This is a genomic window from Hymenobacter elongatus, from assembly GCF_004745955.1.
Taxonomy (GTDB): Bacteria; Bacteroidota; Bacteroidia; order Cytophagales; family Hymenobacteraceae; genus Hymenobacter; species Hymenobacter elongatus.
The window spans coordinates 1-53,857 of the sequence record NZ_SRLD01000038.1 but is presented as its reverse complement, the minus strand read 5'-3'; the positions used below and the strand labels follow the sequence as shown (position 1 = coordinate 53,857).

General features: G+C 59.3%; 52 protein-coding genes and 1 pseudogene. 21 read left to right on the top strand and 32 right to left on the bottom strand.

Going from position 1 to position 53,857, the window contains the following annotated elements; all coding sequences use genetic code 11:
* The first annotated feature begins 286 nt into the window (after positions 1–286).
* Positions 287–1,693: an aspartate ammonia-lyase gene (aspA, locus tag E5J99_RS16920; RefSeq protein ID WP_135498999.1), complete on the top strand. Its 1,407-nt coding sequence runs from the start codon at positions 287–289 to the stop codon at positions 1,691–1,693.
* Between the two features lie 126 nt (positions 1,694–1,819).
* Here aspA and E5J99_RS16915 read toward each other — a convergent pair whose 3' ends face one another.
* The 3 genes from E5J99_RS16915 to E5J99_RS16905 all read right to left on the bottom strand — a co-directional run bounded on the left by E5J99_RS16915 (position 1,820) and on the right by E5J99_RS16905 (position 7,017).
* Positions 1,820–2,254, bottom strand: coding sequence for a hypothetical protein (locus E5J99_RS16915; RefSeq protein ID WP_135498998.1), 435 nt, complete (start codon positions 2,252–2,254; stop codon positions 1,820–1,822).
* Positions 2,255–2,640: 386 nt separating this feature from the next.
* On the bottom strand, positions 2,641–4,764 hold the full coding sequence (locus E5J99_RS16910; protein WP_135498997.1) for a M13 family metallopeptidase: 2,124 nt from the start codon (positions 4,762–4,764) through the stop codon (positions 2,641–2,643).
* Between the two features lie 105 nt (positions 4,765–4,869).
* Positions 4,870–7,017, bottom strand: coding sequence for a M13 family metallopeptidase (locus tag E5J99_RS16905; RefSeq protein ID WP_135498996.1), 2,148 nt, complete (start codon positions 7,015–7,017; stop codon positions 4,870–4,872).
* 122 nt (positions 7,018–7,139) lie between these two features.
* Here E5J99_RS16905 and E5J99_RS16900 point away from each other — a divergent pair, with 122 nt between their 5' ends.
* Positions 7,140–7,541 (top strand): NUDIX hydrolase, encoded by a 402-nt coding sequence (locus E5J99_RS16900; protein WP_135498995.1) that lies wholly within the window; start codon positions 7,140–7,142, stop codon positions 7,539–7,541.
* 52 nt (positions 7,542–7,593) lie between these two features.
* On the opposite strand, the gene E5J99_RS16895 is transcribed toward E5J99_RS16900, so the two are convergent.
* Together E5J99_RS16895 and E5J99_RS16890 are read right to left on the bottom strand one after the other, a co-directional pair.
* On the bottom strand, positions 7,594–8,664 hold the full coding sequence (locus tag E5J99_RS16895) for an NADH:flavin oxidoreductase/NADH oxidase (RefSeq protein ID WP_135498994.1): 1,071 nt from the start codon (positions 8,662–8,664) through the stop codon (positions 7,594–7,596).
* A gap of 196 nt (positions 8,665–8,860) precedes the next feature.
* Positions 8,861–9,463 carry a pentapeptide repeat-containing protein gene (locus E5J99_RS16890; RefSeq protein WP_167852190.1) on the bottom strand — a complete coding sequence of 201 codons (603 nt, stop codon included), beginning with the start codon at positions 9,461–9,463 and terminating at the stop codon, positions 8,861–8,863.
* A gap of 765 nt (positions 9,464–10,228) precedes the next feature.
* On the opposite strand from E5J99_RS16890, the gene E5J99_RS16885 reads away from it, so the two are divergent.
* Both E5J99_RS16885 and E5J99_RS16880 read left to right on the top strand, forming a co-directional pair.
* Positions 10,229–12,025 carry a serine hydrolase domain-containing protein gene (locus E5J99_RS16885; protein WP_135498992.1) on the top strand — a complete coding sequence of 599 codons (1,797 nt, stop codon included), beginning with the start codon at positions 10,229–10,231 and terminating at the stop codon, positions 12,023–12,025.
* A 177-nt stretch (positions 12,026–12,202) separates the two neighbouring features.
* Positions 12,203–13,231, top strand: coding sequence for a Gfo/Idh/MocA family oxidoreductase (locus E5J99_RS16880; RefSeq protein WP_210114472.1), 1,029 nt, complete (start codon positions 12,203–12,205; stop codon positions 13,229–13,231).
* Between the two features lie 159 nt (positions 13,232–13,390).
* On the opposite strand, the gene E5J99_RS16875 is transcribed toward E5J99_RS16880, so the two are convergent.
* Positions 13,391–14,164, bottom strand: coding sequence for a PPK2 family polyphosphate kinase (locus E5J99_RS16875; RefSeq protein WP_135498990.1), 774 nt, complete (start codon positions 14,162–14,164; stop codon positions 13,391–13,393).
* A 297-nt stretch (positions 14,165–14,461) separates the two neighbouring features.
* On the opposite strand from E5J99_RS16875, the gene E5J99_RS16870 reads away from it, so the two are divergent.
* Positions 14,462–14,845 (top strand): Hsp20/alpha crystallin family protein, encoded by a 384-nt coding sequence (locus tag E5J99_RS16870; RefSeq protein ID WP_135498989.1) that lies wholly within the window; start codon positions 14,462–14,464, stop codon positions 14,843–14,845.
* Between the two features lie 98 nt (positions 14,846–14,943).
* On the opposite strand, the gene E5J99_RS16865 is transcribed toward E5J99_RS16870, so the two are convergent.
* The 3 genes from E5J99_RS16865 to E5J99_RS16855 all read right to left on the bottom strand — a co-directional run bounded on the left by E5J99_RS16865 (position 14,944) and on the right by E5J99_RS16855 (position 16,150).
* The gene (locus E5J99_RS16865; protein ID WP_135498988.1) at positions 14,944–15,267 is read right to left on the bottom strand and encodes a hypothetical protein; all 324 of its coding nucleotides are present in this window, start codon (positions 15,265–15,267) and stop codon (positions 14,944–14,946) included.
* Positions 15,268–15,352: 85 nt separating this feature from the next.
* Complete coding sequence (locus tag E5J99_RS16860; protein ID WP_135498987.1) at positions 15,353–15,751, bottom strand: hypothetical protein; 399 nt, start codon at positions 15,749–15,751, stop codon at positions 15,353–15,355.
* Between the two features lie 123 nt (positions 15,752–15,874).
* A complete protein-coding gene (locus E5J99_RS16855) occupies positions 15,875–16,150 on the bottom strand; it encodes a VF530 family protein (RefSeq protein ID WP_135498986.1) in 276 nt (91 codons plus the stop codon).
* A gap of 148 nt (positions 16,151–16,298) precedes the next feature.
* On the opposite strand from E5J99_RS16855, the gene E5J99_RS16850 reads away from it, so the two are divergent.
* From E5J99_RS16850 to E5J99_RS16840, 3 genes are read left to right on the top strand one after another with little or no spacing between them, the layout of a single operon-like run.
* Positions 16,299–17,138: a glycoside hydrolase family 25 protein gene (locus E5J99_RS16850; RefSeq protein WP_167852189.1), complete on the top strand. Its 840-nt coding sequence runs from the start codon at positions 16,299–16,301 to the stop codon at positions 17,136–17,138.
* 10 nt (positions 17,139–17,148) lie between these two features.
* Positions 17,149–17,544, top strand: coding sequence for a septal ring lytic transglycosylase RlpA family protein (locus E5J99_RS16845; RefSeq protein ID WP_135498984.1), 396 nt, complete (start codon positions 17,149–17,151; stop codon positions 17,542–17,544).
* A 52-nt stretch (positions 17,545–17,596) separates the two neighbouring features.
* The gene (locus tag E5J99_RS16840) at positions 17,597–17,791 is read left to right on the top strand and encodes a hypothetical protein (protein WP_135498983.1); all 195 of its coding nucleotides are present in this window, start codon (positions 17,597–17,599) and stop codon (positions 17,789–17,791) included.
* 62 nt (positions 17,792–17,853) lie between these two features.
* On the opposite strand, the gene E5J99_RS16835 is transcribed toward E5J99_RS16840, so the two are convergent.
* Entirely contained in the window at positions 17,854–18,273 is a 420-nt protein-coding gene (locus E5J99_RS16835) for a DUF6799 domain-containing protein (protein WP_135498982.1), read from the bottom strand.
* Between the two features lie 566 nt (positions 18,274–18,839).
* Here E5J99_RS16835 and E5J99_RS16830 point away from each other — a divergent pair.
* The gene (locus E5J99_RS16830; protein WP_135498981.1) at positions 18,840–19,760 is read left to right on the top strand and encodes a DnaJ C-terminal domain-containing protein; all 921 of its coding nucleotides are present in this window, start codon (positions 18,840–18,842) and stop codon (positions 19,758–19,760) included.
* A 48-nt stretch (positions 19,761–19,808) separates the two neighbouring features.
* Here the strand turns inward: E5J99_RS16830 and E5J99_RS16825 are convergent, their stop codons facing one another.
* The 6 genes from E5J99_RS16825 to E5J99_RS16800 form a co-directional block, all read right to left on the bottom strand.
* On the bottom strand, positions 19,809–20,546 hold the full coding sequence (locus E5J99_RS16825; protein WP_135498980.1) for a ZIP family metal transporter: 738 nt from the start codon (positions 20,544–20,546) through the stop codon (positions 19,809–19,811).
* A 73-nt stretch (positions 20,547–20,619) separates the two neighbouring features.
* A complete protein-coding gene (locus tag E5J99_RS16820) occupies positions 20,620–21,360 on the bottom strand; it encodes an SAM-dependent methyltransferase (protein WP_135498979.1) in 741 nt (246 codons plus the stop codon).
* A gap of 239 nt (positions 21,361–21,599) precedes the next feature.
* Entirely contained in the window at positions 21,600–21,974 is a 375-nt protein-coding gene (locus E5J99_RS16815) for a hypothetical protein (RefSeq protein WP_135498978.1), read from the bottom strand.
* A 115-nt stretch (positions 21,975–22,089) separates the two neighbouring features.
* Entirely contained in the window at positions 22,090–22,725 is a 636-nt protein-coding gene (locus tag E5J99_RS16810) for a hypothetical protein (RefSeq protein WP_135498977.1), read from the bottom strand.
* A gap of 67 nt (positions 22,726–22,792) precedes the next feature.
* On the bottom strand, positions 22,793–23,653 hold the full coding sequence (gene nadC / locus E5J99_RS16805) for a carboxylating nicotinate-nucleotide diphosphorylase (RefSeq protein WP_135498976.1): 861 nt from the start codon (positions 23,651–23,653) through the stop codon (positions 22,793–22,795).
* 143 nt (positions 23,654–23,796) lie between these two features.
* Positions 23,797–24,195, bottom strand: a complete 399-nt coding sequence (locus E5J99_RS16800) for a DUF4783 domain-containing protein (RefSeq protein ID WP_135498975.1) — start codon at positions 24,193–24,195, stop codon at positions 23,797–23,799.
* Positions 24,196–24,356: 161 nt separating this feature from the next.
* On the opposite strand from E5J99_RS16800, the gene gpmI reads away from it, so the two are divergent.
* Positions 24,357–25,910, top strand: a complete 1,554-nt coding sequence (gpmI, locus tag E5J99_RS16795; protein ID WP_135498974.1) for a 2,3-bisphosphoglycerate-independent phosphoglycerate mutase — start codon at positions 24,357–24,359, stop codon at positions 25,908–25,910.
* Positions 25,903–26,481: a hypothetical protein gene (locus tag E5J99_RS16790; RefSeq protein ID WP_135498973.1), complete on the top strand. Its 579-nt coding sequence runs from the start codon at positions 25,903–25,905 to the stop codon at positions 26,479–26,481. The genes gpmI and E5J99_RS16790 overlap by 8 nt, the downstream gene beginning before the upstream one ends.
* Before the next feature lie 35 nt (positions 26,482–26,516).
* Here the strand turns inward: E5J99_RS16790 and E5J99_RS16785 are convergent, their stop codons facing one another.
* From E5J99_RS16785 to prfA, 3 genes are all read right to left on the bottom strand, one after another.
* Positions 26,517–26,939 carry a secondary thiamine-phosphate synthase enzyme YjbQ gene (locus tag E5J99_RS16785; protein WP_210114471.1) on the bottom strand — a complete coding sequence of 141 codons (423 nt, stop codon included), beginning with the start codon at positions 26,937–26,939 and terminating at the stop codon, positions 26,517–26,519.
* A gap of 11 nt (positions 26,940–26,950) precedes the next feature.
* The gene (locus E5J99_RS16780) at positions 26,951–28,447 is read right to left on the bottom strand and encodes a right-handed parallel beta-helix repeat-containing protein (RefSeq protein WP_135498972.1); all 1,497 of its coding nucleotides are present in this window, start codon (positions 28,445–28,447) and stop codon (positions 26,951–26,953) included.
* A gap of 164 nt (positions 28,448–28,611) precedes the next feature.
* A complete protein-coding gene (prfA, locus tag E5J99_RS16775) occupies positions 28,612–29,682 on the bottom strand; it encodes a peptide chain release factor 1 (RefSeq protein ID WP_135498971.1) in 1,071 nt (356 codons plus the stop codon).
* Positions 29,683–30,083: 401 nt separating this feature from the next.
* Here prfA and thrA point away from each other — a divergent pair, with 401 nt between their 5' ends.
* From thrA to E5J99_RS16750, 5 genes are all read left to right on the top strand, one after another.
* A complete protein-coding gene (gene thrA, locus E5J99_RS16770) occupies positions 30,084–32,528 on the top strand; it encodes a bifunctional aspartate kinase/homoserine dehydrogenase I (RefSeq protein ID WP_135498970.1) in 2,445 nt (814 codons plus the stop codon).
* A 32-nt stretch (positions 32,529–32,560) separates the two neighbouring features.
* Positions 32,561–33,517, top strand: coding sequence for a homoserine kinase (locus E5J99_RS16765; protein ID WP_135498969.1), 957 nt, complete (start codon positions 32,561–32,563; stop codon positions 33,515–33,517).
* Complete coding sequence (thrC, locus tag E5J99_RS16760) at positions 33,504–34,799, top strand: threonine synthase (RefSeq protein ID WP_135498968.1); 1,296 nt, start codon at positions 33,504–33,506, stop codon at positions 34,797–34,799. The genes E5J99_RS16765 and thrC overlap by 14 nt, the downstream gene beginning before the upstream one ends.
* 83 nt (positions 34,800–34,882) lie before the next feature.
* Positions 34,883–35,569 (top strand): c-type heme family protein, encoded by a 687-nt coding sequence (locus E5J99_RS16755; protein WP_135498967.1) that lies wholly within the window; start codon positions 34,883–34,885, stop codon positions 35,567–35,569.
* Positions 35,570–35,836: 267 nt separating this feature from the next.
* A complete protein-coding gene (locus E5J99_RS16750) occupies positions 35,837–37,096 on the top strand; it encodes a protoporphyrinogen/coproporphyrinogen oxidase (protein WP_135498966.1) in 1,260 nt (419 codons plus the stop codon).
* A gap of 81 nt (positions 37,097–37,177) precedes the next feature.
* Here E5J99_RS16750 and E5J99_RS16745 read toward each other — a convergent pair whose 3' ends face one another.
* Genes E5J99_RS16745 through E5J99_RS16735 form a run of 3 tightly spaced genes read right to left on the bottom strand, consistent with a single transcriptional unit; the run spans position 37,178 to position 38,720 of the window.
* The gene (locus E5J99_RS16745; RefSeq protein WP_135498965.1) at positions 37,178–37,942 is read right to left on the bottom strand and encodes an exodeoxyribonuclease III; all 765 of its coding nucleotides are present in this window, start codon (positions 37,940–37,942) and stop codon (positions 37,178–37,180) included.
* Between the two features lie 27 nt (positions 37,943–37,969).
* Positions 37,970–38,341, bottom strand: coding sequence for a hypothetical protein (locus E5J99_RS16740; protein WP_245319055.1), 372 nt, complete (start codon positions 38,339–38,341; stop codon positions 37,970–37,972).
* Between the two features lies 1 nt (position 38,342).
* Positions 38,343–38,720: a carboxymuconolactone decarboxylase family protein gene (locus E5J99_RS16735; RefSeq protein WP_135498964.1), complete on the bottom strand. Its 378-nt coding sequence runs from the start codon at positions 38,718–38,720 to the stop codon at positions 38,343–38,345.
* Positions 38,721–38,909: 189 nt separating this feature from the next.
* On the opposite strand from E5J99_RS16735, the gene E5J99_RS16730 reads away from it, so the two are divergent.
* Positions 38,910–39,611 carry a ComF family protein gene (locus E5J99_RS16730; protein ID WP_135498963.1) on the top strand — a complete coding sequence of 234 codons (702 nt, stop codon included), beginning with the start codon at positions 38,910–38,912 and terminating at the stop codon, positions 39,609–39,611.
* 83 nt (positions 39,612–39,694) lie between these two features.
* Here the strand turns inward: E5J99_RS16730 and E5J99_RS16725 are convergent, their stop codons facing one another.
* Both E5J99_RS16725 and E5J99_RS16720 read right to left on the bottom strand, forming a co-directional pair.
* The gene (locus tag E5J99_RS16725) at positions 39,695–40,957 is read right to left on the bottom strand and encodes an SUMF1/EgtB/PvdO family nonheme iron enzyme (protein ID WP_210114470.1); all 1,263 of its coding nucleotides are present in this window, start codon (positions 40,955–40,957) and stop codon (positions 39,695–39,697) included.
* Between the two features lie 68 nt (positions 40,958–41,025).
* Entirely contained in the window at positions 41,026–42,060 is a 1,035-nt protein-coding gene (locus E5J99_RS16720; protein WP_210114469.1) for a PorP/SprF family type IX secretion system membrane protein, read from the bottom strand.
* Between the two features lie 304 nt (positions 42,061–42,364).
* Here E5J99_RS16720 and E5J99_RS16715 point away from each other — a divergent pair, with 304 nt between their 5' ends.
* From E5J99_RS16715 to E5J99_RS16705, 3 genes are all read left to right on the top strand, one after another.
* Positions 42,365–45,448 (top strand): AsmA family protein, encoded by a 3,084-nt coding sequence (locus tag E5J99_RS16715; protein WP_135498961.1) that lies wholly within the window; start codon positions 42,365–42,367, stop codon positions 45,446–45,448.
* Positions 45,449–45,564: 116 nt separating this feature from the next.
* Positions 45,565–46,413 carry a DUF4382 domain-containing protein gene (locus E5J99_RS16710; protein WP_135498960.1) on the top strand — a complete coding sequence of 283 codons (849 nt, stop codon included), beginning with the start codon at positions 45,565–45,567 and terminating at the stop codon, positions 46,411–46,413.
* A 342-nt stretch (positions 46,414–46,755) separates the two neighbouring features.
* Positions 46,756–47,370 carry a DUF4382 domain-containing protein gene (locus E5J99_RS16705; RefSeq protein WP_135498959.1) on the top strand — a complete coding sequence of 205 codons (615 nt, stop codon included), beginning with the start codon at positions 46,756–46,758 and terminating at the stop codon, positions 47,368–47,370.
* Positions 47,371–47,442: 72 nt separating this feature from the next.
* Here the strand turns inward: E5J99_RS16705 and E5J99_RS16700 are convergent, their stop codons facing one another.
* The 7 genes from E5J99_RS16700 to E5J99_RS16670 form a co-directional block, all read right to left on the bottom strand.
* Entirely contained in the window at positions 47,443–48,051 is a 609-nt protein-coding gene (locus tag E5J99_RS16700; RefSeq protein WP_135498958.1) for a thioredoxin family protein, read from the bottom strand.
* A gap of 97 nt (positions 48,052–48,148) precedes the next feature.
* Complete coding sequence (locus E5J99_RS16695; protein ID WP_135498957.1) at positions 48,149–48,646, bottom strand: DinB family protein; 498 nt, start codon at positions 48,644–48,646, stop codon at positions 48,149–48,151.
* Between the two features lie 57 nt (positions 48,647–48,703).
* The gene (locus E5J99_RS16690; RefSeq protein ID WP_135498956.1) at positions 48,704–49,171 is read right to left on the bottom strand and encodes a DUF6970 domain-containing protein; all 468 of its coding nucleotides are present in this window, start codon (positions 49,169–49,171) and stop codon (positions 48,704–48,706) included.
* Between the two features lie 39 nt (positions 49,172–49,210).
* Complete coding sequence (locus tag E5J99_RS16685) at positions 49,211–49,615, bottom strand: diacylglycerol kinase family protein (RefSeq protein WP_210114468.1); 405 nt, start codon at positions 49,613–49,615, stop codon at positions 49,211–49,213.
* Positions 49,608–50,204: a GNAT family N-acetyltransferase gene (locus E5J99_RS16680; protein ID WP_135498955.1), complete on the bottom strand. Its 597-nt coding sequence runs from the start codon at positions 50,202–50,204 to the stop codon at positions 49,608–49,610. The genes E5J99_RS16685 and E5J99_RS16680 overlap by 8 nt, the downstream gene beginning before the upstream one ends.
* Before the next feature lie 142 nt (positions 50,205–50,346).
* A complete protein-coding gene (fumC, locus tag E5J99_RS16675) occupies positions 50,347–51,750 on the bottom strand; it encodes a class II fumarate hydratase (RefSeq protein WP_135498954.1) in 1,404 nt (467 codons plus the stop codon).
* 275 nt (positions 51,751–52,025) lie between these two features.
* Positions 52,026–52,790 carry a porin family protein gene (locus E5J99_RS16670; protein WP_135498953.1) on the bottom strand — a complete coding sequence of 255 codons (765 nt, stop codon included), beginning with the start codon at positions 52,788–52,790 and terminating at the stop codon, positions 52,026–52,028.
* A 329-nt stretch (positions 52,791–53,119) separates the two neighbouring features.
* Between E5J99_RS16670 and E5J99_RS16665 the strand changes: the two genes are divergently transcribed.
* Positions 53,120–53,500 (top strand): dodecin family protein, encoded by a 381-nt coding sequence (locus E5J99_RS16665; RefSeq protein ID WP_135498952.1) that lies wholly within the window; start codon positions 53,120–53,122, stop codon positions 53,498–53,500.
* Positions 53,501–53,747: 247 nt separating this feature from the next.
* On the opposite strand, the pseudogene E5J99_RS16660 reads toward E5J99_RS16665, so the two are convergent.
* Positions 53,748–53,857 (bottom strand): annotated as a pseudogene (locus E5J99_RS16660) (IS5/IS1182 family transposase); the annotation flags it as partial.

Below are 53,857 nucleotides of genomic sequence, written 5' to 3'. Positions count from 1 at the left end.
GCCTGCCGCGCCCCGGGGTGCTGACACGCCGCAGCCACGCGCGTGCGTAAATCCAGTGAATAAGCTTGCATCCTGGGACTTACGACCAAACCTCGCCGTAAGATACACCGTTCACGAATCTGCTATAGCGCCGCGAGCACAAGGCAGAATAGGAAAGGCCGAGTAGCTTTACCAGCGTTGTACAACCATCCTTCCGCGCATCTACGGCTCAGGTTGGTAGCAAGCTTGCCCGCTGACCTTAGCTACTGTATTTGCGTAGAGGGATTCCACCCCAGATTGACATTTTATGACAGATTCCCGGCTTGAGCACGACTTTCTTGGCGAACGAGCCATTCCCAACGAGGCGTATTACGGCATCCAGACGCTGCGGGCGCTGGAAAATTTTGACATTACGGGCATTCCGCTGCGCACCGAGCCGCTATTTGTGCAGGCCCTGGCCTACGTGAAAAAGGCCGCCGCCCTGGCCAACCGCGAGCTGGGTGTTCTGGACCCGAATATTGCCGAGCATATTGCCCTGGCCTGCGACAAAGTAGCTAGCGGCCAGTACGACGACCAGTTTCTGACCGACATGATTCAGGGCGGGGCCGGGACTTCGGTCAACATGAATGCCAACGAGGTAATTGCCAACGTGGCCCTGGAGCTGATGGGCCACGCGAAAGGCGACTACCAATATTGCCACCCCAACAACCATGTCAACTGCTCGCAAAGCACCAACGACGCCTATCCCACGGCCTTTCGCATTGCGCTTAGCAACAAGCTGGTGGGCTACGCCCAAACGCTGGGCGAGCTGGCCGATGCCTTTGCCGCCAAGGGCGTGGAGTTTCGGAACGTGCTCAAAATGGGCCGCACCCAGCTTCAGGATGCCGTGCCCATGAGCATGGGCGACGAGTTCAAGGCCTTTGCCACCAACCTGCGCGAAGAGCTGCTGCGCATCGAGGACTCGCGCCGCCTCATCAGCGAAATCAATATGGGCGCTACCGCCATCGGCACGCGCGTGAATGCTCCGGCCGGCTACGCCGAGCTGGTCACTGAGCACCTGCGCACCATCACGGCCCTCGACCTGAGCCTGGCCGGCGACCTGATTGAGGCCACTTACGATACGGGCGCGTATGTGCAGCTTTCGGGGGTGCTGAAGCGCACGGCCGTGAAGCTCTCCAAAATCTGCAACGACTTGCGCCTGCTGTCGTCGGGGCCGCGCACGGGTATCAACGAAATCAACTTGCCGCCGCTGCAGCCGGGTTCCAGCATCATGCCCGGTAAGGTGAACCCCGTGGTGCCCGAGGTAGTCAACCAAACGGCGTTCTACGTCATCGGGGCCGACCTGACGGTGACCATGGCCGCCGAGGCCGGGCAGCTCCAGCTCAACGTGATGGAGCCGGTGATTTCCTTCGCCCTGTTCACCTCCATTTCCTACATGACCCGCGCCTGCCGCACGCTGCGCGAGAAATGCGTGGTGGGCATCACGGCCAACGTGCAGCACGCCGAAAACCTAGTGCGCAACAGCATCGGTATCGTAACGCAGCTGAACCCGGTGCTGGGCTACGAGGCCAGCGCCGAAATTGCCAAAGAAGCCCTGCTCACCGGCAAGTCGGTGCATACCATTGCCGTGACGGAGCGGCAATTGCTTCCCCAGGCCAAGTGGGACGAGATTTTTACTTTCGAAAACCTGATTCGCCCCCACTTCATTCAATAGTAGCCGGTAAGCAGTAGTCCTGCCAACGGTAACGGGCCGTCTGGGTGAACCAAGCGGCCCGTTACCGTCGTCAGGACTAGAGCGAATAAAAAGTGCCGTCGTTATTCGCATTACCAAGCAGGCAAATCAGTACTGCGCGCCGCGCCGCTGTTGCTCGCGCAGCCAGTTGATGCACTCGCCTTCGTCGCCGAAAAAGGCAATACCGAAGGGCTGATTGTCATAGGCGCTGGGCGGCAAAAATCCGGGACCGGTCATGATGGTTAGCAGCAGGGCGGGGCTGGTCAGGTAGGCTACTGCGAGCCGGCCGCCCAGCAGTTGGCTCATGTCGGGGAAGAATTCGGTGAGTAGCCAGCGGGTAATTTCCGGATCGTTGAACTCCCGCCGTCGGATATCCTGCAGCCAGAAGCGGCAACCCGTACTCAGCGCCTGCTGCTTCATGTCTTGGTAGATATCCGGGAGCAGCCCAACGGCCGGCTGGTAGCCCCAGCGGCCTACCAGCATATTCAGGTCGGCGCGGTACGTGGTGGCGAGGGCGGCAGGAAGGTCGGCGGCAGAACGCATACGTTGAATTGAGCCTGCAAAATACGCACTGCCAGTCTGGTATTGGCGCACGTGCTGGCTTATACCTTCGCGGGGTAACGCACGGGCGAAAGTTGGTGCGGCGGCCTGCTGAGTAGGAAAGTAGAACGACTGGTAGTGCCCAAGGCCAATCCTGTAGCCTTTTTCGCCAAAAGCCATTGGCACGGCCTTAGCTGGCTGGGCCGTCGCGGGCGTCATTCTGGAGAATGATGGTCTTGGAAACGAAGGCGTCTAGCCTCTCCGGCGGAATTCCGTTGGATGGCTGCTGCCTCTGTCCTATCGGCTGCTGTGGCCACGCGGCATTGCACAAAAAAAGGTGCTCCGCATCATGCGGAGCACCTTTTTTGCATTTAACAGGCAACGGGTATCTACCAGATTTTGGCCCGCTGGTTGGCGGCGCGTACCATCTTGGCATCTTCCTTACAGCCGAAAGCCTCGTAGAACTGGGGCATGTTCATCAGCGGGCCATTGGTGCGGTACTGAGCCGGCGAGTGAGAGTCGGTGAGCACCTGCTGCCGTAGGTATTCGGGCCGGGCGTTGGTACGCCAGATCTGGGCCCACGACAGGAAAAAGCGCTGTTGAGGCGTGAATCCGTCGTAGTTAGGCCGGGGGTTGGCGCCATACTTCTTCTCGAGCTGCTTCTCCAAGGCTGAGTAGGCCAGCGCCAAGCCACCGAAGTCGGCCAGGTTTTCGCCCATCGTGAGCTTGCCGTTCACGAACACCGAATCCAGGGGCGAGAAAGCGCTGTACTGGGCCCCGACCATGTCGGCGCGCTGGGTGAATTTATCGGCGTCTTCTTTGGTCCACCAGTCGCGCAGGTTGCCCTCCGCATCCGACTGCCGGCCCCGGTCGTCGAAGCCGTGGGTGATTTCGTGGCCGATAACGGCGCCCATGCCGCCGTAGTTTACCGCGTCGTCGGCCTTGGGGTCGAAGAACGGCGGCTGCATAATGCCGGCCGGAAATACGATTTCGTTCAACGAGGAATTGTAGTAGGCATTCACCGTGGGCGGCGTCATGCCCCACTCGCCCCGGTCAATTGGCTTGCCGTACTTCTGAATATTGTCCTTGTATTCCCACAGGCGGGCATTCACCACGTTTTGCAGGTACGACTCCCGCGAAATGGTCAGGGCCGAATAGTCCTTCCACTTGTCAGGGTAGCCGATTTTCACCGTAAAGGCATTGAGCTTTTTCAGGGCTTCCGTCTTGGTCACCTCACTCATCCAGTCGAGCTGCTGAATATGCTCGGCCATTGCCACCTTGATGTTGCCGACCATTTCCAGCGCCTTCTGCTTGGTTTCGGGCGTGAAAGCCTTATCGACGTAGAGCTGGCCGAAGGCCTCGCCCAGCGTGCCGTCGGTCGAGCGCAGCATGCGCTTCCAGCGGGGCTGCTGCTGCTTAGCACCGGTCAGCACCTGGTTGAAGCGGAACGACTCGTTCACGTAGTCCTGGGGCAGGGCCGAGGCCATCGAGTTCACGACGTGCCACCGCAGGTAGGTTTTCCAGTCGGTGAGAGGTTCGGCTTTCAGGGCGGCGCTGGCTTCTTTCAGGAAGTCGGGCTGACCCACGATTACCTCTTTGGCACTGCTCAAGCCCAGCTGCTGCAGCATGCCCGTCACGCCCAGGTTCGGAAACTGCTTGTTGGCTTCCGCTACCGTCATCTTGTTGTAGTTGGCGTAGGGGTCGCGCAGGGCCACGCGGTCCTTCGAGGCCTTGGCCAGCCGCGTTTCCAGGCGCATCACCGTGTTGGCGTTCTTGGTAGCCGTGGCCTCCGCATCGCCCAGCTCCCTGAACATGTTGGTCAGATACGCCATGTAGGCCGTCCGAATCTGCTTGGAGCGGGCGTCTTCCTTCAGGTAGTAGTCACGGTCGGGCAGCGAAAGGCCTCCCTGCGACATATACACGGCATATTCGGTGCTTTTCTTGCGGTCCTGGCCGACGCCCACACCCAGCACGGAGCGCGTACTGAGCATCTGCTGGCGGGCCAGCGACGCTTGCAGACCTTTCAAATCTTTGATGCCGGCAATGCGGTCCAGCTCGGGCTTAAGGTATTTCAGCCCGGCCTTTTCAATAGCCGACGAGTCCATGGCCGACGCGTAGAAGTCGCCCACTTTCTGCAGGTTGGTGCCCTTGGCCGCCGTACGATTCGCGGCCGACTCATCCAGGATCTGCCGCATCACGGTTTCGTTCTGGTTGATGAGCGTGTTCCAGGAGCTCCAGCGCGACTCGGCGGCCGGAATGGGGTTGTTTTTGAGCCAGGTGCCCGAGGCATACTGGAAGAAATTGTCGCAGGCTGCCACCGACTTGTCGATGTTGGACACATCCAGGCCCACGCCCTTTACCATGGGCTGCTCGGCCGAGGTGGCCGGCGTAGCCACGGCAGCGGTAGCGGCGACCGGGGTAGCCGTGGTGGCGGTGCTGCTGGCCGCGCAGCCCGCTAGCGTGAGGCCGGCAGCGGCCCCAACGGCTAGCAAGAGTTGGTTTTTGTTGGTCATTACACGTTGAAAATAGAAGGGTGGGAACGAAGAAGCGGCGACAGGCACCTTTTTTGAAGATGTGGCCTGCTGCCGTAAAGATGAGACGTTTTACAACGGCGCTTCCTACCAGATTTTGGCCCGGTCGCTCGTGGCGCGCACCATTTTCTGGCCTTCCTGACAGCCAAAGGCGTCATAGAACTGGGGCATGTTCATCAGCGGGCCAATAGTGCGGTATTGGCCCGGCGAGTGGGGGTCGGTGAGAATCTGCTGGCGCAGGGCTTCGGGCCGGATATTCTGGCGGCGCAGCTGGGCCCACGACAGGAAGAAGCGCTGCTCGGGCGTGAAGCCGTCAATCAGTGGCAGTGGGTTGGTGCCGTACTGCTTCTGCAGCTGCTTTTGCAAGGCGGCGTGCACGATGGTCAGCCCGGCGAAGTCGGCCAGGTTTTCGCCCATGGTGAGCTTGCCGTTCACGAACACCGAATCCAGGGGCGAAAAGGCGCTGTATTGGCGGCCGACCACGGCGGCGCGCTTCGTGAATTCTTCCCCGTCGGCTTTGGTCCACCAGTCGCGCAGGTTGCCCTGGGAGTCATACTGCCGGCCCTGGTCGTCGAAGCCGTGGGTCATTTCGTGGCCCATCACCCCGCCGATGGCTCCGTAGTTGACGGCATCGTCGGCGTTGGGGTCAAAAAACGGGGGCTGCAGGTAGCCGGCCGGAAACACGATTTCGTTCATCGGCGGGCTGTAATACGCATTGATCGTGGAAGGCGTCATGCCCCACTCAGTACGGTCAATGGGGCCACCGAATTTCTTAGTGTTCTCCCGATAATTCCACTGCCGGGCGGCCAGCACGTTCTGCAGATACGATTTGCGCGAAATGATCAGGGCCGAGTAGTCTTTCCACTTGTCGGGGTAGCCGATTTTCACCCGTAGCGCATTAAGCTTTTTCAGGGCTTCCGCTTTGGTGGGCTCACTCATCCAAGTGTTGGTCTGAATGTGCTCGGCCATGGAAACCCGGATGTTGGCAACCATTTCCAGGGCCTTTTGCTTGGCCGCCGGCGAAAAAGCCTTGTCGACGTAGAGTTGGCCGAAGGCCTCGCCCAGCGTGGCATCGGTAGCCGCCAGCATGCGTTTCCAGCGCACCGCCTGTTGCTTGGTACCGCTCTGCACCTGCTGAAACCGGAAGGTCTCGTCGCTGTAGGCTTTGGGCAAAGCCGCCGCCACGGAGCTGACCAACTGCCAGGTCAGGTAGGTTTTGATATCGGCCAAGGGCTCCTCTTTCAGCACCGCGCTGACTTCCTTAAAGAAAGCCGGCTGCCCCACGATGATATCCTGGGCGGCCCCGAGCTTATTCTGGGCCAGAAAAACCGGCAGTCCGATGTTCGGAAACTGCTGGCTGGCTTCGGCCACCGTCATCTTGTTGTAGCTGGCATACGGGTCGCGCAGCTCCACGCGGGTTTTGCTGGCCTGCGCCAGGCGCGTTTCCAGGCGCACTACGGCGGCGGCTTTCTGCGCGGCGGCCGGCTCCGGGTCGCCCATGAGCTTGAAGGTGCTGGTCAGATACGCTACATAAGCCGTGCGCACCTGCTTAGAGCGGGCGTCATCTTTGAGGTAATAGTCGCGGTCGGGCATGCCCAGGCCGCCCTGGCTGAAGTTGACGGCGTATTGCGTGCTGTTCTTGCGGTCGGGCGAGACGCCGGCCCGGAAAAAAGCTCCGGTGCCCAGCGTCTGCTGGCGAGCCAGCTCCACTTGCAGGCTTTTGAGGGTATTCACGGCATTGATGCGGGCCAGCTCGGGCTGCAGGTAGGTCAGCCCGGCCTTGTCCAGTGCCAGCGAATCCATGCCCGAGGCGTAGAAGTCGCCCACTTTCTGCGCGTTGCTGCCTTTGGTAGCGGTGGTATTGGCAGCAGCTTCTTCCAGAATCTGCCTGAGCAGTGCCTGCGTCCGGTCGCCGAGCAGGTTGCGCGGCCCCCAGCTGGAGGCGTAGCCCGGAATCGGGTTGTTTTTCAGCCAGTTGCCGCCCGAAAACTGGAAGAAATCCTCGCACGGCGACACTGCCCGGTTCAGATCCGCTACATCGATGCCAACCCCTTTCGTGGTAGCAGGCGTAGCAGGCGTAGCGGCGGTGGTAGCGGTGGTAGCGGTAGCTGTGCTGGCAGTGGCGGCTGGTGCCGTAGTGGTGCTGGCTTGCGGGGCCTGGGTGCTGGTCGCGCAGCCTGTCAGCGTCAGGCCAACCAGCGCCGTGCAGACGTGGAGAGTAGTTTGTTTGGTCATGCAGGCAACACACAGGTGAGAAAGATCTTGTAAAGACCAGCTTCGGTTGCTTAGGCTGCATTTGCCCCGCCTATCTTCGTGCCGGCTACCTTTTTGACGTGCCTTTTATCTGACTCGGTTCCATGAAAATCATCGATAAAGTTGCCTGGCTGCACTTACACGAGGGCAAGCTGCTCAGCACCCGCAGTCGGGGCAAAGACCGCTACTACATTCCCGGCGGCAAGCGCGAACCGGGCGAAACAGACGCTCAAACGCTGATTCGGGAAATTCGGGAGGAGCTGACGGTAGAGCTGGACCCCGCCAGCCTCACCTACATCGACACGTTTGAAGCACAGGCCCACGGCCATGCCACAGGTATTCTGGTCCGGATGATCTGCTACGCCGCCCGCCATACCGGCACCGTGCAGCCCGCCGCCGAAATCGAGGAAGTTGCCTGGCTCACCTACCGCGACCGGCCGCGCGTGTCGCCCGTCGACCAGCTGATTTTCGATCAGCTACACGCCGCCGGCCAGCTGGCCGAGTAGCTGTACCGTACCAGTGAAGGCAGGATGATTGATTGCTAAACTCGCTTCGTACTTAGGGGCGGGGTTTGGCCCGGGCGTACTGATTGGGCCAGGCGACATCGACGCCCAACTCCTGGGCCGCGTGTAGCGGAAAGTTGGGGTCGCGCAGCATTTCGCGGGCCAGCAGCACCAGGTCGGCCTGGCCGCTGGCGACGATGGCCTCGGCTTCGGTAGCAGTCGTAATCATGCCCACGGCTCCGGTCAGCAGCCCGGTTTCCCGCTTGATCTTTTCGGCAAAACGCACCTGGTAGCCGGGGCCGACCGGAATGGCAGCGGTAGGCACGTTGCCGCCCGTAGAGCAGTCAATCACATCCACGCCCAGCTCCTGCAGAATAATAGCCAGAGCCACCGAGTCTTCCGCCGTCCAGCCGCCCTCGGTCCAGTCGGTGGCCGAGATGCGCACGAACAAGGGGAGCTGCGCCGGCCAAGCGGCGCGCGTGGTTTCTACCACCTGCCGCAGCAGCCGAATCCGGTTTTCAAAGGAGCCGCCGAACGCATCGGTGCGGGTGTTGCTCAGGGGCGACAGAAACGCGTGCAGCAGGTAGCCGTGGGCCGCGTGCACTTCCAGCACCTGAAAGCCTGCCGCCACGGCCCGCAGCGTAGCCGCCCGAAAATCGGCCACGACCTGGTCGATGCCGGCTTGGGTGAGGGCCGTAGGAGTGGGCTGGCCGGCATGAAACGGCACGGCGCTGGGCGCGACGGTTTGCCAGCCGCCGCCGGTGGCCGGCACTACGTGGCTACCGTTCCAGGGGCTGGTGGTGCTGGCTTTGCGACCCGCGTGCGCCAACTGTATGCCCGGCACCGCGCCTTGCGCCGTCAGGAAAGCCGTGATGCGCTGCAGCCCCGGCACGTGCTCGTCTTTCCAGATGCCGAGGTCGTCGGGGGTGATGCGGCCTTCGGGCGACACGGCTGCCGCCTCCGTAATAATGAGGCCCGCGCCCCCGACGGCGCGGCTGCCCAGGTGCATCAGGTGCCAGTCGTTGGCCATGCCGTCGGTGCTGCTGTACATGCACATGGGCGACACGACAATTCGATTCTTAAGGGTGATGCCGCGAATGGTGAGTGACGTAAACAAGCTGGACATAGGGCGCAGAAAAAGTAGACGGACGAGGTAAGCAGGCTAAACTGTAGTTGGGAAGCGCCGGTTTTCCAGCTGCTCGGGCACAGTAGCCGCGCAAGATCCGAAAACCATCAACCAGTCAGGCTTCAACTGCGCGGACGCTAGCGCTTTTGAACAGCTTACTTGCCAAAATAGAGGGTACAGACACCGGCTAGCTGACTCACTCGACAATGATGCCGTATTTGCCTACCAGCCCCAGCAGGCCCGGCAGCGTGAACCGGGCGTTAGTTAGCGTGTTGCCATCGGGGTCGATGCTGAACTGCGAGGCCGTGGTGAAGTCGGCGGCGGTGAGCTGGGTGCTGCGAAACACGGCTCCCTGCAGGGTGCAGTCCTGAAACGCGGCCTCCGTGAGGTCGGCACTGGTGAAGTCGGCGTCGGTCAAGGAGCAGCTCACGAAGCGGGTGCCGCGCATTTTCTTGCCGAAGAAAGAGGCGTAATGCAGCTGACAGCCCTCGAAGCGCACCTCAAAAAGAAAGTCGCGGCAGGCGGCAAACTGCACACCCGAGAGCTTGCAATCGGTGAAGCCCACATTTTGCATGCCGGCTCCCGCCAAGGTGGCCGAGGCCAGATTGCAGCGTTCAAACAGGCAGTCGCTAAACCGTAGCGCGCCCAGGGCGGCCCCGGAAAAGTCGCAGCCGATAAAGTGACACTGTTCGAACTCAGTATCGGGATGCGCTGCTAAGGTGGCAGCATCCCAGCGCTCAAACCGGTTTTCGGCTGGAAATATGGGCGGTTTGCGCGGCGGCTTGGCACGGGGTTTCATAGGATGCAGAAAAAAGAGGATAAGCTGATGGCTGATTTTCATTAAAACGCTGCCCTGCAACTCAAACCGCTCATTGCTGCTGCGGTAGAGTGCCAGGCTGCGTTGAAAAGCCTAAAATAGTCATCAACCGGTCCTGCTTCGGCAAGCGGACGCCAGCTGAGGCAGGACCGGTTGAAGATTTTCAGACACTACACTTGTTCCTGAATTAGAAGTGACATAAAAAAGGACGTCATGCTGAGCCTGTCGAAGCATCTCTCCCGCTTCGTTCGCATGGTTGAGAGTACTGTTGCGGTAGAGATGCTTCGACAGGCTCAGCATGACGTCCTTTTTTCGTTTCGCTTTATTCAGGAACAAGTCTACTACCTATAGTGGTTTTACGAACGGAGTACGTGCCTACGAAGTGCGTGCTGCTATCCGTCAAGACGCCGTTCGTCAACCTTCTTTAACGAACCGCTCGTCCATGAAAGCCGTGCCTTTAGAGTAAGCGTCGTGGGCCCGAGCCTGTAGGCGCTGCTGTCGTCGGGAGTAGGATTCAGGATCATAGTTATATTATGCAAGATGTTCTAAATTTGGTGTTTTTCCGGTGCTATATCACTGAAGGCTGTAGTTCAGAGTTATACAAGAATATTTGCTTCAAAAATCACAATTTATTCTTTCTAACAGCGTACCATTTCTTCGGAATAATACAATAAACTTGTAATTCAGTCGGAAGACTGAGCCAGCCGAAAAAAGGCGGCTTAGCCTCTACCTTGCCAAGTTGGATTTGTGAAGAAATTACTGGCCCTGTTGCTGGGGCTGCTGGCCTTTCCGACGCTAGCTCAAACCGGAGCTTCTACCCCGCAACTCGCGCACTGCGACGCGGCCATCGAGCAGTTTATGCAGCGCTGGAAAATACCCGGGGCCTCGGTGGCCATCAGCCGCCACGGCAAGCTGGTGTACTGTCGCGCCTTCGGCTACGCCGATCTGGCCCGCACCGTGCCCCTGCGGCCCTCGCACCTGCTGCGGGTTGCCAGCGTTTCGAAGCCCGTGACGGCCACGGCCATCATGAAGCTGGTCGAGGACGGGCGGCTGCGTCTGGACCACAAGGCCTTTGGCCCCAACGGCTATTTGCAGTCGGCTTACTACACCAGTGCCATCACCGACGAGCGTATATACGACATCACGGTGCAGCAGCTGCTGGAACACAGCGCCGGCTGGAACCGCAACGCCGGCACCGACGGCTTCCCCGGCTCCGACCCCATCGACTTTCCCCGGCACGTAGCCGATGTGCTGAGTGCTCCCAACCCGGTCGGCGACTCTACCATGGTGCGCTTTCTGCTCACCAAAGGGCTCGATTTTAAGCCCGGCGCGCGGTTTGTGTATTCCAATGTGGGCTATCTGGTGCTGGGTAAAATTCTGGAACAGGTAACCCGCCAGCCCTACGAGGGGTGGGTGCGGCAGCATATTCTGGCGCCGGCCGGCATTCAGGAGGCGCACCTGGGCCACACGCTGCTGGCCGACAAGGCCGAGCGGGAAGCCGAATACTTCAGCAAAGACCAGCGCGCCGCCTGCTATGGCACCGGCAAAGACGTACCGGCGGCCTACGGCAGCTGGAACCTGGAAGCCATGAACGCCCACGGCGGCTGGCTGTTTTCGGCCCGCGACCTGGTGCGCTTCCTGCTGGCCACCGATGGCGTGGCCTCCCGCCCCGATGTGCTGGCCCCGGCTACTATCGAGCAGATGCTGGAGCCTTCGCAAAACAACCGCCACTACGCCAAGGGCTGGATGGTGAGCAAAAACAAGGTGAGCTGGCACACCGGAAGTCTCGATGGCACGGCTAGCTGCGTGGCCCAAACCACGGATGGCTACACGTGGGCCATTCTGCTGAACGGCCGCGCCGCGCCCAACCGCTTCTGGAACGACCTAGAAAAGCTGGGCTGGGAATGTATCGATGGCACGACGCAGTGGCCCGCCCAGGATTTCTTTCCGCCCGACCAGAACGCCAAAAATCTGCGTGGCAGCGCCGCGCAGCCTACCACCGCCACTCTGCACTGGACCCGCGGCAACGGTACGCGGCGCCTGGTGCTGCTGAAGGAGGGCGGCCCCGTGGACGCGCTGCCCCAGGACGGCACCAGCTACGCGGCCGATGCCGCGTACGGGCACGGCTCGACACTGGGTAAAGGCACCTTTGTAGTAGCCGCCGGCTCCGATAGTACCGTTGCGCTCCGTAATCTGGCTCCCAATAAAACCTATTACGGTCGTGTGGTGGAGTATTTTCAGAACGATGCTACCGGGCAGCAGACGATGTACGCGCTGGACGGCAACCCCACCTGGCAGTTTCATACCCCGGCCGCGCCCTCGCTGCTGACGAAGCTAAGCCGGCCGACTACCAAGAAAGCGTTGGCCACGGCCACTAGGCACAAAGTCAAACCACTGCCCGTAACGAAGGCTCCTATCAAAAAGCTGGCTCCGACTTCGGGTGTTAAGAAAGCTATTGTGGCTCCCGCTGCTGCCTCCGAATCGTATCTGGACAAGCTGCGCTCAAAAGGCCGGGAGCTGCTGAAGTGGTTTGCCAAGGCGTAAGCAGAACGCGCGCTGTGCGTTGCCCGGCATCAGACCGCAGCGGAGCTCATCAGCGGTAGTGCAAAAGCCGCTCAGTGGGTGCGAGAATTAGGGGCCGCCGGCGTATGTTGCGGCCGCCGGCACGAGTCTTTCTGCCGGCTCTAACCGGCCTGACTACGGCTTCTTCGCTTTCTGACTATGACAAAAATTCGTACGGGCCTGCTGGCGTATGGCATGTCGGGCAAGGTGTTTCATGCGCCGTTCGTGGCTGCGCACCCCGGCTTCGAGCTGAGCGCCGTCACCGAGCGGAGCCGTAAAGAGGCCCAGCAGCAGTACCCCGGCGTAGTGAGTTACGACAGCATCGACGAGCTGCTGGCCGATGATCACCTGGAGTTGGTAGTGGTAAATACGCCCAGCAACACCCACGCCGAGTTCACCCGCCGGGCGCTGGTAGCTGGCAAGCACGTACTGCTGGAAAAGCCCGTTGCCACCTCACCCGACGAGGTGCGGGAGTTGTGGGCCCTGGCCCGGCACCACGGCAGGCACCTGCTGGCCTACCAGAATCGGCGCTGGGACAGCGACTTTCAGTTGGTGAAGCAGGTCGTGGAAAGCGGGCAACTGGGGCAGCTACTCGAAGTCACGTTTCGCTTCGACCGATTCAAGTCTACCCTCAACCCCAAGCCGTTCAAAGAAATGCTGGTGCCTGGCAGCGGCCTGCTCTACGACCTGGGCCCTCACCTGCTCGACCAGGTTATCAGCCTGTTTGGACAGCCGCGCCACGTGCGCAAAACCACCGGCCGCTTCCGTGCGGGCACGCAGGTCGACGACTACTTCTCGCTGCAGCTGCTCTACGCCGGCTTCACGGTCACGGTCGCCTCCGGGCTGCTCATTGCCGACCCGCTACCGGCTTTCGTGCTGCACGGCACGCGGGGCAGCTTCCGCAAAAACCGCAGCGACGTGCAGGAAGCTCAGCTCGTGGCCGGGCTATCCCCACTAGCGCCCGCCTACGGCCTGGAGTCCGCCGATCAGGCGGGCATCCTCACCGTGGTCGGGGAAAACGACGTGAAAACCACCGCTCTGCTATCTGCCGCCAAAGGGAACTACACCGGCTTGTTTGAAGCAGTCTGCCAAACCATTCGCCACGGCGCACCCTATCCTATCCGGGAAGAGCAGCTGCTGTGGCAAAATGAGATTATGGCTCAGGCCGCCGATGTCTGGGTGCTGTAACAAAGGCCGTTGAGGAAATTAACACAAGCAGGCCGTTCAGAAGTGTTTTTTTCGCTTCGCTGAAAAGGCTTGCCTACTGACCGTTGCCCGCGCGATGCATCGGCAAGCGGCCGCCCGATGAAGCATGATGGAACAAGCGGTATAGCCGCTGCCGTTAGGCTACTCTTTCGGCCGCTCCTTTTTGGTAGCCGGGTAGCGTGGGGCCATTTCTTTGAGTGTGTCGCGCACTATTTTGGCTACCACGTAAGCCTTGTACCAGTTTTGGTCGGCGGGCACCAGGTGCCAGGGGCAGCTGCCGGGGTTGCAGTGGCGGAATACGTCCTCGTACATGAGCCGGTAGAGGGGCCACTTTTTAACCTTTCCTTCGTCGTCGGCTTCGTACTTCCACTGCTTGGTCGGGTCGCTGTGGCGCTCCTGCAGCCGCTGCCGCTGCTCATCTTCCGACACGTGCAGGTAAAATTTCAGCACCGTCGTGCCGCTTTGCTGTAGCAGCTTCTCAAAGGCATTAATAGCCACGAAGCGCCGCCGGGCCTCTTCGGTAGTTATCAGCTTTTGGACGCGGGTAATGAGCACATCCTCGTACTGGGAGCGGTTGAAAACCTGAATCATGCCGTGCCGGGGTGCCTGGGCGTGTATCCGCCACAAAAAGTCGTGGGCCAGCTCTTCGGAAGTTGGCTCCTTGAAGGAATGCACCCGCACGCCCTGGGGGTTGAGGCCGCTGAATACCGTACGAATCAGCCCGTCTTTGCCGCTGGCATCCATGCCCTGCAAAATGATGAGGACGCTCCGGCGGTTCTCGGCATACAGCCGGTTTTGCAGCTCTACTAAGTCCTGCTGCAGCTGCTCGGTTTTGCGCTTGCTATCCTCCTTATTCATGCCTTGCGGGGCATGGCTAGGGAGCTTACGCAGGTTGAAGGCCGCGAACTTTTTCATGTTACAAGGTAAGCCGGCAAGAATAGCATCCTATTAAGCGCCGCTTGATTTCGGGGACATGCACTGGACAAAGAGGCCTCTTCCCATGCTAGCTGATCCCCGGAGTCATTGGGCTTCTTGTTGGCTTGCGAGCCACTACTAGAAGCCTATGATTGCACGGTGTCATAATGGCTGAAGTATACTGCAATAGAACGGTGTGATTCAGCCATTGTGGCCGAAGGCAGGCAGACAAAGCCAGCCAGTAAGCTTGGTACAGCATTTGTATTTAGGCTAGCAACTAAGAAACAAAAGTAACTTATGAATCTGATCAGCAGAGACTTCATTCGCCGCATTGCCCCCCAGCTCGACCTGGTTAATACGTTGGGTGGCGGCGCAGCTCAGGCAGTGGTGCGGGTCGACACGCGTGAGCAGGGCTTGTTGGTTCGGGTCGCTATTCCGAGCGTCAGCCCCGAGACCTTTCACGTGGTGCTCAACAACGACCAGTTGACGGTGTACTGCGAATACCGCCACCAGCCGGAGGATACGCTGGCGGCCCCGCTGTTTGCGCACACCCTGGATTTGCCGGCCACTCTCGACCTGAGCCGCATCGACGCGGTACATAAGGGGCACGAGCTGCAGGTGCGCATTCCGTACAAGGATGCGGCTGCTCAGAAGCGCGAAATTGAAATCAGGCAGCGCTAGGAGTCTGCTCCGCTGCTTTTTCTATACTGCCGGGACCGACCGGTACCTTTGTTCCACTTGGCCACTGCTTCCGCAGTGGCTTTTTTATTGTCGCTGCCTCAGCCAAACAGCGGAACCAGCAGCACAAAGCCCAGTACTAGCGACAGATAGAACCAGCCCATTATTTGCCCCCGGTAGCGGCGCGGCAGGCGGTTGCTGAGCACCAGCACCGCTACTACGACTAAGGATAAGTGCAGCAGCAAAAAAACTACCGTCTTCACCCAGTTGCTGACGATGGTATTCTCGGGTTGCATCTGGTCGGTCATGCCCAGGCCCGAGGTAAGGTATTTCAGCAGGTAATACGTGGCGGTTTCAAATGCTACAAACAGTGTCAGCCCCACGAGGCGTGCCGGCAGCCCGGACTTTTCGGTGATTTCAGCCATCAGCCCCCAAGCTACAAAAAACAAGTCGACCAGCGGAGTGCTCCGCTGGTCGACTTGTTTCGTTACCTACTAGCGGAAGCCGGAGCTACTTATTGCCTTTGGCGTTCTGCTTGTAGTGCAGCGTCAGCGACACTTCGCCGCTGGGCGTGGTGGTGCTGTGGGTGGTGTAGGTTTTGCCGCTTTCCTGCCAGGTCGCGTCTTTCACCACGGTGCTGGCAGGGCGCAACGCAGCCGGCGCAGTGCCTTTCCAGACGGAAGTTTCATTGCCGGAGGGCGTTACCACGTACGTTTCCTGGGTCATGTTCACGCACTGGGCCAAGCCGGTCAGGTCGCCCGTAATGCACTCTTTATAGGCCGATTTGTAGACCAGCGCGCCTTTGCCTTTGCCTTGGGTTTTAACTTCCTGGGCCTGGGCTGAAGAACCAAAAGCCAGCAGGCCTACAAACAAAGCAGAAGCAGCGGTAGTACGAAGGAAATTTTTCATGAGAGAGAAATGAGAAGGAGTGAATGAGAATCAGGCTGTTGAGCACAGCCAGCCAAGAACTGTACCAAGAGCGGACAGCCACACTCATCTTCTTCGGGCACGTTGCCGGCTGTGGCCCCTCCGCTACGGCTTCTTTCGGCCCAGCACTTCTGCCGTGCGGGCCCGCACATACAATTCCTCCACTTTGGCCCGCGCCCACGGCGTGCGGCGCAGAAAAACCAGGCTCGATTTAATGCTCGGGTCAACCGAAAAGCAGTTGACGCGAATTCGCTCGTCTAGGCCGGGCCAGCCGTAGTGCGCTACCAAGTATTCCAGAATCTGGGCTAGCTTGATGCCGTGCAGCTCACGAATGAGGTAGCCGGATTCGTCACGGGCATCAAGAGGGTCAGGTTGCGGCATAAGGAAAGCAAAAAGGAAGTGCAAAGGTGACGAAAAGTGGCTGTATATGCGCTATGCGGGCTATTGGCCCGCCTCGGCTAAGTCTTTTGCCAGCCCGCGGGCATCACTCGGCCCGAGTTGTTCGTTACCTTTGGCAGAGTACCCCCTCATGAACCGACCTCCACGAACTGCTTCCCGCCGCCGCGCTGCCTCCCCCTGGCGGCGCTATCTGGGCCTCTCCGTCCTGGTGCTGGGAGTGGTGAGCTTGGTGGTATATCTGCGGTATCAGCGTCTCGTTCACCGCTACGTGCGCCGCACCTATGCCAGCTTTACGCTGGGCAGCCTGACGGGTCGGGAAAAGACGCCGCTGCTGGATGGCTACACTGTGCATGGCATCGATGTTTCCTCGTACCAGGGCACCATCAACTGGAAAACGGTGGCCGAGCACCGGGTGCGGTTTGCGTTTATCAAGGCCAGTGAAGGCATTACGCTGCGTGACCAGCGCTTTCGGCGCAACTGGAAAGAGGCCCGGGCGGCCGGCATCTACCGGGGCGCTTACCACTACTTTCAGCCCAACTACGACGGCGCCGTGCAGGCCACCCTGTTCGTGCGCACCGTGCCGCTTTCCTCCGGCGATTTGCCGCCCGTGCTCGACGTAGAGGCTCCCGAGTTTCATGATGTGGCCCAGATGCGGCGCGGTATCACGACGTGGCTGCGCCTGGTGGAGCGCCACTACGGGGTGCGACCCATTCTGTATTCCAACTACGGCTTCTACAAGCGCTACCTGGCCGGCCACTTCGACGACTACCCGCTGTGGCTCGCCCACTATGAAGTCGACAGCCCCGTGCTGCCCCGCGACAAATGGATTATCTGGCAGCACAGCGACGAGGCCTACGTGCCCGGTATTCGGGGCACGGTCGACTTCAACGTTTTTCAGGGTAACTTCGAGAGCCTACTGGCCTTGCGCATTCCCGAAACCGGGAAAAACTCCCCGTCCAGCCTCAACTAATTCGTTGCTCATGCCCATTTCCCTGTTGCGCTCCGCTGGTTATTGCCTATTGCTGGTTTGTGGGGTGTCATTGGGCAGCTGCGGGGGTAGCAAAGACGCTTTCACCCAAAGCGGTGGGGCTTCTTATTATGCCGATAAGTTTAACGGCCGTAAAACCGCCAGCGGCACTACTTACCGGCCCAATCAGCTCACGGCGGCGCACAACACTTTGCCCTTCGGCACGGTCGTGAAGGTGACCAACCCGCGTAACAAACGCTCGGTGAAGGTCACCGTTACCGACCGGGGCCCTCACGCCAAAGGCCGCATCATCGACCTCTCGCGTAAGGCCGCCCGCAAAATCGATATCGTTGAAGCCGGTGTGGCCCCGGTGCAGCTCAAAGTGGTTCGAGCCGCCGCTAAACGGTAACCTGTCAGGTGTTAAACGGCAGGCTTTCAGTGTAGAACATAGCAATACCCGCATGCGAATTCGAAAAAAACTAACCTGGCCCTACCCCGCCGAGGCCGACCGCTTCACTGCGCTTAGCGCCTTCGTGAAAGCCGCCGAGGCCCAGAACTGGACCGAAGCCGAAATCCAGTTCGTCATCACCGAAATAGTAGAAGCCCGCGACGACGCTGAAGTCCACGAGATTTTGCGGGATTACAGCCAGCGCTAAAGTCAACAAGCTCCGACACAGCAAGTGTCGGAGCTTGTTGACTTTAGCCGTTGTACGCGCGGCTATTTCTTGTTCTTTACTTTCATTTTGCTTTTGCCGCCGCCGTTTTTTACGGCCATTATCAGGCTGTCCTGCTCAGCTTTCATCACGGCCGTCGTTAGCCGGCCACTCAAGGAAAGCATGTCACCTTCTTTGAGCATCACACTGCTGCCGTCGGCCATCGTCACCGAGCCGTCGGCCATAATTTTGGTGCCGTTGGTAAGAGACATAGGCTGGGCCAGCGGTGCGGTAAGCCCCTGTTGGGTTACCAGCACTTTGCCGCTTTGCATCACGACCCCGTCTTTCATGGTCACACCTTCCCGAACGACGACCTTTTCCTTGGGGGCCGTCGGCTTCCGAGCGGGCATTCTGGTTTGGGCCTGCGCCGCGAAACCAGCCACCGCAAGTCCAAGCGTCAGCAGAAGAGAGAAGCGAATTTTCATAAGACAACTATTTTGGGTGAGAGAGGAGAAATTAAATCGGGCAAGACGTGTAAAATACAAAAACCAAACCAAATAATAGGCTTATTTTTCCGTAGCTCAACAGCTGATGAGGCATCGAAAAAGCAAACATTTGCACTAGTGTAGTATCTTTTTTTGCTTGTTTGCTATTCAATAACCCTTGTAATAATCGAAAAGCGCGCATATAGTCGTTTAATTTAAGCATAGGATAAATATCATGCTACTATGGCGGAGGGAAAAGCTGATAGTGGTATAATCTAACTGGATGATTCAGCGTGAGGAGCCCAGGAAAGGTGCTAAGGAAAAGTGCCAGCCAAATTATGCACGGGAAAAAAGTCGAACTTACGAGCGAAGACGAAGCCCACCAGCATAAATGTTCAAGCGTACGGCAGTCGGCGCACCAGTAGTTGGCGAAGCCACATACCGGCGCTGCTTCTTTCTGCATAGAAGCGCCTACCCACCAAAACGGGCGGCATGGAAGACAGAGTAGGAGCAGCACAGTTAGCGGCTGTACACCTGTTATTTTCTTCGCTTCTTTCTAACTAATAATGGATTACAAAGACTATTACAAGACCCTGGGTGTGGACAAAACAGCCACTACCGACCAGATCAAGAAGGCGTACCGCAAGCTGGCCCGGCAGCATCACCCCGACGTGAACCCCAACGACCCCACCGCCGAGCGGAAGTTCAAGGAAGTGAATGAGGCCAACGAAGTGCTCAGCGACGAGGCCAAGCGCCGAAAATACGACCAGCTGGGTGCCGACTGGCAACGCTACCAGCAAACCGGCAGCGCCGGTGGCCGGGGCGGCCGCGGTGGGGGCTTCGACTGGTCGCAGTACACGCAGGGTGGGGGCGGGGCCAACGACCCATTTGGCGGGGCCGATTTCTCCGATTTTTTCAGCTCCATTTTTGGTGATGCGAGCGGTAGGGCCGGCGGTAGCCCGCGCCCTGCGGCGGGTCAGGATTATCAGGCCGAACTGGAGCTGACTCTGGCCGATGCCTACCACGGCGGCCCCCGCACGCTGACGGTAAACGACAAGAAGCTGCGCCTCACCATTCAACCTGGGGTAGAAGATGGCCAAACCATCCGGCTGCGCGACCAGGGTACACCCGGCCGCAACGGCGGGCCCAGCGGCTCCCTCTTCATCACCATTCGGCTGCAGCCCGATGCCCGCTACACCCGTACGGGCTCCGATCTGACGATGGAGGTGCCGGTGAGCATCTATAAGGCGCTGCTAGGTGGCGAGCAGGTAGTTGATACGATTTCCGGGCCGGTCAAAATCATGATAAAGCCCGAAACGCAGAACGGCACCCGGCTACGGTTGCGGGGCAAAGGCTTTCCGGTGTATAAACAGGCCGACCAGCACGGCGACCTATACCTGCGCCTTACCCTGACACTCCCCCAGAACCTGACAGACGAAGAAAAAGCGCTGATCCAGCAACTAGCTGAACTCCGCAAGGACGCCTGACCGGTACAGAAAGTCGCCTCGTCACCAGCACAGCATGCCACGCGAATTCTACACTAAATCGACGGCCAGCGCTAGTGCGCAGCCCGCTACTGTAGCCGCGAGCTTGGGGAGGTTCAGCTGGTGCTCGGGGCTGGTCTCAAACAGAATGGTGGTAGAAACGTGCAGGAAGTTGCCAGCTACCAGTCCCAGCAGTGCCGCATACAGGCCACCGCGCAGCAACTCTTCCAGCACCACGTAGTTGCTGACGATAATACCCGCCGGACCAGCCAACGCGAACAGCACTAGGTAGGGGAAAGCCCGCTTAAAGCTGCTCAACCGCAGCAGCAACGCCGCCATCAGGGCAAAAGCAGCCGGAATATGGTGCAGTGCAATGCCCGTCATGATGGCATAAAAATTCTGGCCCACCCCAGCCGCCTCCGGCGACTTTACCAGGATGCTGCCCTCCAGAAAGGAATGGAGTACCAACGAAAACAGCAGCAGAAAAGGCACCCGTCCCGCGTGCGAGGTTTCGTAGTGCACATGCCCGTGCTCCACGCCCTGCGAAAAAACCTCCAGCACCAGTTGCCCAAAAAAGCCTGCCAGCACATAGTAGCCGATCCGATGGCTCTGCGCTGGTTCCATTGCCAGGGCTTCCGGCAGCAGGTGCATAATAGTCAGCGTGAACAAGTAGGCTCCACTGAAAGCCAGCAGCGGTTTCATCCAGACCGTGCGCGCCGTGGGCACCAGTCGGGTGAGCCAACCCGCGCCCATTACGGTAAGAAACAACAGCAGAACGGCAAACCACATGGGCAATGAATAAAGAACAGAACTAGCAAAGGACCGGCGAGGCGGCCATTGGTGCCTGACCGAGGCACGACACTTATTTTTTCAGCACAAAAATCATTCGTGGGCTGGTTTTTTCATCGTAGGCGCCCAGGTGGTAGTCGCCCAGCACTTCGACCAGCCGCAGCCCTGCCATCTGAAAGTATTCTTCGAATCGCTCCTGGCTAAGGGCGCGGACTCGCTCCTCGTACTGCCGCGCGTGTCCTTCCTGGTCCAGGAAGCTGATTTCCTTCACGATGAAATCGTTGTCGAGGTGCCGCCGTATCCGGAAGGTAATGTCGCCTATCGTCTTCTCCTCCCGCGCTACCAATTCACGCACAGTGCGCTCGGTGTTCATAAAGTCGATGACCATCTTTCCACCCAGCCGCAGCGCCGCCGCCGCCGAGCGGAGCGCCACTACGTTTTCGGTTTCGTTGGCGAAGTAGCCAAAGCTGGTAAATAGGTTGAAAATGAAGTCGAACGGGCCGTAGGGCAACGTGTCGCGCATGTCGTGCACATGAAAGTGCAGGTGCTCGTGCGCAAACTGCTGGGCAGAAGCAATGCTTTCCGGCGACAAATCGACCCCGGTTACATCGTAGCCTTTTTTGCTCAGATAAATGGCGTGCCGTCCTTTGCCGCAGGCCAGATCCAGCAGGCGCGTAGTCGGTTTGGGGTGCAGATGTGCCAGCAGCTCGTCAATAAACACATGCGCCTCCGCGTGGCTCCGCTCCCGGTAGAGTAGGTGGTAATAGGGCGAATCGAACCAGGTGCTAAACCATTCGGCGGCGGGCTGTGACATCAAGTAAAGAGGAAAGAGGCAAGAGCGGCAGCTGCTTCCCAACGGAAAACGGACAAAGCATAGCCAGGTTATTTTGCAACAATGTTACAAAAAGCCCCGCATATTCAGCCCCGTCGCTAGGTCTGGCTCGGGGTGCTCTGCGGGTACCACCAACAAGTTGGCCCCAGCACCGGCTCGCCTCGACCAGAAGTCGATGACGGGCAGCACTAGGGCCAAGTTGTTGACGAAAAGAAGGTTGTCTATTCTTCCTTCATTTTTTCGGCTGGCTTTTCCGTGTTGTCCTGGGGCACACTAGCTCCGATTTTCGCCGCGTCTGATTTTTTCTTGGTGCGCAACGCTTGTTCGCTGTTTGCCGACATGGCCTCTTCCGCTACCGGGTGCCGGTCTTTTTCATAGTTCGTCCCCGAGCTGATCGGCTCGGCAATAGCGCCCCCTTTAGCCTGGTGCGCCTCGTGGGCAGTGCCGTGGTCAAAATTTTCGGTCGAGCGGGCACCGGGAGCCACCAGATCTACGGATACCTTAGCTTCCGGACGCAGGTCCGAAGGTTCGCCGCTGCAAGCGTTCAGGGCCAGGCTGGCCACGGCCAAAGCGGAAAGCAGAAGAGTTTTAGTCATGTTCGTAAGAAGTTGAAATTCTAATCAGGTGCCGAGCAACCGAGCAGTTCCTGGCTGCGGCTACCCGCCTCGTCGCCTCAGTATGTAGTACACTACCAGCGAGACCCGCGCAAAGTTACGCGGAAGTTGGGCTCGTCGGCGCGGCCGGGGCGAGGGGTAGAGCCGGCAGCAGGTTTTTCCGCCGCAGCATCGAGTCAAACAGCTTGATATCGTTCGGCGAGTTGAAGATGCGCATCGGCATGTGCAGGAACACGGGCACCGTAAAGGTGCGGGCCAGCCAGCCTTTGAAGCCCTTGAGCTCATCGGCTGCGGTTGGGGGCTGCAGCCACAGCAGGTAGGCGTCGCTGTCGCGGCGGGCCTGCCCAATCATGTCCCAGGTGAGGCCCATGCCCTTGGTTTCGTTCAGGCGTAGCAGAATCTGGCGGTTGTCGATTTCGTAGTTCATGCGCTCAAAGAGTGCCTTACTCTGCTCCATCTGCGACACGCCCGTAATCTGGGCCGAGCGCAGCAGCACGTAGAGGAGCGTGAGCACGAAGGCCACCAGCACCCACCACCACGAGGGCCAGATTACGGCCGGCAGCAGCCCTACCGCCAGCGGAATAAGGGCATACCACCATTCTTTCTTCCAGACCTGCGCCATGGCCATGCGCGTGTAGGTGTCCTTGTCGAGCTGATACTTTTTGGTCCGGATGGCCATGGGCGTGGGCCCCTGGGCCTGCCGGTAGCCACCCCGTTGATTAGGTTGTTGCATTCTACTGGTTCGTTATCAGAAGTAAGGGCAGCATCGCCGTCAGGGTTGGGTCTGAGCGGCGCCGCTGCTAAAAGGCTTTCAGGCTCAGATCGAGGCTTTTGACAGAATGAGTGAGGGCTCCCACCGAAATAAAATCGACGCCGGTGCGGCCCACTTCAGCAATTGTTTGCTCCGTAATACCACCGGAGGCTTCCGTCGGAAACCGGTCATTAATGAGCGCCACCGCTTCGCGCAATTGCGCCGGAGCCATGTTATCGAGCATAATCCGGTCGATACCGCCCACGTCGAGCACCTGCTGTACTTCGGCCAGCGTGCGGGTTTCGACCACGATGGGCAACTGCCGGGTGGTGCGCGCCAGATACGCGTGCGTGGCTTCGATGGCCGGCCGGATGCCGCCCGCGTAGTCCACGTGGTTGTCTTTGAGGATGATGCCGTCGAAAAGGCCGTAGCGGTGATTGACGCCGCCGCCGATGAGGACTGCCCATTTTTCGCAGATGCGGAAGTTCGGCGTGGTTTTGCGCGTGTCGAGCAGGCGGGCCTTGGTGCCGGCCAGCAGGCTGGTCAGGTGGGCGGTGGAGGTAGCAATGGCGCTCATGCGCTGCATGCAGTTCAGTACCAGCCGCTCCGCCGTCAGGATGCTCTGGGAGCGGCCTTCCACGATGAAGGCAATATCACCGTGCTTCACGCGGGCCCCGTCGGCGAGGTGCTGCTCTACGTTCAGGTCGGCATCTACTTCCCGGAAAATCAAATGAGCTAACGCCACGCCTGCCAGTACGCCTTCCCCTTTCACCAGCAGATGGGCCCGGTTGCGGGCCTCGGCCGGAATAGCAGCCAGGGAGGAATGGTCGCCGTCGCCGATATCCTCGGCCAGCGCCGCGCGGATAAAGGTGGTGAGAGCTTCGGGGGTCAGGTAAGGAGGGATTTGCACGGTGCAAAAATAGAAAAAGGCCTCGACTTGCGCCGGGGCCTTTCCTGGAATCCTTAAAAACAATTGGCTGCTTACCGGCCGCCGTACTCTGACAATAAGTAGTTTTCTGTCAAATTCTTAGCGTTGCGGAGCCCGATATGCGGTTATTCCTTCGTGAAATCGATGGTATCAATCACCAAGGTGCCCCGGTCCGACTTCATCTTGACGAACATCCGGTAGGCTCCGGTTTTGCTGACATACTTGCCAACTGCATACGGCGTTCCTTCGTTACTACCACCGTAGTGTACGAAGTCGAAACCGGCCGGCGCGTTCTTGGCAAAAAAGTCTTTCATCACGAACTCGGCCTGCGTAGCGCTGTAGCTTTGCTTGTCACCGTCAAAACTCAATTCTACCGTGGAGCCAAAATGCTGGGAGAGCTCCCGCGACGAGCCGCCACGAATGGCGTTGCGTACCGGGGTGAAGGCTTCCCCTTGTGCCAGTACCGTTACGGAGAGTAACAGGAGCCAGACGAGGGTAAAAACCTGAACTATGTTGCGTTTCATACTAGAGGAAGGGATGTGTCACGTAGTTCACCAAAACTATGCCAAGTAAGCATAGTCCATAAAATGTCCCTCCAGCCGACCGTCACGCCTCTAAGGTAACCTAAACCAACCCAAACCAACAAAATGCGCACGTTCCCATCGGTGCGCCTATCTTTGCAGCTATGAATAAACAGGTGTTGCTGGTGATATTGGATGGCTGGGGCTTGGCTCAGAATACAGAGGTTTCGGCCATCGACAAGGCCGATACTCCCTTTGTTAATTCCTTGTTTCAGCGCTTTCCCCACAGCAAGCTGCAGGCTTCCGGCGAAGCCGTGGGCCTGCCCGACGGGCAGATGGGTAATTCGGAAGTAGGCCACATGAACATCGGGGCCGGCCGGGTGGTGTACCAGGATCTGGTGCGTATCAACAAATCCATTCGGGAGCGGAAGCTAGGCGCGATGCCCACGCTGGAAAAGGCCTTTGAGTACGCCCGCACCACCGGCCGCAACGTGCATTATATCGGCCTGCTTTCCGATGGCGGCGTGCACTCCCACATCGAGCATCTGAAGGCTCTCTGCACTCTGGCACATGATGCCGACGTGCACAAAGTGTTTATTCACGCTTTCACCGACGGCCGCGACACCGACCCCAAAGGCGGCGTGAACTACGTGAACGACCTGGAGCAGAGCATCGCCCGCACCGGGGCCAAAATTGCCTCTATTGTGGGCCGCTACTACGCCATGGACCGCGACAACCGCTGGGAACGGGTGAAAGTGGCCTACGACCTGCTGGTGAATGGCAAAGGCACGCCTTCGCAAAACCTGATTCAAAGCATGCTCGACTCCTATAAGGAAGGCGTGACGGATGAGTTTTTGCAGCCCATCGTGAAAGTGGGTGCCGATGGACTGCCGCTGGCTACTATTCAGGAGGGCGACGTGGTGCTGTGCTTCAACTTCCGCACTGACCGGGGCCGCGAGATTACGCAGGCGCTGACCCAGCAGGATTTCCATGCCTTCAACATGCATCGGCTGAACCTGCATTACCTGACCATGACCAACTACGACGCGACATTCGTGGGCGTTAACCCGATTTTTGAGAAAGATAACCTCGAAAATACGTTGGGCGCGGTGCTGGAAGCCAATGGTAAAAGACAGATTCGGATTGCCGAAACCGAGAAGTACCCGCACGTCACGTTCTTCTTTTCGGGCGGCCGTGAAGTCGAATTTACGGGCGAAACCCGCATTATGCGTCCTTCACCCAAAGTGGCTACCTACGATTTGCAGCCCGAAATGAGTGCCTACGACCTGCGCGACGCGCTGGTGCCGGAGTTGCAGGCCAAGTCTGCTGATTTCATAGTGCTCAACTTCGCTAACCCGGACATGGTAGGCCACACGGGCGTGTTTGAGGCAGCCGTGAAGGCTGTAGAAACAGTTGATACCTGCGCCCGCGACGTGGTGATGGCAGCCTTGGACAGTAACTACGCCTGCATCATCATTGCCGACCACGGCAATGCTGACATGATGATCAATCCGGACGGCACGCCCAATACGGCCCACACGACCAATCTGGTGCCCTGTATTCTGGCCGATACCGACTATCAGGGGACGCTGACGGATGGCAAGCTGGGTGATATTGCCCCTACCGTACTGGCATTGATGGGCTTGGCTCAACCCGCTGCTATGACGGGTCAGTCGTTGCTACAACCCAGCGGTGCCACTGTTTCGACGAATGCGTAGCCTACTCTGGGTGGCGGTAGTGGCACTTACCAGTGCCTGCGACCAGCAGCCGGGCGGCGGTAGTAGCGTCCAGCAGCCCGCCCGCAAGCCATTGTATTTCGATGTTAAGGGCTTTTTGGACACCCAAACCGCGCTGCTGACCAAGCGCCAAGCCGCCGTGGAAAAGCAAGTGACTATGCGCGACGGTCAAGTAGAAACCACGCGGGTGGTCCAGGTCGATTGGAGTAAGGAGCTACAGATTTTCTACCAGGCCGACATCAACAAACCGGCGCTGCGTGGTACCTACGAAGCCCAGGCAGGCCTGACGGACGCTTCCGGCGCGCCATTGCAGGTATATCGTCGCAGAGCGGGGGTAGATAATATCGTGGACCGCTTGCAAGCAACTGGAGGCAGCGCGCCCAATGGCATTATCGAAGCGGTATTGACGCAGGATAATCCCTTGTTCTTCTCGCGTAAAACCCTCTTGCTGAACTACCGCAATGGCCTGCTGACTACCTATCAGGTGCGGGGCGTCCAGAAGTTGGTGCTGTTCGATACCATCCGGTATTCGGCTACCGTGCGGGTGCTGTAAAGGAAGCGGCTTACGAGGCTACCGCGCTTACGCTGCTACTGCCCCATAAGCGTGGCCACTAGCCAGCGGCGGCCACCGTGGGTGCGGTGCTCGCCCAGATAGATGCCCTGCCAGGTACCCAATGCCAGCTCCCCGTTCATAATCGGGATAGTAACGGAAGTGCCTAGCATGGCGGCTTTCAGGTGGGCCGGCATATCGTCGGGGCCTTCCTGGGTATGCTGAAAGTAGGGCGCGTTTTCAGGCACAGCCCGGTTGAAGTACTGCTCAAAGTCGTGGCGAACGGTGGGGTCGGCGTTTTCGTTGATACTCAGGCTGGCCGACGTATGCTGAAGGAAGAAGTGAGCCGTGCCGATGGTGAGGCCTTCCAGCTCGGGCAACTCAGCCACCAGCAGATCGGTGATGAGGTGAAAGCCCCGGCGCACGGCGGGCAGGCGCAACCGTTTCTGAATCCAGATCATAACAGGGTTTGCTACCGGTTTTTGCGCTCGTACGCGCCCGGGTCGGGAGTAGCCGGGTCGCGGGGGCGGTTGAGCAGGTCGGTAGCGGTTGTGAGCGGCCGCGCCGTATTGCTGACGGCCGACAGCGTATCCAGGTTGTAGTCGAACTTGTCGCCAAACCGGTCGGCGGGGCGTTTAAACTTGGGGTCCACGTTAAGCAAGTTGCCCTCGGTGCTACCAGCAAAAGCCGTTTTATAGGCTTGGGTGCGTAGCACGCTGTTCCGAATCGTGAGGTCGGCGTAGCCGTTGCCGTTTTCAAACAGCAGCTCATCCGGTATCGAGCCCCAGATAATGGAGTTGCGAATGGTGACGCGGGTGAGTAGCGGGCCCGGCACGCGCTTGAGCAGCGACGCGTTGTTGATCCGCACCGACTCGGTTTCGCGCCGGAACTGGGGCGTGTAGTTGGCGATGGTGCAGAAGTTGAGGTTGAATGTGCCGCCCGCCAGGCCCAGTATGGCGTACTCGCCGCAGTTGGTAAACAGACAGTTCGTCAGCGTAAACTCGCCGGCAATGCTCAGCACGCCCGCGCCATCGAAGCTTTGGCCGCCGCCGGCAAATGACAGCCCGGCTCCCGAGATATTCTTGACAATAGTATTCTCAACCGTTACCTTGGGGCGAGGCTGCTGGTTGCCAGGGTTATACACCAACAAGCCGAAGCTGGCATTCTTGATTTCGGCGTAGCGAATGATGTTGTTGCGGCTGCTGACGGAATCGAACTGGATACCGGCCCACTGGCCCGGCACCTCATCGTAGAAAGACTCGCGCCGGTCGCCGGAAAAGCGGACGATGTCGCGGTCGGTGGGCTTCTGCTCGCCGGTAGGAGCCAGGGTCGGGTTCACCTGCAAGGTGCCTTTCACGATGATGGCCGCGCCGGCGTGGGCGTATACCCGGGCTCCGGCCTCGATGGTGAGCACGCAACCGGCCGGCACGAGTACTGAGCTGGGCAGTACGTGGGGCTTGTCGCCGCGCCACACCTCGCCGCAGGCCAGCGCTCCGGTATGGAAATAAGCATTCTGGCCGTAGGCCACCAGCTGCACGGCTTGGTCATTGCCGTTGGTTTTGAACCGAAGCTGATCGACGACCAAAAACGGCTTGCCTTCTGCTGGCTGGGCACTGCCGGGGCCCAGCTTGGCCCGCACGAGCACCAACAGGCTGTCTTTCCCCCGGATTTCGACGTTGTTGGCAGCGGGCCCCGCATCCCCGTTCACGATAATGGAGTAGTCTGATACGGCCGGATTGGCGAGGCTGATCTGCTCCACCTTCACGGCGCGGCTGTTGCGGTTATACACCCATAGCCGCTTCGTAACCGTGCCGACCTGCGCAAAAACCGTATCGAAAAGCACTGTATCGGCCGAAAATTCGAGCTTGGCGCTGGAGTCGGTCGTAAACAGATCCTCCTTGGGCTCACAGCCCGGCAGCAGCGTGAGCACGCCCGATAGAATAAGCAACAGCGGTAGCAGGTAGCGCATGGGGCAGGTAAAGGGTACTTAAAAACGAGTCATCCTTCATCTAACGTCCGCTTGGGAAGGATCTTATCTAGCTGGAACGATTCGTTCAACTGGCGTAAGGTCCTTGGCAAGCGGAGTCAGATAAAGGATGATAAACGGGTGGGGCTGCCGCTTAGTGCCTTGGCCTACGAAACGCCTTCGCGCAGGCGCTCCGCGCTTTCGGCAATGCGCAGCTGCTCCACAAAGTCGTCGATGTTGCCTTCCATGACGCTGGCCAGGTTGTGTACGGTGTAGCCGATGCGGTGGTCGGTAACGCGGCCCTGGGGGTAGTTATAGGTTCGGATTTTGTCCGACCGGTCGCCGCTGCCAATCATGCTTTTGCGCTGGGCTCCTTCGGCTTCGTTTTTCTTGGCCAGCTCAATTTCGTAGATGCGCGAGCGAAGTACCTGTAGGGCCTTGTCGAAGTTTTTGAGCTGCGACTTCTGGTCCTGGCACTGGGCTACGAGGCCAGTCGGCAAGTGGGTGAGGCGCACGGCCGAGTAGGTGGTGTTTACCGACTGCCCACCGGGGCCCGACGACATAAACAGGTCTTTGCGCACGTCGTTCATGTCGATCTGCACATCGAGCTCCTCGGCTTCGGGCATCACCACGATGGAGGCTACTGAAGTATGGATGCGGCCCTGGGTTTCGGTGGCCGGCACGCGCTGCACGCGGTGTACGCCGCTCTCAAACTTGAGCTTGCCGTACACATCCTCTCCTTTCACGGCCATGATAATTTCCTTGTAGCCGCCCGAGGTGCCTTCAGTGGCATCAATGAGGTCCATTTTCAAGCCCTGCTTTTCGGCGTAGCGCATATACATGCGCTGCAAGTCGCCGGCGAAAATAGCCGCTTCGTCGCCGCCCGCTCCGGCCCTGATTTCCATGATGATATCCTTGGAATCGTTGGGGTCTTTGGGCAGCAGCAAGTCTTTAATAACGGCTTCGAGGCGCTCCTGCTCGGGCACCAGCGTTTCGAGCTCGTCTTTGGCCATCTGGCGGAAGTCCTCGTCTTTCTCAGTCGAAATCACCTCGCGGGCGCCTTCGATATTGGACAGCACCTGCTGGTAGTTGCGGTACTCAGTTACGATCTTGCCCAAGTCCTTGTACTCTTTGTTCAAGGTCTTGTAGCGCTTCATGTCGCTCATGGCCTCGGGCTGCATCAGCTGCTCGTTCACGTCTTCGTAGCGCTGGCGAATGGCCTCCAGTTTATCTAGCATCTTGCCTTCGGGAAAGTGTATTTGTATGCAAAGGTACGGAAACAAACACGACCAAACCGGCCGCGTTTTCCCTCGTTGCTTCAGAATATAGCAACACAACCCCAGCAGAAAAAAGGCGTGGGCGGCGGCAGTAAAAAGCAGACAGCGTGGTAGGGCGGTTCGTAAATTTTACTACTTTGAGCCCACCATCACCGCGCATATGCTCCAGCGAAACGCTACCGGCTTTTTTTTCCGCGCCCTGCCTGTCGGCAGCACAGGTACTGGTATGGTCACAACAACCCGGTAACCGGGCTGCACCAACCTTCTTCCCCGTTTTTTGAGTTGCAGCCCACGCCGAGGAAATCCCCTTCCGGATTTCTCTTCGGTCCGGGCTTTTCGTGTGTTCTTTTACTCCAATCGGTATGCAGGTTTTAAAATTCGGGGGTACTTCCGTGGCTACGGCCAGCGCTATTCGGCAAGTAGTGCAGCTGGTAGCGGCTGCGGCGCGGCGCGAAACGACCATTGTGGTGGTTTCGGCAATGGGCGGCATTACCGATGCGCTGATTGAGGCGGGCTACTTAGCCGCCGCCGGCAAAGAAGAATACAGGGAGCGGCTGCGCCATATCGAAACCCAGCACCTGGAGGTAGCGCGGGAACTAGTGCCCATCGTAAGCCAAAGTGCGGTGCTGAGTTTGGTAAAAACCCACTGCAACGAGATGGAAGCCATCTGTAACGGTGTTTTTCTGCTCGGCGAGCTGAGTGCGCGCACCCTGGATCGGCTGATGAGTTTCGGGGAGCTGCTCTCGTCGCGGCTGGTAGCGGCCAGCCTAAGCGCCCAGCAGGTGGCCCACCGGTGGTACGACAGCCGCCAGCTGCTGCGTACCGACTCCCAGCACGGCTTCGCTACCGTCGATTTAGCCGCTACCAATCAACTCATCAGCCGCTTTATAGTAGCGCAGCCCGAGGCGCTGTACGTGGTGCCGGGCTTTGTGGCCGCCGATGACCAGGGCGCTACCACCACGCTGGGCCGGGGCGGCTCCGACTACACGGCCGCCATTTTTGCCGGGGCGCTGCATGCCAGCCGCCTGGAAATCTGGACGGACGTGAGCGGGATGATGACGGCCGACCCACGCCTGGTGCCCCATGCCCGACCCATTCCGCGCATCTCCTACCAGGAAGCTATGGAGCTGTCGCACTTTGGGGCCAAAGTGCTGTATCCACCTACTATTCAGCCCGTCATGAGCCAGGGAATTCCGCTCTGGATCAAAAACACCTTCGCGCCCACCGACCACGGCACGCTGGTAGAAGTAAGCCCGCCGGCTACCGGCCACATCGTGCGCGGGCTGTCGAGCATCGGTCAGCTGGCTTTGCTGAGCCTGGAAGGTAGCGGCATGGTGGGCATTCCCGGGTTTTCCAAGCGCCTGTTTGAGGCCCTGGCCCGGGAGCGGATCAACGTGATCCTAATCACCCAAAGCTCTTCCGAGCATTCCATCAGCGTGGGCGTCAACGCCCGCGACGCGGCAGCAGCCCAGCGCGCCGTCGACGCGGAGTTTGCCCACGAAATAGCCGTGGGCAAAGTCGAGCCGCTACACCTGGAAACCGACCTGGCTATTGTGGCGCTGGTAGGCGAGAATATGAAGAACCACACGGGCATCAGCGGCCGCATGTTCGGGGCGCTGGGCACCAACGGGGTCAACATTCGGGCCATTGCCCAAGGCTCGTCGGAAAAGAATATATCGACTGTGATTCGGGCGCAGGACGTAAAAAAGGCCATCAACGTGCTGCATGAGACGTTTTTTGAGGCGACAGCCAAGCAGATAAATCTCTTCGTGGTGGGCGTAGGCAACGTGGGCAGCAAGCTGCTGGAGCAGCTGGCGCGGCAGCAGGCCTATCTGCAGGAAAAGCTGGGGCTGCAGGTGCGCGTAGTGGGCGTGGCCAACAGCTCCCGGTTTGTTCTACACGAACACGGCCTGGCCCTCGATGACTGGAAAGAGGCCCTGGCCCAAGGCGAACCGCTGCATCTGCCTACCTTGGTCGACGCTATTCATGCCCGCAACCTGCGCAACGCGGTTTTCGTGGACATTACGGCCAGTGCCGACGTGGCCGGCTGCTACGCGGCCCTGCTGGAAAAAAGCGTGGCCGTGGTGGCCTGCAATAAGGTCGCCTGCTCCTCGGAATATGCCACGTATGCCCGGTTGAAGGCCTTAGCGCAGGAATTTAATACTGACTTTCTGTTTGAAACCAACGTGGGCGCGGGGTTGCCGGTGATTGGCACGCTGAACGACTTGCTGCGCAGTGGCGACGTAGTGCACCGCATTGAGGCCGTATTGTCGGGCACGCTCAACTTCGTGTTCAACCACTATAATGGCAAGCGGCCCTTCGCCGAGGTGGTGCGCCAGGCCCAGGCCGAAGGCTACACCGAGCCCGACCCGCGCCTCGACCTGAACGGCACCGACGTAGCCCGCAAAATCCTGATCCTGGCCCGCGAATCGGGGGAGAAGCTGGAAATGGCGGATATTCGCAACGTATCTTTTCTGCCCGAATCGTGTCTGGAGGGAGACGTGGAGGCTTTTTATGACCAGATGGCGGTACACGAAGACCATTTCCGGGGCTTGTACGAAGCTGCTACCGCCCAGGGCAAAAAACTCAAATTTGTGGCCCGCTACGCCGATGGTAAGGCCAGCGTGGGGCTACAGACTATTGTGCCGGGCCACGATTTTCATGCCTTGCACGGCAAAGACAACGCGGTGCTCTTCTACACCAACCGCTACGCCGAGCAGCCGTTGGTTATCAAGGGGGCAGGGGCGGGGGCCGAGGTAACGGCCTCGGGGGTGTTTGCCGATATTATTCGCGCGGCGCGGGCGTAGCGCTGCTTTTTCCGGATTTCCAACTCCACTCTATGTCCGCTTCCATTACCGTTCTGGCTCCGGCCACCGTTGCCAATATGGTGTGCGGGTTCGATGTGCTGGGGTTTGCCCTGGCCACGCCCGCCGACACCATGCACCTGCGCCTGACCACTGAGCCGGGCGTGACTATTCTCAACGAGGACGACTACCACCTGCCCACCGAGCCGAGCCGCAACGTAGCCGGCGCGGCGCTGCTGGCATTGCTGCGCGCGGCTCCCGCTGGTACGGGTATCGAAGTTCGCATCAACAAAGCCATTAAGCCCGGCAGCGGCATCGGGAGCAGCGCGGCCAGCGCCGCCGGGGCCGTAGTGGGAGCCAACGCGCTGTTGGGCAATATGTTCAGCCGGGAAGACTTAGTGCGGTTTGCCATGTTCGGCGAAGAAGTTGCCTCGGGCGTGCAGCACGCCGACAACATCGCACCGGCCATTTATGGCGGCATCACCCTGATCCGGGCCACGCAGCCCACGCTGGATATCGTGACGCTGCCCGCGCCCGCGCTGCACGTTACGGTGGTGCATCCTCAGATTGAGATAAAGACTTCCGACGCCCGCCAGATCCTAAAAAAAGACGTGCTGCTGCAGGATGCCATTCGGCAGTGGGGCAACGTGGGCGGCTTGGTAGCGGGCTTGTGCAAAGGCGACTACGACCTGATCGGCCGCTCCCTGGAAGACGTCATCGTGGAGCCCGTGCGCAGCATTCTGATTCCGGGCTTCGTGGCGGTGAAAGAGCAGAGCCGGCTGGCCGGAGCGCTGGGCGGCGGCATTTCGGGCTCCGGGCCGTCCATCTTTATGCTGAGCCGCACCGAGGCTACGGCGCAGGCCGTGGCGGCCGCTATGCGCCATGTGTATACCGGCTTGGGCCTCGACTTTCACACCTACGTCACGACCATCTGCCCCACCGGCGTGCGGGTGGTGCCCACCGAAAAGCTTCTTCCGAATGCAGTATTATAGCCTCCGGCACCAGGCGCCGGCCGTCGATTTTCGGTCCGCCACCGTGGCTGGCCAGGCGCCCGATGGCGGCCTGTACTTTCCCGAGTGTATTCCGCGCTTCTCGCCCGACTTTCTTCGGCAGCTCAAATCCTGGCCCAAAGAAGACGTGGCGTTTCAGGTGATGCAGCCCTATGTGGGCCCCACGATACCGGCCGCCGAGCTAGCCCGAATCTGCGCTGAAACCGTGGATTTCGAGTTTCCTGTGGTACCTGTCACCGGGCAGCTCGCCGCGCTGGAGCTGTTTCATGGTCCTACGCTGGCCTTCAAGGATGTGGGGGCTCGGTTTATGAGCCGCTGCCTGGGCTACTTTTCGCGCCGGCAAGCCCGGGCCGTGACGGTGCTCGTGGCTACTTCCGGCGACACGGGCGGTGCTGTGGCCCACGGCTTTCTGGGAGTGGAAGGAGTAGAGGTAATCATTCTGTATCCGGCGGGCAAAGTAAGCCCCGTCCAGCAAATGCAGCTCACGGCGCTGGGCCAGAACATCACGGCCCTGGAAGTGCAGGGCGACTTCGACGACTGCCAGCAGCTGGTAAAACAAGCCTTCGTCGATACCGCCGTTACTACTCACCTCACGCTTACCTCGGCCAACTCCATTAACGTGGCGCGGTGGCTGCCCCAGCAGCTGTACTATTGCTTCGCCTCGCAGCAATGGCCCCACGCCGAGCCGCCGGTAATAGCCGTGCCCAGCGGCAACTTTGGCAACCTGTGCGCCGGGCTGCTGGCGCATGTTTCCGGCTTGCCCGTCGCGCACTTCATTGCGGCCTGCAATGCCAACGACGCCGTGGCCCGCTACCTGCGCACCGGCCGCTTTGTCGCTCAGCCCGCCGTAGCTACTATTTCCAATGCTATGGATGTAGGCAACCCCAGTAACTTTGACCGTATGCTGGCGCTTTTCGCGCAAAACCACGCCGCTATCAACGGCGTGGTCAGTGGCTGCACCGTCAGCGACGCCGTGACCAGCGCCACCATTCGGCGCGTATATACCGAGCTTGGCTACCTGCTGGACCCCCACGGAGCCGTAGCTTTTCAGGCCCTGGAAGATCATCTGAAAACGCACCCCGGCCAGCGGGGGCTGTTTCTGGCCACGGCTCATCCCGTAAAGTTTCAGCAAGTCGTGGAGCCTTTGATTGGGCGGGCCGTGCCGCTGCCCGAATCGCTACGGGAGTTGCTGACGCAGCCTACGCATAGTATTCCGCTGGAGCCGCGCTACGAGGCTCTACGGGAATATCTGCTGGCCCGCTAGCGGCCAACTTCTGATTCTTTGCGTTGTTTGTAGTCTTGATTCCGGCGGCTGCCGTTCCCGTTTTTTCCTGCTTTTCCGCTGCTATGCGTTCCGTCTGTCAAGTTGTTGCCCGTGGGGTGGTGGTGCTGAGTGTGTTGGCCGGCTGCCGCCCCGACCAGATTGAGCACATCAAAAATGGAAAGCAGATTGCCACCACGCTCGAAAACATGGCCGTGAAGCGTATTCTGCCCGCCGACCTGCTGCGCGCCACGCGCTGGGCCGGCGACTCGCTCACCGGGCACGCCGACCGGGAACTGCAGCGGCTACTGGCCACGCAACTGCAAGCCGGCGGCGTAGCGGGAGCCCTGCCGTACTGTCGCCCCGAAACCTTTGTTGCCATCGATTCGCTGGCCCACACGCTCAAGGCTACGGTTCGCCGCGTTTCCGTTCGGCCGCGCAATCCGCAGAATCGGGCCCCGCTGACGGCCGCCGACCTGCGCCCCGATACCACCCGGCGGGTGGAGCGCCCCACGGCTAATCTGTTCACGTATCAGCGGCCTATTTTGCTGGCCGATGCGCAATGCCTGCGCTGTCATGGCACGGTGGGCAAGGACATTGCCGCCGCCGATTATGCCCTGATTAAAAAGCAGTACCCCACCGACCAGGCCACTGGCTACCGCCTCGGCGACGCGCTGGGCGTGTGGCACGTTACGTTCACGCGCGACGGCATAGCGGAGTTCTACACGATGAAGACGCGTAAAATAATGAAGCCCCGCAAGCCGCTATTCTAAGCTATGAGGACCGTAAAGGAGTCTGACAAAAACAAGGTCGTCATGCAAAGCGTAGCGCAGCATCTCGCGTGTTGACGTCTGAGTAGTACTCCAACGACTGCACGCGGGATGCTGTGGCCAGTGGCAGCCAGAGCCAGCCTACTGTTCAGACACAGTCTACATACGACCGGTTATTTATCTTCTGATCATCAGTTAGCTACCCGTCAATAGCAACGGGTAGTAACTTTTCAGCTTAACCTTCGCCTGCTTCTCGCAGTTCAGCCACCTATGAGTCACTTCTCCACTTCGCCTATTGTCATCATCGGGGCCGGCATGGCGGGCCTTACCTGTGCCAGCTACCTACACCGTGCGGGCCGCGCCGTGCTGGTACTCGAAGCCGACGAAGCCGTAGGCGGCCGGGTGCGCACCGACGTGACGCCCGATGGTTTTCGACTCGACCGCGGCTTTCAGGTGCTGCAAACTCAGTATCCGGAAGTGCAGCGCCTGCTGGACTATGGCGCGCTGCGGCTGCAGGCATTCCGCTCCGGCGCGGCTATCCGGCTCGCCGATGGCCGCCAGACCACGTTGGTCAACCCACTGGAGCAGCCCTTGTCCGCCTTTTCAGCCCTCACGTCTCCCATTGGTACCCTCGCCGACAAGCTGCGTATTCTGGCCCTCGTGCAACGGGTGAAAAGCCGCTCCAATCAGGAGCTGCTGACTTCCTCTGCTTCCGACACGCTAACGTTTCTGCGGCAGTACGGCTGGAGTGAGCAGATTATTGACTCCTTCTTCCGGCCATTTTTCGGGGGTGTTTTTCTGGACCGCAACCTGGGCACGGCCAGCAATTTCTTCGAATTTGTATTCAAGCAATTCGTGGAGGGCAAGGCTTCGATACCCGCCCTTGGCATGCAGCAAATTCCTGAGCAGCTAGCTGCCCGCCTACCCGCCGGCAGCCTCCGGCTTCTCACCAAAGTAGAGTCCATTCAAGGTTCTGCTATCCGGCTGGCCAGCGGCGAAACGCTGAGCGCGGCGGCGGTAGTGCTGGCCACCGATGGCCAGGCCGCGGCCCGGCTGCTACCAGACATGGGTGCCGCCTACCCTACCACCTGGCGGCGCACCACCTGTACCTACTTTGCCGCCGACCGCTCGCCGGTTTCGGCCGATAAGCTGCTGCGTCTGAATGCTGCTTCCAATTCGCTGGCGCACAATGTCGCTTTCCCTAGCCACGTTGCCCCCGCCTACGCCCCAACCGGGCGCACACTCGTATCGGTCAGCACCCACGGCAGCCAGAATCTGACGGAAGCGGAGCTCACCGCCCACTTGCGCGTGGAGCTGGCAGCCTGGTTTGGGCCCGCTGCCGCTCACTGGCAGCACTTGCGCACCTACTATATCCCGCAGGCACTGGCCGTGTATCCCGCCGGGCAAGCCGCGCAGCAGCCCGTACGGCTCACCGATGCGCTTTACCGCTGCGGCGACTACACCGGCTACCCGTCGCTGAACTCGGCTATGGCCTCGGGCCGGGAAGTAGCCGAGGCGTTGTTGGCTTAGCTATTTTGGCGGCTGCTTGTATCTACAATAGCCCGCCGGTATTCAAAATACCGGCGGGCTATTGCATTTGTAGGCAATGCGTTAGACTAGTTCAACGAAAGCCGGGCAGTGGTCGGAGTGCACGACATCGGGCAGTAAGCCGGCCGCGTGAATGCGGGGTTCCAATGCCTTGTCAACCACCAGATGGTCGAGCCGCCAGCCCACGTTGCGGGCCCGGGCGCCGGCACGGTAGGTCCACCAGGAGTAGTGGCCGGGCGCGGCTCCGTGGTGGTGCCGGAACGAGTCCGTGAAGCCATCGGCCAGGAAATCGGCAAACCAGGCGCGTTCCTCCGGCGTGAAACCGGGGCTTTTCTGGTTGGCTTTCGGGTTGTGCAAGTCAATATCGGTCTGGCAGCAGTTGAAGTCGCCCCCGATTACCAGGGCTGGCGCGCTTCCCTTGAGCTGCTGCACATAGCGCCGAAAAAAGTGCAGCCACTCCACCTTAAAGGCTTGTCGCTCGGGGCTGCTCGTGCCCGAGGGCATATACACGTTCAGCACAGAGCAGTCGGCAAAATCCAGGCGTAGCACTCGTCCTTCCTGATCGTAGCAGTCGGTGCCACAGCCGTATTCCACATGCTGCGGCGGTATCTTTGTGAAGGTTGCCACGCCGCTGTAGCCGGGTTTCACGGCCGGATGCAGGTAGGCCTGGTAGCCCAGCGCCGCCAGGCCCGCCACATCCAGGGGGGCCGTGCCCGCCTTTATTTCCTGCAGGCATAGCACGTCGGGGTTGGCTTCCTGCACCCAGTCCAGCAAGCCTTTGCTAAGTGCCGAGCGGTAGCCGTTGACGTTGTAGGTAATGATTTTCAAGGGCGCAGACACTCAGGTAAATGACAGCTATTCATCCTCCTTCATGAAGGCGTCGAAGTATTCCAGCATGTGCCACTTCAACATGCGCTCCTGCTCTTTCAGGTTGGCAAACGGCACCGGGCGCACCAGCTGGTAATGGGGCCAGCCTTCAGCATCTACATGGTCGAGGGCATAGTGGCCCGATAAGCTGAAGAGGCGGCAGGTGGCAATGTGCATCAGATCCTGCTTCTGCTCCTTGGTAAAAGGCCCGGCTCCCTGGCCCAACTCCTGCACGCCAATAAGCAGCAGCAGGGCATTCAGGTCGGGCTTTTTGCCAAACCGCTCGCGCATCTCATTCATCAGCTGCCACCAGCGGGCTTCAAACTGGGCTTCGGTTTCTTCGGTATGGAGCGGCGCCATGCTACGCGTCGTGGTGGTGCGGTGGGGCAGCCGGAGTCGCTTCCTCCTTCAGAATTTCCCAGTACTCCACGGCCCGCCGGAAGTGCGGAATCACGATGCTGCCCCCAATGAGGTTGGCAATGGCGAACACCTCGTAGATTTCCTCGTCGCTGAGGCCTTCCTCGTGGCACTTGCCCAGGTGGTACTTGATACAGTCGTCGCAGCGCAGCACCATGGAGCAGGCCAGGCCCAACATCTCCTTGGTCTTCACATCCACGGCTCCCGCCTGGTAAGTATTGGTGTCGAGGTTGAAAAAGCGCTTGATGACTTTGTTATCCGCCGCCATGATTTTCTCATTCATGCGCTGGCGGTACTCATTAAACTCGGTGACTTGGCTCATAGTAGCAACTTGCTGTAGGGTGGTCTGGGCTATAAACACGAAAGTAGGCACAAAAGTCGCCTGCTGCTGCCGGCTACTCAGTTTCGATAGGCTATTCGTCTCGCTCCCCGTTTTTTACTGCCAGTATATTCGCCAAATCATTACCTTTTCTACCACTACTCTTACCGCTTCCCATTTCTAGTATCTACTATGTTGCCCACGCTACTCGCCGATTTCTTTACGCTGGTTTTTCCCCAGACCTGCCTGGCGTGTTCCGACACGCTGGCGCGGGGCGAAACTCATATCTGCACGCTGTGCCGGGCCCAGCTGCCCTACACCGACTACCACAAGCTGGCCGAAAAAGATAATCCGCTGGCCCGCCGCTTTTGGGGAAAAGTGCCGCTGCATCATGCTCTGAGCTATTTGCGCTTCCTGCGGCACGGGCGGGTACAGCATCTGCTGCACCAGCTTAAGTACCAGGGCCAGCGCGAAATAGGCGAAGTATTGGGCCGCTGGTACGGTGCCGAGCTGACCCAGCAGGGGATCAATCAGGATTTCGACCTGATTATCCCGGTTCCGCTGCACCGCCGAAAGCGGGCCAAGCGCGGCTTTAACCAGTCCGACAGCTTCGCCGAAGGTCTGTCGAGCGGACTGAGTGTGCCCTGGAGTGCTACCACCCTGCGCCGAACGGAGCATACCGACTCCCAGACCCAAAAGAACCGGGCCCAACGGTGGCAAAATGTGGCGACGGTGTTTGAAGTGGCTGAGCCGGAAGTAATTATTGGTAAGCGGGTATTGGTTGTGGATGATGTGCTGACAACGGGCGCCACTCTGGAAGCCTGCGTAGCTGTACTGTTAGCCGCCGGTTGTAGCCAAGTAAGCATCGCCACCATTGCCTGCGCCGAGCAGTAGCCCATGCCACTTCTGACTTTCACGACAAGCAAAATGCCCCAGCCTCTTACGAGACTGGGGCATTGTAGTCGAAGCGAAGACGCTTACTTGTTCGAGCCAGCGTTAATCATGGCGCAGCGGAAGCCGATAGCAGCCGTAGACGAATCTTCAGCCATGAAGCGGCGCGTGCCGGGCGAGAGCCAGTAGGCTACGTCGCGCCACGAGCCACCTTTGTACACGCGCACGTGGTCATCGATAAGCGACTGGTAGTTTTTCTTGTCGTACTTCTCCGATGGATCGAGGAAGCCGTTACGACGGAAGGGGTTCAAATCTTCCACGTCTTCGAATGACAGCGGACGGTAGATGTCCTGCACCCACTCGTTCACGTTGCCCGACATGTTGTAGAGGCCATAATCGTTTGGTGGATAAGCGTATACGTATTCCGTAATCATGGCACCGTCGTTCAGGCTGCCGGCAATACCGGCGTAGTCACCACGGCCACGCTTGAAGTTGGCCAGGAAAGTACCCATGCTCTTGCCGTAAGGGTTCCGCACTTGGCGGCCATCCCACGGGTAAATGCGCTTGTTCTCCTGGTTTTCGTTGCCCACTTCCTGGGTTCCGATGAGAGCCTGCGCCGCGTACTCCCATTCTGCTTCCGTAGGCAGACGGTAGTTGGGCAGCGTGTTGCCGTTCTCGATGGAGATCTTAGAGCCGCCACCCGTTTCCGTGTCGGTACCTTCAGCCGCGTCGCCGGCATTCTTCTTCCGGCCAAATAAGCCTTTTTTCGGTGCCTTGGGAGCCGAGCTGCCGTCGTCACCATCCATAGCCAGGCGCTCGTTCACCTTCGAGGTGCGCCAGGTGCAGAAGTCGTTGGCCTGTAACCAGCTAACACCCACTACGGGGAAGTAGCGGAAGCCGGGATACCGGAGGTAATAATCGACGTAGGGGTCGTTGAAAGACAGCTCGCGGGCCCACACCGTGGTGTCAGGCAAAGCGCGCTGGTAAATTTCCTCGGAGGAGTCTTTGCGCACAAAGTGCAGGTACTCCAGCCAGTGGATGTTGGCCACTTCGGCCTCATCCATGTAGAAAGAAGCAATTGTGACGGTGCGCTCGATGTTGTCGTGCGACATGGTCACGTCTTCCTCCTGCGTGCCCAGTACGGTACGGCCGCCTTCGATGAACACCAGACCCGGTCCTTCAGGAATGCCCTGATAGTCGGCGACCCTCATGCCTTCCTCGGTATTGTACTCAATGCCCGTCGTCGAGCTGTACTTACCAGGCTTAGTGGCTGTGGGCGGTCCACCCTTACATGAAGCCAGTGCACAGGCTCCTACGACCGCGAAACGCAGGTACTTGGAAAAATTCATGATCAAGTTGAAACTACCTGAGAGAAAATGATTTAGGAAAGGCAATTTGGATGCAATAATACGAAAATTTAGAACGCCGGGCAAGGAATTGACGGGTAATTACGGCGTTTTAACCGGCGCCAGGCCGCTTCCAGCGAATCGAACTGCCGCAGGCTGAGCGATACTTCGTGGGCGCTGCCCAAGTCGGCGCTCAGTGAGCTAAGGCTGGCGTCGTAGCTATAACCGAGCCGAAAAGTGCCCACACTTACCCCGGCAATTGCCGTCACAATCTGCTGCGACTGGTCGGCGCCGGGCAACGGTACGCCCCGGTAAATGAGGCCCAGCGTGAGCGGCGTCAACACGGCGTAAAGACCGGCTTCGGCCCGCTGGCTGCCGCCCTGGCTAGTATAGCTCACCGTAGGCGACAAGCTGATTTCGCGGTATTGTTTTTTGATAGTAGTCTGGACGAAGTAATGCTTGAAGCCTCCGTTTACGTTCAACCGGAGAGGAAGCTTGGCCTGGGTGCGGAACTTCAGATCGGGCTGGTTGAGGTGGTGGCCAGCCAGGCCGAACCAAAACTGGTTAGTATACAGCAACACGCCCGTACCCAGCGTGAGGTAGCTGACGGGGTTGAAATCAAGAGTTTCGCGGGTGCTGCCCTGCACGCTGCCATCAGCTCCAAGCTGGTCGCCAAATACCAGATTGCTGTAGCTGATGCGTTGGTTGCCGTAGCTAGCCTGTGCCCCGCCGCTCAGATTCAGCTGGCGGGTAAGCCGGGTATGGTACGCGTAGGTTCCGCCCACTTCGATGCGGGTGTAGCCGATTTCGCCGGTCCGGTCCAGGTTCAGCAGCAGGCCGGCGGCGCTCCGTTGGTCTTTGAAGCGGTAGTCGGCGGCCAACTGGCTGGTTTGGAACGTGCCGGCCAGGGTCGGGAACTGATTGCGGTAGCTGAGGGTGAGGCTGTAGTCGTCGAGCAGGCCGGTGAAAGCGGGGTTAGTATGCAGGCGCGTGGCATAGGGCTGGGCGAAGTACGCATCCTGCCCATGCGCCACGCCCCGGCCGGCCAGACTGACCGCCACGACCAGCACCGCACGGGCCAGCCGCCGGCTGCCCAAACGGCCCAATACTTCAGCCCAAGAAACAAGATAGCCAGTACGCATACGCAACTTCCTTAACGCGTTGATACTCTGTTTTGGTACGTGCGCCGGCTGGGGCACTGGTAGTAGACTGCCAAAATTATCCATCTTTCGGGCGGACTAATAGCATGCTTCTGTCGGCCGTTAGGCTGGTAACAGCCAGCTTCGAGCCGCGCTCCTCGCGCTGCAGAAAGGGTTACGCTGGTATCGGCGCTACTTTTGTCGGCAGGTTGAGTATACTGCGGCTTCGGGCCGGCTCCCTTTTCGTCTCTGTTCTTTTACTTGTACGCACATGCGCAAATTCTTTTTAGGCCTACTGATTTTTCTGGTAGTGCTGGTGGCGGCGGTGGCTCTCACGCCTATCTTATTCAAGGACAAAATCAAGCAGGCGCTCGACAAGCAATTGGCGCAGCGGGTCGCTGCCAAGGTAGAATATGACCCCGGCAACGTCAGCCTGAGCTTGTTGAGCACCTTTCCGGACTTGTCGCTGCGCATCGATCAGCTGCGCGTTATCGGGCAAGACTCGTTTGCCCGCGACACGCTGGCCTACCTGCCATCTTTCCGGGTGGGCCTCGACCTGATGAGCGTGGTGCGGGGCGAGCAAATTAAGATTAAATCCATTGCCCTCGACCAGCCCGATATCAGTGCCAAAATATTGAAAAGCGGCCGGGCCAACTGGGATATAATGATTTCGGATTCGGCGGCGGCGGCCCAGGGGCAGGATACGAGCCAGGTGAGCCTGGCTATTCAGGGCTGGGAGGTGACGAACGGCCACCTGCGCTACGAGGACCGCACCATTCCCTTCGGCCTGGAAATGCGCGGGCTGAACCACTCGGGCTCCGGCGATTTTGCCCGCAACGTGTTTGACCTCGTGAGCCAGACTACGGCCGAGCAGCTCTCGATGACCTACGCCGGCACCGAGTATATCTCGAAGAAGAAGCTGATGGCCGACGTGACCATGGCCATGGACCTGGGCAAGATGCTATTTACCTTCAAGGATAACAAGGTGCAGCTGAACGACTTTCCGGCGTCGTTTCAGGGCGCAATCGGCTTGCCCAATGCTACCGACATTACCTATGATCTGACGTTCAAAGCCCTCGAAACCGACTTTAAGAACATTCTGAGCTTGGTGCCGGGCGTGTATACCGCGCAGTTTAAAGACGTGGAAGCCGAGGGCAAAGTGGCTTTCGACGGCTACTTCAAGGGCGTGCAGAACGAGGTGAAAATGCCCGGTTATGGCGTGAACCTGCAGATCAAGAATGGCATGTTCCACTACCCGCAATTGCCGCAGGCGGCCCGCAATATCAACGTGGAGATGAACGTAGATAACCCCTCGGGCTTCACCAACAACGTGAAAGTCAACGTGAAGCAGTTTCACCTGGACCTGGGCAAAAACCCGGTGGATGGCAACGTCATCGTGGATGGGCTGGAGCCAATGAAGATTGATGGCCGCGTGAAAGCCAACGTGGACCTGGCCGAAATGATGAAGGTGTACCCGGTGCAGGACCTCGTGCTGCGCGGACAACTGTTCGTGGATGCCACGGGCAAGGGCATCTATTCCAAGACCCAGATGCCGGTGGTGAATGCCAAGCTGAACCTGACCAACGGCTACGTGAAGAGCAAGCAGTTTCCGGCCCCGATTGAGAACCTGACCCTGAACGGCACGGTGCTGAACAGCACCGGCCAGGTAAACGACACGCGCATCGACATTGCCCGCTTCCGGATGCTGCTCGACGGCGAGCCGCTGGAAGGCCGCGTGGCTGCCCAGAACATCGACAAGCCCATCTTCGACGCCGACATCAAAGGCGTGGTGGATTTGACGAAGCTCACCAAAATATTTCCGCTGGAGGGCATGACCGTGACGGGCCGCCTGAACGGCAACGTGGCCGCCAAGGGGAAGATGGCTGACATCGAAGCCGGCCGCTACCAGAGCGTGGTAGCCTCGGGCACTGTGCAGGCCCAAAACGTGACCTACAAAAGCAAAGACCTGCCCCAGGGCGTGAAAGTGACCAGGGCCACGGCCACTTTCAACAACGACCAGATTGTGCTGCGCGACATGACGGGCTTTGTGGGCTCGTCCGACATTGCCGCTTCGGGCACGATTTCCAACTACATGGGCTACCTCTTCACGCCCGGCCAGAGTCTGCGCGGCAACCTGACGGTGAACTCGCGCCGCTTCAACGTGAACGAATGGATGGTGGACAACGTGAGCGGCCAGCCCAGCACCGGGGCTACCACGGCGGCCAAAGCGCCTGCCGCTGCCACGCAGGCCGACGGTGTGCTGCAAATTCCGCAGTTTTTCGACCTGACCCTGAATGCCAACGTGGGCCAGGTGATTTACGACAATCTGAAGCTGGATAACATGAAAGGCACGGTGGCCGTGCGCGACCAGGCCGTAAATCTGAATGGCTTGACGTTTACTACGCTCGGCGGCACCTTCGCCACCACCGGCAGTTACTCCAGTAAAAACCTGGCTCACCCTCGGTTCGACTTGGGCCTCAACATCAAGAACCTCGACTTTCAGAATGCTTTCAACGCCTTCAATTCGGTGAAGAAGCTGGTGCCGCTGGCCTCGCAGGTACAGGGTCTTTTCTCGACCAACTTCAACGTGAGCGGCGAAATGGGCCAGGACATGATGCCGGTCTACAGCACACTCACTGGTAAGGGCCTGTTTGAGGTAATCCGGGCGGCCGTGGGTGCTTCGCCGGTGCTCACCAAAATCAGCTCCCTGACTCAGCTGCAGGAGCTGAAAAGCTTCGCCGTCAACAATAAAGATGTGGCCGCCGAGCTTATCAACGGTAACTTCATCGTGAAGCCTTTCGATTTTACTATCGGTCAGATCAAGAGCACCCTGGGCGGATCTTCCAACATCGGCGGGGCGCTGGAGTACGTTATGGCTCTCGACGTGCCAACCGGTAAAGTAGGCAACGCGCTGAATGCCAGGCTCACTCAGCTCACCGGCGTGCAGGACATCAAGGGTACGGAGCGCGTGACGCTGGGCCTCAAAATCGGGGGAACAATGACCTCGCCGCAGGTAGCCCTGACTACCGGCGGCGTGAAAAGCCAGGCCAAGGACGTGGCCAAGAGCCTCGTGCAAAGCGTGGTGCAGAGCAAAGTAAATGATGCCAAGCTCAAGCTGGCCGCCACTACGCAGGTTGCCCAGGATAGTGCCCGCAAGGAGCTGGACCGCAAGCGGGTTGAGCTGGAAGAAAAGGCCCGCCTGGAAATCGAGAAGAAGCGCCTCGAAGCCCAGGCCAAGCTCAAGAGCCAGGCTACCCAAACGCTGGGCAACCTGTTTGGCAAGCCCAAGAAGCCGGCTGCCAAAGCTCCGGACCCGGATCCGGCTCCGACGGATACCACGAAAGCCGGGCAATAGAAGGAAAGAAAGAGCGTTGGCGGAAAACCGGACTGATTATTGTCTGAAACGAAGAAGCGGGTAGTGCGTACAAGACCCGCGTTACCCCCTCTTTTTTCACTTCACCCTCTTCCCGTATGAAGTTTACAACGCTTTTTTCGCTAACGCTACTGGCCGGCCTGGGCCTGGCTGGCTGCTCCAAAGACAGCTCCTCCGATACGCAGGGCAACGCCAAGCTCGAAGTTCGCCTGACCGATGCTCCTGGCGACTTTAGCCGCGTGAGTCTGGATGTGCAGCAGATAGAAGTGCATTTGAAAGACGAAAACGACCCTAAGGGCTGGCAGTTTCTGCCCTTCACTCCCCAGGCCATCAACGTGCTGGACTACGTGAATGGACGCTCGGCTCTGCTGGTCAGCACCGACTTTGCGGCCGGCGACCTGAAGGAGATTCGCCTGATTCTGGGCCCGAACAGCACCGTGACAACGCGTGATGGAGAGGTTTATGCGCTCAAAACACCCAGCGGCCAAAGCTCGGGCGTGAAGCTGAAGCTGGACAAAGTGTCCCTCCGGCAGCGGGAGACTTTCCAGCTGCTGCTCGACTTTGATGTGGCCAAGTCCATTGTGGAACGCGGCAACTGGAAGCCCGGCAACGACAAAAAGGAGCGGTTTCTGCTGAAGCCCGTTATTCGTCTGGTAGCCCAGGACGTAGCGGGTGGCCTCTATGGCCAGGTAACGCCGGCGGCTGCCCTGCCCCAGATTTTAGCCATCCGCTCGTCGCTCACGCCCGCCGATACCTTCAGCACCTCGGCTGATGCTACCGGCGCGTTCAAGCTGCAGGCGCTGCCCTCCGGCACCTACCGCGTCGAGTTTTACCCGACTACAGTCGCGCCCATCAATCAGCCGGCTTACCAGACCGTAACACGCTCGGGTGTGGTGGTAACCAACAATCAAGCAACCGATATGAGCCAGATTAGCTTGCTTAAGTAAGTAGCAACCAAGTAACAATGGTCAATAAAAAAGGGTCTGACTTAACACAGTCAGGCCCTTTTTTATTAACCATTGCCAGCTAGCCAGCCTACTATCCTTACGAAGCACGCACAGATTTTGCGGTCTGCAATGCTGTAGCATGCAATCCAGAAGTGGTCGAGCTTCGTAGGTGGTCCGGATTCCCAATATGAGAGAGCATAGCTGACTTTACGTTGTTATGTTATATGATTCAGGAACAATGCAATACAAAAATATTTGTCTTGGCACATGCTTTTATATTGGCTATAATTTTCTACGTTTGAACCGTCCAAGTCTCACTTCACCTGTTACCCCACCGCTTTTATGAAAACTCACCTACTCTTTGTCGGCTTGTTGCTAGCCGGATCTGTATTGACTGGCTGTGAAGACGCTCTGCAGGAAGTAGCAGTAGCTGACCAAGCCACTGCCACCGCTGCTAAGCCGAAGCCGGAAGAACCAGGCTACCAGGCTGTGAACATCGATGTGTTGCGCGTGGAAGTAAGTCAGGATGCAGACGAAAAAACCGGCCATTGGGTCGCGCTTGCCGATGTGCAGCCCGGTGTGCGGAATTTATTGAATTCGGGGACCATAAACTCCCCTTTATTTCTCACCTCCGGTTTCCAGCTTGGTACCGTGAAGCAAGTACGGGTGGTATTGGGTACTAATAATACCATCACGCTGACTGATGGCAGCGTAGTGGCTATGGACACGCCGAGTGGCCAGACCTCGGGGCTGAAGGTCAAGGTAAATGCTCGGGTGCATAGTCGTATGCAGCACGCCGTAATGGTTTCTATCGATCCTGAGAAGCAGATAGTATCTCGTGGCAATGGCTCGTATGGCTTAAAACCGGTCTTGGATGGTGACATTCAGGTAACCTGGGGCGGCGATACGGAAGCCAAACCCCAAGCGGTAGGCAACACGCTGGGCCAAGCACGGTAGTACGCTTCCGCCATATGCCAAGGCCGCCCTTCCAACACTGGAGGGGCGGCCTTGGCATATGGGGGAAGCGTGTTAGCTCAGTGTTTGAATAAGCTGTGCCAGTTCCTGTTGCGTACTCTGGGTCTTATCTTTGGCGTACCAGCCGTGTAGCTGCGTGCTGAACTCCTCGAATGGCAGCTGCTGGCTTTTCAACTCCAGAAACATCGTTTGGGCCGGAGCCGGTCGCGGCCCCCACTGCGCTACTTCTACCAAGGTGTCGGCCTCCAGCACCACAAGCTTGGGAATGGAGCGGCCTCCGTCGGTCAGGTACTGATCTATGAGGTCCAGGTTTTCGTCGCGCAGCAGGTAATGAGTCGTGAGCTTGCCTGCCGAGGCCTGGGCTACGGCCTCCAGCACCGGTACAATCTGGGCCGCGTCGCCGCACCAGCCTTCGGTGATAACCACGCAGACGTAGGGCTTCTCTAGTGTCGCCAGTGCCGTATGTAGCTCGGGGAGCAGCTGTACTGTTTTATCGAGCCGGCTCATGCGCTGCACGTTCAGGTGGGTATAGTCGGTGAGCAGCTGCGACTGCTGCGGGCCAGTGGTTTTGCCCTCCGCCTGCAGCGCGTCGATAAGCTGCCGGTAGGTGGCGTAGGAATAGCTGGCGGCAAGGCGCTCAGCGCTCAAAACGGGGGTAGCCATAGCAAGTAGGGTGAACGGGAAGTGTGACCTGTAACCAGCAAAACGCCCGGCGGTTCAGGAACCGCCGGGCGCTGGCCGAAACGAAGCAAGCCGCTTACTACAGGCTTACGGTTTCCCGGCCGGCGGCCGACAGCTCGCGGCAGTACGTAATGAAGTCGGTATTGATGGGCTCCAGCCCGTTTTCGCGCAGCCGGGTGGCTACCTGCGCCCGGTGGTAGTTGGCGTGCATCGGCACGTGCGTAAACACATCCGATACCTGGCTGGTGTACGGCTCGCCGGCAGAGTTGGTATAGGAAATCTGCCGGTTCAGCTCGGCCTCATTGGCGGTGCTGATACGCTGGTGCAGCTGCGCGGAGGTCTGCTCGTGGAGCTGGTGCAACCCGGCCAAATCGTGCTCCTGCCACACTTTCACTGGGCTTTTGGTATCCGACAGCCGGGCAATCCAGATGGCCTGGGCATTGAGCACGTGGCTGAACAGGCGCAGACACACGGCTGGTATTTCCTGACCCGCGGCTACTAGTCCGTCGAGGTGGCTGAGCAGGGTTTCGTTCGCCCACACGTTGTAGGCTCCCAGCTTTTCGTTGGTATTGATCATAAGGGTAAAAATGAATGCAAAAGGCAAAGGTGGGCAGCAGCCACGGGGCTTTCTGTCCTATCGGGGGTCTCGCCAAACCAGCAGTTCCCCGGTTTTGTTTTTGTTGAAGTCGGGGCATTGGTCGTCGCCCCGGCCGGTCAGGCCGCCCTCAGGGTGGCAGATAATGGCTCCTTTAGCAGAGTAGAGGTTGGAGAACTGGTCGCAGCAGCCCAGGGTTTCGTAATACACTACTTCACCCTTGTAGCGGTAGCGCGTCACCTGCACAATGGGATTTTGCTTGGGCTCAGCTAGGTGCTTCTGAATCCGGTCTTCGAGCCAACGGGGCCGAGCTGTAGTATCGAAAGCCACCGCCTTGCTTGGGGGGAGGCTGGTGGTGTTGGCACTGGTTGGGTTAGGCGTACTGCTGCCGTTCACGCTGCCCGTTGTGGGCGGGTCGGTGGGGGTCTTCACGGTCACGCCGCGCTGGCAGCCAGTATGGAGTAGCACCGCCAGCGAACCGACGGCAACAGACAAGAGCAAACGCATGGTACGGGGATTAGAGGGCGCAAAAGTAGTGAACGGCCACTAAAACGCGGGGTTGCCTGCTGGGCCCAGCAACGCCCACACGCGGGGCCCGAATATTAGTAGCCCAACGCCCAGCGCTGCCAGGGCCGCGACCAATACGGCTCCTGCCGCTACGTCCTTGGCCCGGCCCGCCAGCGGATGGTATTCCGGCGACACCAGATCGGTAAGAGCCTCAATAGCCGTGTTCAGCAGCTCCGCCGACCACACCGTGCCCACGGCCAACGCTACCAAGGCCCACTCGACGCGGGAAATGCCCAGGTAAAAGCCCAAGCCAATGACGACGACCGTAGCCACCGCATGAAAACGCAGGTGCACTTCGGAGCGCAGGGCCGCCGCCACGCCCCGCAAGGCATGGCCAAAACTGGCGATGCGCCGCCGCAGCAAGCTGTCCGGGGGCTTAGCCACGGGCGTCGAATTCGCGGAACACCGTTTGCCGCAACGCGTCCCATTCGGGCTTCAGAACACTGAAATATACCGAGTCGCGCCGCAGGCCGCCCTGCGCGAACATGTGGCTGCGTAGCGTACCCTCTTCCGTGGCCCCCATGCGGCGCATGGCCTCCCGCGACTGCCAGTTGCGGGCATCGGTTTTGAGCTCCACCCGTTCGCAGCCCAGCTCCCCAAAAGCATATTTGAGCAGCAGATGCTTGGCGGCCCGGTTCAGGCCGGTGCGCTGAAAGTCGCGGCCCAGCCACGTCCAGCCTATTTCGAGGCGCTTATCGGGCATCGCAAAACTTCCGTAGCTGGTGCTGCCCACCACGCGGCCACTCTGCCGGTCGATGATGGCGAACGGGTAGCGGGCGTGCTTCTCCCGGTCCTGCATGGCCTGGGTCAGGTAGGCCGCCAGGCCCACGGCGTCGCCAGGGTTGGGCATGGTTGTGAATCGCCAGACTTCATCGTCGAAGATGACCACTTTCAGGTCCTCAAAGTCGGCAGCTTCCAGCGGCCGGAGCCGGACGCGGGCGTTTTCGAGCGTAATGCAGCGGGAACAATCCATGGGTGAGAAGGCAGGAAAGGGTAAAACCGGAACGTCATGCTGCGCGGAGTCGAAGCATCTCGCGTGCCCTGGTAATCGAATGACTACTGCGGGAGAGATGCTTCGACTGCGCGCAGCATGACGCGCCTAAGGTTTATCAGGCTTACTTCTTTATCTCGCCCACCATGTCTTCGGGCTTCAGCCACTCGTCGAACTGCTCCTCGGTGAGGTAGCCGAGCTGCAAAGCGGTTTCCTTCAGCGTCGAGCCGTTTTTGTGGGCCGTCTGGGCTATTTCGGCGGCTTTGTAGTAGCCGATGTGCGGGTTCAACGCCGTTACCAGCATCAAGGATGACTGCACGTGCTTGCGGATGTTGTCTTCCAGCGGACGGATACCCTCGGCGCACCGGTCGTTGAACGACACGCACACGTCGCCGATGAGCCGGGCCGAATGCAGGAAATTGTAAATCATGACCGGCTTAAACACGTTCAGCTCGAAGTGGCCGTTCATGCCCCCAATGTTGATTGCCACGTCGTTGCCCATCACCTGGGCCGCTACCATCGTCATGGCCTCGCACTGCGTGGGGTTCACTTTGCCGGGCATGATGCTGGAGCCGGGCTCGTTGTCGGGGATGAACAGCTCGCCGATGCCCGCGCGCGGCCCCGAGGCCAGCAGGCGGATGTCGTTGGCAATTTTCATCAGCGAGGCGGCCACCGTTTTCAGTGCGCCGTGGGCTTCCACAATGGCATCGTGGGCGGCCAGGGCCTCAAACTTGTTTTCGGCCGTAATGAAGGGCAGGCCCGTGAGGTCGGCAATGTGCTTGGCCACGTCTTCGGAGTAGCCGGGCGGCGTGTTGATGCCGGTGCCCACGGCCGTGCCGCCCAGCGCCAGCTCGGAGAGGTGGGCCAGCGTGTGGTTAATAGCCCGCAGGCCGTGGTCGAGCTGCGACACGTAACCCGAAAACTCCTGGCCCACCGTCAGCGGGGTGGCATCCATGAGGTGGGTGCGCCCGATCTTGACAACGTGCATAAACTCGTCGCTCTTGCGCTTCAGCGTGTCGCGCAGCTTGGTGATGCCCGGAATCGTGACTTCCAGCAGGGTTTGGTAGGCGGCGATGTGCATGGCCGTCGGGAAGGTGTCGTTGCTGCTCTGCGACTTGTTCACGTCGTCGTTGGGGGCCAGCGCCTTCTTTTCATCCGCGAGCTGCCCGCCCTGCAGCACGTGGCCCCGGTAGGCAATTACCTCGTTCACGTTCATGTTGCTCTGCGTGCCCGAACCGGTTTGCCACACTACCAGCGGGAAAGAGTCGTGGAGCTTACCGGCCAGAATTTCGTCGCACACCTTGCCGATCAGCTCTGCTTTTTCGGCCGTCAGCACGCCCGCGTCGCGGTTGGTGAGGGCCGCCGCTTTCTTCAGATACGCAAAGGCCCGGATGATTTCCTTGGGCATGCGGTTGATATCCTGTGCAATCTGGAAATTCTCGATGGAGCGCTGGGTTTGGGCGCCCCAGTAGGCGTCGGCGGGCACCTGCACGGTGCCCATGGTGTCTTTCTCGGTGCGGAATTGCATGTAGCGGGAATGAAGTGACGTATCCGTAGTTGGTAGCGGTAAAAGTACGCAACAACCCGAATTCCAAACCCAAAAAGACACCGGCCCCGCTGCGGAAGCAACGGGGCCGGCGCGAACCTCACCCCCGGCCCCTCTCCTCGGGCAGAGGGGTGAGTTCGGGAGAAAGGGGATGATTGTTCAGGGGTACGAGTTGATTGTCATTGAGCGACATTCAGCTTTAACGCGCAACGAGCGTCTGGCTCCCCTCTCCCCGAGGAGAGGGGCCGGGGGTGAGGTTAGAAGGAGTAGTTCACCGAGGCTTTGATGACGCGGTTCTGGGCGTCGAAGCGGTTGTTTTTGTCCAGCGACGACAGGCCAAAGTCGTAGCCCGCGCTCAGGCCGAAGCCGCCGTCGAACTGATAGCCCAGGCCACCTACCACCGCGAAATCGACGGCGCGGAACTGGTTTTTCACGTCGAAGTCGGTCTGAAAAGCCTTGAAGCCCAGGGCCCCGGCTTCAACCCGCACTTTGTTGCTGACCAGAAACGAAGCTTGCGGTCCACCAAAGAGGTAAAGGCCGGGCGTCAGATAGCCCTTCAGCAATACGGGTACGTCGATGTAGGCCATGCGCGAAGTAGCCGTCACGCGGGCATTCAGAAAGTCAAACTGCTCGAAGGGGAGCGTGCCCACAAGCTTCGCGCCTTTTTCGGAGTACGACGCGCCGGGCTCGATGGCGAAGCCGGGGCCGAGGGGAATAGTAGCATAGAGGCCGGCATGAAAGCCCGGCTTCATTTCCTTCGTCACGGCTCCGTCGACGTAGCCGGCCAGGTCCATCACGCTCTGCACGGCATCACCCGACCAGTCGGAAACGTTGGCCCCGGCTCGCAGCCCAAACTGCACCCCCGGCGTGGCCGCTGCCGACCGCACCGGTGCCGAATAGACCGGCCGGGCCGGGGCGGTAGCATAAGGAGCGCGGCGCACCTGCGCCTGGGCCACGGAAACGGAAGTAGTGAGCAAAAGCGCGGCCGCAGCCAAGCGCCCGAAAAGGCATTTGGAGTTCATAGCAAAGGGAAAATAGGAGGAAAGGGGAAGAAAAAGAAGCCGGCCACCGAGGGGCGCGCATTGCGGCGACGGGCGTTCGAGGAGGGAGTATTACAAAACCGTGCCAGTTGGCGTACATCCAGGTCGTTGCGGAAGTATGATGGGGTTGTAGGCCATGTAAATCAGCTCTTTACTTCTATAAGTAGGCCGCCAAATACGCAGGAGCCGGGGCGGGTGCTGGCGTTGCTAAAAAGGAAATCTGCTTGTGCCGGGCCGTTGCTAGCCGTTTGCGGCCGGTCTGCGTACACTCTTTCCCAACTCTTACTCCCAACTAAACGCCTTTCTGCGCTATGAGCACGATCAAAAAAGTAATTGAAGTACTGGCCTCTTCCGAGAAGAGCTTCGAAGATGCCCTGCAGTGCGCCCTCACCGAGGCCAGTGCCACCGTGAAGGGCATCCGGTCTATCTATATCAAGGATCAAAGCTGCCGGGTGCGCGACAATAAAATCGTGGAGTACCGCGTCACGGCCAAAATCAGCTTTGAGGTAATGCACAAAGCGGGGGCTGCCGCTCCTGCCGCCGCCAGTGCCGCCGACACGCCCATTCCGGCCGGCGACGGCACGCCTGACTACAGCCAGGTGCAGGTAAAAACCCAGCCCGACCTGCCCCGCGACGTAGAGCCCGGCGGCAGCGCCACCGAGCCCCAAAGCGGCGGCGGCTACAGCGGCTAGTGACAAAGGTTTTTGTTCGCTACATCTGCCATCCGGAGTGTAGCGTAGCAGAATCAAGAACCCTGCTTTAAGAACGTGCCTGAGCTGTTACTTTTCGTGTTCTGCCTGATCCGGCGTCTGCTTGTCGAAGCATCTCTACCGCTACCGTAATTTGATTGCCATTGCGGTAGAGATGCTTCGACAAGCTTATTATGGCGGAATAGACTTCTGTGAAAAATTTCAAACACGCTCTAGGTTGTACGGACAATTACCGGAGCCAGAGTAAGGCAGAAACGAAATGCAGCATTCCCAAAAAGCTGCTGGCCGTCTTGTCGTAGCGCGTGGCCAGGCGGCGGAACTGCTTGAGCCGGCTGAAGA

What these genes read in the sequence shown, in the direction of transcription:
- aspA (WP_135498999.1), top strand. Translation starts at nt 287, where the DNA reads ATGACAGATTCCCGGCTTGAGCACGACTTTCTTGGCGAACGAGCCATT.
- E5J99_RS16915 (WP_135498998.1), bottom strand. Translation starts at nt 2,254, where the DNA reads ATGCGTTCTGCCGCCGACCTTCCTGCCGCCCTCGCCACCACGTACCGC.
- E5J99_RS16910 (WP_135498997.1), bottom strand. Translation starts at nt 4,764, where the DNA reads ATGACCAACAAAAACCAACTCTTGCTAGCCGTTGGGGCCGCTGCCGGC.
- E5J99_RS16905 (WP_135498996.1), bottom strand. Translation starts at nt 7,017, where the DNA reads ATGACCAAACAAACTACTCTCCACGTCTGCACGGCGCTGGTTGGCCTG.
- E5J99_RS16900 (WP_135498995.1), top strand. Translation starts at nt 7,140, where the DNA reads ATGAAAATCATCGATAAAGTTGCCTGGCTGCACTTACACGAGGGCAAG.
- E5J99_RS16895 (WP_135498994.1), bottom strand. Translation starts at nt 8,664, where the DNA reads ATGTCCAGCTTGTTTACGTCACTCACCATTCGCGGCATCACCCTTAAG.
- E5J99_RS16890 (WP_167852190.1), bottom strand. Translation starts at nt 9,463, where the DNA reads ATGAAACCCCGTGCCAAGCCGCCGCGCAAACCGCCCATATTTCCAGCC.
- E5J99_RS16880 (WP_210114472.1), top strand. Translation starts at nt 12,203, where the DNA reads ATGACAAAAATTCGTACGGGCCTGCTGGCGTATGGCATGTCGGGCAAG.
- E5J99_RS16875 (WP_135498990.1), bottom strand. Translation starts at nt 14,164, where the DNA reads ATGAAAAAGTTCGCGGCCTTCAACCTGCGTAAGCTCCCTAGCCATGCC.
- E5J99_RS16870 (WP_135498989.1), top strand. Translation starts at nt 14,462, where the DNA reads ATGAATCTGATCAGCAGAGACTTCATTCGCCGCATTGCCCCCCAGCTC.
- E5J99_RS16865 (WP_135498988.1), bottom strand. Translation starts at nt 15,267, where the DNA reads ATGGCTGAAATCACCGAAAAGTCCGGGCTGCCGGCACGCCTCGTGGGG.
- E5J99_RS16860 (WP_135498987.1), bottom strand. Translation starts at nt 15,751, where the DNA reads ATGAAAAATTTCCTTCGTACTACCGCTGCTTCTGCTTTGTTTGTAGGC.
- E5J99_RS16855 (WP_135498986.1), bottom strand. Translation starts at nt 16,150, where the DNA reads ATGCCGCAACCTGACCCTCTTGATGCCCGTGACGAATCCGGCTACCTC.
- E5J99_RS16850 (WP_167852189.1), top strand. Translation starts at nt 16,299, where the DNA reads ATGAACCGACCTCCACGAACTGCTTCCCGCCGCCGCGCTGCCTCCCCC.
- E5J99_RS16845 (WP_135498984.1), top strand. Translation starts at nt 17,149, where the DNA reads ATGCCCATTTCCCTGTTGCGCTCCGCTGGTTATTGCCTATTGCTGGTT.
- E5J99_RS16840 (WP_135498983.1), top strand. Translation starts at nt 17,597, where the DNA reads ATGCGAATTCGAAAAAAACTAACCTGGCCCTACCCCGCCGAGGCCGAC.
- E5J99_RS16835 (WP_135498982.1), bottom strand. Translation starts at nt 18,273, where the DNA reads ATGAAAATTCGCTTCTCTCTTCTGCTGACGCTTGGACTTGCGGTGGCT.
- E5J99_RS16830 (WP_135498981.1), top strand. Translation starts at nt 18,840, where the DNA reads ATGGATTACAAAGACTATTACAAGACCCTGGGTGTGGACAAAACAGCC.
- E5J99_RS16825 (WP_135498980.1), bottom strand. Translation starts at nt 20,546, where the DNA reads ATGTGGTTTGCCGTTCTGCTGTTGTTTCTTACCGTAATGGGCGCGGGT.
- E5J99_RS16820 (WP_135498979.1), bottom strand. Translation starts at nt 21,360, where the DNA reads ATGTCACAGCCCGCCGCCGAATGGTTTAGCACCTGGTTCGATTCGCCC.
- E5J99_RS16815 (WP_135498978.1), bottom strand. Translation starts at nt 21,974, where the DNA reads ATGACTAAAACTCTTCTGCTTTCCGCTTTGGCCGTGGCCAGCCTGGCC.
- E5J99_RS16810 (WP_135498977.1), bottom strand. Translation starts at nt 22,725, where the DNA reads ATGCAACAACCTAATCAACGGGGTGGCTACCGGCAGGCCCAGGGGCCC.
- E5J99_RS16800 (WP_135498975.1), bottom strand. Translation starts at nt 24,195, where the DNA reads ATGAAACGCAACATAGTTCAGGTTTTTACCCTCGTCTGGCTCCTGTTA.
- gpmI (WP_135498974.1), top strand. Translation starts at nt 24,357, where the DNA reads ATGAATAAACAGGTGTTGCTGGTGATATTGGATGGCTGGGGCTTGGCT.
- E5J99_RS16790 (WP_135498973.1), top strand. Translation starts at nt 25,903, where the DNA reads ATGCGTAGCCTACTCTGGGTGGCGGTAGTGGCACTTACCAGTGCCTGC.
- E5J99_RS16785 (WP_210114471.1), bottom strand. Translation starts at nt 26,939, where the DNA reads ATGATCTGGATTCAGAAACGGTTGCGCCTGCCCGCCGTGCGCCGGGGC.
- E5J99_RS16780 (WP_135498972.1), bottom strand. Translation starts at nt 28,447, where the DNA reads ATGCGCTACCTGCTACCGCTGTTGCTTATTCTATCGGGCGTGCTCACG.
- prfA (WP_135498971.1), bottom strand. Translation starts at nt 29,682, where the DNA reads ATGCTAGATAAACTGGAGGCCATTCGCCAGCGCTACGAAGACGTGAAC.
- thrA (WP_135498970.1), top strand. Translation starts at nt 30,084, where the DNA reads ATGCAGGTTTTAAAATTCGGGGGTACTTCCGTGGCTACGGCCAGCGCT.
- E5J99_RS16765 (WP_135498969.1), top strand. Translation starts at nt 32,561, where the DNA reads ATGTCCGCTTCCATTACCGTTCTGGCTCCGGCCACCGTTGCCAATATG.
- thrC (WP_135498968.1), top strand. Translation starts at nt 33,504, where the DNA reads ATGCAGTATTATAGCCTCCGGCACCAGGCGCCGGCCGTCGATTTTCGG.
- E5J99_RS16755 (WP_135498967.1), top strand. Translation starts at nt 34,883, where the DNA reads ATGCGTTCCGTCTGTCAAGTTGTTGCCCGTGGGGTGGTGGTGCTGAGT.
- E5J99_RS16750 (WP_135498966.1), top strand. Translation starts at nt 35,837, where the DNA reads ATGAGTCACTTCTCCACTTCGCCTATTGTCATCATCGGGGCCGGCATG.
- E5J99_RS16740 (WP_245319055.1), bottom strand. Translation starts at nt 38,341, where the DNA reads ATGGCGCCGCTCCATACCGAAGAAACCGAAGCCCAGTTTGAAGCCCGC.
- E5J99_RS16735 (WP_135498964.1), bottom strand. Translation starts at nt 38,720, where the DNA reads ATGAGCCAAGTCACCGAGTTTAATGAGTACCGCCAGCGCATGAATGAG.
- E5J99_RS16730 (WP_135498963.1), top strand. Translation starts at nt 38,910, where the DNA reads ATGTTGCCCACGCTACTCGCCGATTTCTTTACGCTGGTTTTTCCCCAG.
- E5J99_RS16725 (WP_210114470.1), bottom strand. Translation starts at nt 40,957, where the DNA reads ATGAATTTTTCCAAGTACCTGCGTTTCGCGGTCGTAGGAGCCTGTGCA.
- E5J99_RS16715 (WP_135498961.1), top strand. Translation starts at nt 42,365, where the DNA reads ATGCGCAAATTCTTTTTAGGCCTACTGATTTTTCTGGTAGTGCTGGTG.
- E5J99_RS16710 (WP_135498960.1), top strand. Translation starts at nt 45,565, where the DNA reads ATGAAGTTTACAACGCTTTTTTCGCTAACGCTACTGGCCGGCCTGGGC.
- E5J99_RS16705 (WP_135498959.1), top strand. Translation starts at nt 46,756, where the DNA reads ATGAAAACTCACCTACTCTTTGTCGGCTTGTTGCTAGCCGGATCTGTA.
- E5J99_RS16700 (WP_135498958.1), bottom strand. Translation starts at nt 48,051, where the DNA reads ATGGCTACCCCCGTTTTGAGCGCTGAGCGCCTTGCCGCCAGCTATTCC.
- E5J99_RS16695 (WP_135498957.1), bottom strand. Translation starts at nt 48,646, where the DNA reads ATGATCAATACCAACGAAAAGCTGGGAGCCTACAACGTGTGGGCGAAC.
- E5J99_RS16690 (WP_135498956.1), bottom strand. Translation starts at nt 49,171, where the DNA reads ATGCGTTTGCTCTTGTCTGTTGCCGTCGGTTCGCTGGCGGTGCTACTC.
- E5J99_RS16680 (WP_135498955.1), bottom strand. Translation starts at nt 50,204, where the DNA reads ATGGATTGTTCCCGCTGCATTACGCTCGAAAACGCCCGCGTCCGGCTC.
- fumC (WP_135498954.1), bottom strand. Translation starts at nt 51,750, where the DNA reads ATGCAATTCCGCACCGAGAAAGACACCATGGGCACCGTGCAGGTGCCC.
- E5J99_RS16670 (WP_135498953.1), bottom strand. Translation starts at nt 52,790, where the DNA reads ATGAACTCCAAATGCCTTTTCGGGCGCTTGGCTGCGGCCGCGCTTTTG.
- E5J99_RS16665 (WP_135498952.1), top strand. Translation starts at nt 53,120, where the DNA reads ATGAGCACGATCAAAAAAGTAATTGAAGTACTGGCCTCTTCCGAGAAG.